This window comes from Mesorhizobium sp. WSM4844, from assembly GCF_055811775.1.
Genome location: NZ_JBVVQB010000005.1, coordinates 183,365 through 236,020, shown reverse-complemented (window position 1 = coordinate 236,020; position 52,656 = coordinate 183,365). Strand labels below are relative to the sequence as shown.

The following is a 52,656-nucleotide window of genomic DNA, read 5'->3' as shown; positions in this document are numbered from 1 at the left end:
CCCCCATTCCCCTATTCCCCTATTCCCCTATGAGAGGGGCATTCATTGCCTACGAGCGACCATTCAAAGACTTCTATCGGTGGCATCAGCACTGCTCGCATCGCGGATCTGCGCGAGACCGAGGCCGAAGCCTTCCGCAAGGCAAGGCCGAAATCGGCAGCCAAGGTCGGCAACGGCCTGCCGGGTTTCTTCGGCGGCGTGCCGATGCACTGGATGAACGACTGGCCAACGCCGTTCCCGATAATGGTCGACAGCGCCAGAGGCGCCACTATCACTGACATCGACGGCAATCGGCTCGATGATTTCTGCCTCGGCGACACCGGCTCGATGTTCGGCCACTCGCCGCCGCCGGTCGCCCACGCCATCCGTAGGCAGGCCGGACGCGGCCTGACCTACATGCTGCCTTCGGAAGATGCACTCGCCATCGGCCCGCTGCTGCAACAGCGCTTCGGCCTGCCGTTCTGGCAGATTGCGACAACGGCGACCGATGCCAACCGCTTCGCGCTGCGCGTCGCCCGCGCCATCACCGGCCGGGGCAAGATCCTGGTCTTCAACGGCTGCTATCACGGCTCGGTCGACGAGACGATGGTGCGCCTGGTCGGCGGCAGACCGGCCAACCGGCCAGGACTGGCCGGCTGGTCGGCGGCAGACCGGCCAACCGGCCAGGACTGGCCGGCGAATTCCGCGACCTGACCCGGGCGACCGATGTCGTCGAGTTCAACGATGTGCCGGCGCTTGAGACAGCACTCCGGGACCAGCAAATCGCCTGTGTCGTCACCGAGCCGGTGCTGACCAATTCCTGCATGGTGCTGCCCGATCCCGGCTTCCACAACGCGCTGCGGCGTCTCACCCGCGCCGCTGGCACCCTGCTTCTGATCGACGAGACACACACGATCTCGACCGGTCCCGGCGGCTACACTAGGAAACGCGGCCTGGAGCCGGACCTGTTCGTGCTCGGCAAGCCAATCGCCGGCGGTGTGCCAGCCAGCGTCTGGGGCATGAGCGATGGCGTCGCCACCCGCTATGCCGACTATGTCAGGACCAAGGAACCAGGCTATTCCGGCATGGGCACGACGCTCTCGGCCAATCCGCTGCAGTTCGCAGCGATGCGCGCCACGCTCGAAGAGGTGATGACCGACGAGAACTATAGCCATATGGACCATCTGGCGCGGCGGCTCGACGCCGGGCTGACCGCTGTCATCGACCGTTACCGCCTGCCTTGGCATGTTGCCCGAGTCGGCGCCCGCGTCGAGTTCATCTGCGCACCCGGCCCGCTGAGGAATGGCGGCGAGGCGGAAGCAGCGCACGCACCGGCGCTCGAAGCGGCTGTCCATGTCGCGCTGGTCAATCGCGGCGTGCTGATCGCGCCGTTCCACAACATGATGCTGATCTCGCCGGCGACCAGCGCTGCCCAGGTGAACCGCCTGATCACCGCCTTCGGCGCGGTTGCGGCAAGGCTCGCGGCATGAGACAAGCTTGCACATGAGAGAAGCGCACAAGCAAACTTTGAACGCCATCATCGCCTCCCCTTCGGGCTCGACGCCCGCCGAGGCGCAAACCTTTCTCGACGCCCATCCGGAGATCGAAGCGTTCGACATCGTGCTGACCGATGCCAATGGCGTCGGGCGTGGCAAGATCGTGCGCCGGCACGAGTTGATGAGCATCTTCGAGGGCGGCAGGCATATGCCGATCTCGATCCTCGGCCTCGACATCACCGGCGAGGACGTGCACGAGACCGGACTGATCTGGACGACGGGCGACGGCGACCTGCGGGCATGGCCGATCCCCGGCACGCTGGTGCCGCTGTTCGGCACACAGCCGCCGCGCGGCCAGGTGCTGATGGCGATGTACCATCTCGATGGTCAGCCGATGTCCTCCGACCCGCGCCTGGCGCTGGGCCGGCAGGTGGAGATACTGGCGGCCAAGGGCCTGCATCCGGCCGGCGCCTTCGAGCTCGAATTCTTCCTGCTCGCCAACGAGCGCGACGCCGACGGCAAGGTGCAGCCGGCGCATGCGGTGCTCGACGGCCGCCGCTCGGCCAAGACAGAGGTCTATTCCGTCGACCATCTGCACGGCATGGAGCCGCTGTTTTCCGACATCTACGCCGCGGCCAGGGTGCAAGGCATCCCGGCCGAGACGGTCATTTCCGAATACGCGCCCGGCCAGTACGAACTGACGCTTAACTATCGCAAGGACGTGATGCGGGCCGCCGACGACCTCGTCATGCTGAAGCGGCTGGTGCGGGCGCAGGCGCGCCGCCACGGCGTCACTGCCTGCTTCATGGCCAAGCCGATCGAGAAATACGCCGGCTCCGGCATGCATTTCCATGTCTCGCTGCAGGACAAGGCCGGCAACAACGTCTTTGCCGAAGCCAGCGGCGAGACCTGGTCCTTGCAGCTGCTGCGCGGACTGGGCGGCCTCATCCAGACCATGGCCGAATCGATGCTGGTGTTTGCACCGCACGCCAATTCATGGCGGCGTTTCGTTTCGCAATCCTATGCGCCGGTGGCGCCGACCTGGGGCGTCAACAACCGCTCGGTGGCATTGCGCGTGCCGGCTGGCGACGCGAAAAACCGGCGCATCGAGCACCGGCCGTCGGGCGTCGACGCCAACCCCTATCTGGTGGCGGCAACCGTGCTGGCCGGGATCGTCAAGGGTCTCGATGAGGGCCTCGATCCAGGCCCCGAAACCACCGGCAATGGCTACGAATCAGCAACCACGCGCACCACCATGCCGGTGGACTGGCGCGCCGCGATCGAGGCGGCAAGGGCCTCGACATTCCTCAAAGCGGCGCTGGGGGAAGACCTGCACCGAACATTCGTGGCGATCAAGCAATCCGAATATCTGCGGGTGGCGCGCACGGTCAGCGAACTGGATTATCATCTCTATCTGCACGAGGTGTGAAGGCATCGCATCGCCGGTCATTCGCCCAGCGAAAGCCGGGTCCCGGCTATTTGAAGGAACCTTTCGGGGGCTTCGCTCATTCCGCATCTGATCGCAGCAGCGGGCAAGGCCGCATCAGCCATGATCGCCAGGATGCAGACAAATTCTCCGCACCACGCCAAGGTGCAGGCAAGACGCTGGCCCAAGCCTGAATTGCCTGAGACGGCAGAAGACGATGGCGCAAGCACCATTCCCGAACTCAGCGAAGTGGCGAAGGCCTGTCGCCGCTGCCCGCTGTGGCGCAACGCAACGCAGACCGTGTTCGGCGAAGGGCCTGACAAGGCCAAGGTGGTTTTCGTCGGTGAACAGCCAGGCGACCAGGAGGATCTGGCCGGCAAACCTTTCGTCGGTCCGGCGGGAAAAGTCTTCGACGCCATCCTGGACGATGCCGGCGTCGACCGGCTGAAAGTCTATGTCACCAATGCGGTCAAGCATTTCAAGTTCGAGCCGCGCGGCAAGCGGCGCATCCACTCGAAGCCGAATGCCGGCGAGGTGCAGGCCTGCCGCTGGTGGCTCGACAGGGAGCTCGATCTGATCAAGCCCAATCTGGCGGTGGCGCTCGGCGCAACGGCGGCGCAGTCGCTGCTCGGCAAGGTCGTGCCAATCATGAAGATGCGCGGCGCGGTCGTGGAGCGGGACGATGGCTTGCCTGTGTTCGTCACCATCCACCCGTCCTTCATCCTGCGTATTCGCGAGCCGGCGGACAAGCAGGCCGAACGCGAGCGGTTCCTGCAGGACATGAAGGCAGTGAAAAAGCTGATGGCCGCCTGACCCCTATCTGATCAGGATTGCCCTCAAATCATTGACGTTCGTTCCGGTCGGGCCAGGCACGAAGAGATCGCCGACGGCGTTGAATGCCGTCCAGGCATTGTTGCCGGCAAGCATCGCCTTGGCATCGACGCCTGCCGCCCGCATCCGCGACACCGTCGAGCCGTCGGCAAAGGCGCCGGCATTGTCCTGCGAACCGTCGATGCCATCGGTGTCAGCGGCCAGTGCATGGGCGCCCTCCATGCCGCTGATGCCGATGGCGAAGGCAAGCAGAAACTCGGTGTTACGACCGCCCTTGCCCTTCGCCCGCACGGTCACCGTCGTCTCGCCGCCTGATAGAATCAGCACGGGCTTCGGGAAAGGCCGGTTGCGCGTCGCGACTTCACGGGCGATTGCCGCATGGACACCCCCAACTTCGCGCGCTTCGCCCTCGATGGAATCGGAGAGGATGGCCGCCTCGATGCCATGGCGCCTGGCTTCGGCCGCAGCCGCTTCCAGCGAGACGCCGGCCGAGGCGATCAGATGCACTTCGTTGCGCGAAAAACGCGGATCATCGACGCGCGGCGCATCGGCGGCCGGCGAATTGATATGCGCCATCACGGCAGCCGGCAGTTTCATGCCATAGGCGGCGATCGATGCCAGCGCCTCTTGGCGGTTGCCGGAATCGGGAACGGTCGGGCCGGAAGCGACAAGCGCCGGATTGTCGCCGGGAATGTCGGAGACCACCAAAGATACCAGCTTTGCCGGATAGGCAGCTGCCGCCAGCCTGCCGCCCTTGATGGTGGAAACATGCTTGCGGATGGTGTTCATGGCGGCGATCGGCGCGCCGGAGGCGAGCAGCGCCTCGTTGACGGCGATTTCGTCGGCCAGCGTCAGACCTTCGGCGGGCGCCGGCAGCAGCGCCGAGCCGCCGCCGGAGATGAGCGCCACGACCAGATCGTCCGCGGTCAGTCCCTGCACCTTTTCGAGCAGCCGGCGCGACGCTTCGAGCCCGGCGGCATCCGGCACCGGATGCGCCGCCTCGATGATCTCGATGCGCTGGCAGGTCGCGCCATAGCCGTAACGGGTGACGACCAGCCCTTCGATCGGCCCGTCCCACACTTTTTCGAAAGCCGCCGCCATCTGCGCCGAGCCTTTTCCTGCACCAATGACGATGGTGCGCCCCTTCGGCATTGCCGGCAGATGACCCCTGATCGTCCTCTGCGGATCAGCGGCGGCAACGGCGGCATTGAAGATGGCGGCGAGGAAGGATTTGGGATCGAGCGCGGTCATTTTGCTTCCGGCGGCAGTGCCAGCTCGCGCCCGTCGACGCCGAGGTGGCTGCACAGCGCATCGACGACGACGCCGTGGTCCTCACGCTCCGGCAGGCCCGAGACCGCGATCACACCGATGACGCCGGCACCTTTGACCGTTATGGGAAAGCCACCACCGGCCAGCACATAGTCCGATATGTCGAGCCCCTCGCCCGGCTTGAAGCTGCGGTCGGGACGCTGCTGCTCCAGCACCATGCGGTAGGTGCTTTTCAGGAACCGCTGCACCACGTTGATCTTGCGCCGCGCCCAATCCGGATTGGAGGCGTTCGAGCCCGGCATTGCCGCGTAAAACAGCGGCCGGTCGAAGGTCCTGATGTCGACGATGATCGGCAAGCCCTGGGCCAGTGCCCGGTCGCGGATCGTCGAGCCGATCTTGAAGGCGACAGCTTCATCGAAGACCGAGAAGACAAGCTCGGCTTCCTGTTTCTGGATCAGAGCGATATCGTCCGCAACGGCCATGTCATTCCCCTATCAACGTCGCGGCACGCTTTGACCGATGGCTGCCGCTGGGTCAAGCGGGACTTGTGGGATAGCTAAACCGCCATATCGGTCTTCATCGCCCGCCCGGCGACGTAGACCTCGCGCACGGCGCGGTCGTCGCCCAGCGTTTGCAGCAGAAACAGCTCCTCCGCCAGCGTGTCCGCCGTCTCCATCCGCAGCCGCATCGCCGGCGTGGCGCGCGCGTCGAGGACGACGATGTCGGCATCGCTGCCTTGGTCGAGCGTGCCGATCCTTTCCATGATCGACAGCGCCTCGGCATTGCCGCGGGTGAGCTGCCAGAACGACTGGAACGGATTGAGCTTCTCGCCGTTCAGCGCGATCACCTTGTAGCCCTCATCCATGGTGCGCAGCATCGAGTAGTTGGTGCCGCCGCCGACATCGGTGGCGGCCGCGATCCGAAGAGCTTTGCCACGCGTGCGGTAGCGCTGATAATCGAACAGGCCCGAACCGAGGAACAGGTTCGAGGTCGGGCAGAACACGGCCACCGAGCCCGTGTCCGAAAGCGCATCCGCCTCGCGTTCCGAAAGATGGATGCAGTGGCCGAACAGGCTTTTGCGCCCGAGCAGCCCATAGCGCTCGTAAACATCGGTATAGTCGCGTGCCTGCGGATAGAGTTGCAGCGTAAAGGCGATCTCGGCGTGGTTTTCCGACAGATGCGTCTGCATGTGCAGATCAGGATATTCGCGGCAGAGCGCGCCCGCCATCTCCAATTGCTCGGGCGAGGAGGTGATGGCGAAGCGCGGCGTGATGGCATAGTGCTGGCGCCCCTTGCCGTGCCACTCCTTAATCAGCGCCTTGCTGTCGTCATAGGCCGATTGCGGCGTGTCGAGCACGCCCTCCGGCGCGTTGCGATCCATCATCACCTTGCCGGCGATGTTGAGCATGTTGCGGTCATGCGACTCGGCGAAGAACGCTTCGGCCGATTCCCTGTGGACCGAGCAATAGGCGGCGACTGTCGTCGTGCCGTGGCGCACCATCTCGTCGAGGAACAGCCTGGCGATGCGGCGGCCGTGCTGGGCGTTCTGGAATTTGGTTTCCTCGGGAAAGGTGTAAGTGTTCAGCCAGTCGAGCAGCTCGGCGCCGTAGGAGGCGATAACCTGCATCTGCGGAAAATGCGCATGCGCGTCGATGAAACCAGGCAGCAGCAAATGCGGGCGGTGGTCGATCTTTTTTACGCCTTCATCAGCCTTTTTCTCGACGTCGGCATATGCGCCTGCGGCAACGATACTGCCGTCGCGGAGCAGCAGGCCGCCGTCATCCTCGTAGCGCCAGGCGGAATGGTCGTCGACGGTCTCAGGCCAGCGCAGAAAGGACAGCGTGCGGCCGCGCAGGAGTGTGCTGGTCATGCCTATTTCCCCGCCTCCTCGAACCATGCCACCAGCAGCGCCCGCTCCTTGTCGGTGATATGGGTGACGTTGGCGGGCGGCATCGCGTGGCTGCGGCCGGCCTGCAGGTAGATCTCGCGGGCCTGCCCGGCGATACCGGCGTCCGTGTCGAGCATCACACTTTTCGGCGCGTGATAGATGCCCTCGTAGGACGGCTCCTGCGCATGGCACATCGAGCAACGGCCAAGCACCGTATCGCGCACTGCGGGAAAATGCACCGAGGCGATATAGACCTGTGCCGTCGAGGACGCCTTGACTTCGCCGGTCAGCACTTTCGGCGCGGTTGACAGCCAGATAATGACGACGAACAGGACGGCGGCCGCCAGCCAGATCCAGGTCGGGTTGCCCTTGCGCGCATGCATGGTGTTGAAATAGTGCCGGATCAGCACGCCGATGATGAAAACCAACGAGGCGATCACCCAGTTGAACTGGGTAGCAAACGCCAGCGGGTAGTGGTTCGACAGCATCAGGAAGAGAACGGGCAGCGTCAGGTAATTGTTGTGCAGCGATCGCTGCTTGGCGATCTTGCCGTATTTCGGATCTGGCTTCCTGCCGGCGATCAGGTCGGCGACGACGATCTTCTGGTTCGGAATGATGACCATGAAGACATTGGCCGACATGATCGTCGCGGTGATGGCGCCAAGATGCAGGAAAGCGGCGCGGCCGGTGAACAGATGGGTAAGACCCCAGGCGATGAACACCAGCACGCCATAGAGCACCAGCATCAGGCCGGTGTCGCTCCTGCCAAGCGGCGAACGGCATAAGAGATCGTAGACCACCCAGCCGACGCCGATCGTCGCCAGCGACAGCAAGATGCCTGTAGGCACCGACATGGCAAGCACGTTGGGATCGATCAGGAAGAGGTCCGCGCCGGCATAGTAGACGACGCACAGCATGGCAAAGCCCGACAGCCAGGTAGCGTAGGATTCCCATTTGAACCAGGTCAGGTGCTCAGGCATTTCGGTCGGCGCCACGAGATATTTCTGGATGTGGTAGAAGCCGCCGCCATGCACCTGCCATTCTTCGCCGAAGGCGCCGACAGGCATGCCCGGACGCTGGCGCAAGCCGAGATCGAGCGCGACGAAATAGAAGGACGAGCCGATCCAGGCTATGCTGGTGACGACATGCAGCCAGCGCACGGCGAAACTCAGCCAGTCCCAGAAAATCGCAAAATCGATCATTGAAAAGTCGTCCCTGCCGATTGGGTGACTTTACGGACTGGAGCGCAAACGGAAAGGGCCGAGCGGCACGATGACTTTCAAAAAAAAATGGAAAATACTACAGCGCCGCGCGTCCCTTGGACGCGCAAAGGACGCTGTAGAACTTTATCTGGTGCATGATCCTTTCCGAAAATCGATTCCGATTTTTCGGGGTCATGCACTAGGGTTATCCCTGCGCAGCCGCATGAGAGCCCCAAAGCCGCATGGCCTATCTCGACAACATCTCCGTCTTCGTTCGCGTCGTCGAGCTCGGCAATCTGTCGGCGGCGGGGCGCGACATGCGCATTTCGCCAGCGGTCGCCTCCAACCGCATCAAGGAGCTCGAAAAACATCTCGGTGTCAGGCTGTTCAATCGCACAACGCGGCAATTGATGCCGACCGAGCACGGCACGGTGTTCTACTCCGGCGCCAAGCAGGTGCTTGAGGCGGTCACCGAGGCGGAAGCCGCCGTCAGCGCTTTGTCCGGCCAGCCGCGTGGCACCATCAAGGTGACAGCGCCGCTTGGCCTCGGCCGGCGGCTGGTGGCGTCGGGAATCCCCGATTTCCACGACAAATATCCTGACATCGAGGTTCGGCTGAGGCTTTCGGACCACAATGTCGACATCATGAAGGAAGGCATCGACGTCGCGTTCAGACTGGGTATCATCGAGGATTCCAGCCTGAGAATGCGCGGCATCATGGAGTGCGAGCGGGTGCTGGTGGCGGCGCCGAAATATCTGGAGACGCGCGGCGAACCGACCGAGCCGCAGGAACTGATCGCCAACAAACACGACTGCCTGATGCTGCGCTACGCCGGCGCGCGCGAATATGTGTGGACGCTGCAGACGGCCGACGGTCCGCGGAAATTCGAGGTGCACGGACCCTATGACACCGACGATGGCGACGTGCTGACCGGCTGGGCGCTGTCGGGCCGCGGCATCATCAACAAGCCGCGCTTCGAGGTCGAGCCGTTCATCCGCGACCGGCGTCTGAAGGTGATCCTGCCCGACACGCCACCGACGCCGGTGCAGTTCGCCGCCGTCTACCCGCACAAGAAGCTGCAGGACCCGAAGGTGCGGCTGCTGCTCGATTTCATGGCCGAGCGCTGCCAACGGCTGATCAAGGAAATTCTGGCCGGCAAATGAGCGTTGCTCGAATTCTGGCCGTCAGCCGGCCATTGCCTTGCCACGAGAGACGGGGTGCGGCGCGGCTCGCGCGCCAGCATGGGCGGCCAGTGCCGTCATGATCTCGGCCGCCGCCAAGGCCGCAATGACTTGCGGACGCTTGTCCTTGACCGCATCGCCGCCGATCGGCGAGACGAGGCCGGCAAATTGCGCCTCGCTGCCGTCCGCCGCCTTCAGGAACCAGTTCCTGAACGTCGCCTTCTTGGTCTTCGAGCCGATCATGCCGACATAGGCGGCATCCCGGCGTTTCAGTGCCTCGGCGACGATCAGGAAATCCAGCGCGTGGTCGTGGGTGAGGACGACGAACGCGGCGCCAGCCGGAGCCTTGCGCACCATCGCCTCGGGCATTGGCGTCAGGCTGGTTTCGACCGTGTCCGGCATGCCCTCCAGCGCCTCGGCCCGCGTCTCGACAACGACGACACGGACCGGCAGCAAGGCCACCGCCGAGGCCAGCGCCTGGCCGACATGGCCGCCGCCGAAGATGTAGACATGCGGCATCTGTGCCTGCTCGGCGTCCGCCGCCGCGACCAGCTCTTGCGCCAACGCCGTGTCGACCAGCCGGATCAGCACCTCGACCCTGCCGCCGCAGCACTGGCCGATCTCGGGCCCGAGCGGGACATCGAGGGTAGCGCGGATATCCCTCCCCCTTGAGGGGAGGGTGGCGGCGAAGCCGTCGGGTGGGGTCGCCGCGCCAGTGCTCGACGCTCTGGCGGTGCCTTCTGAGACGACCCCCTCTGGCCGCTCTGCGGCCATCTCCCCCTCAAGGGGGGAGAAAAGCAGCTGCCGCGCCTTGTCGATCGCGATGAATTCGAGCTGGCCGCCGCCGATCGTGCCAAAAATCGCCGCGCCCGAGACGAGCATGAAGGCGCCCTTCTCGCGGGGCGTCGAGCCTTTGGTCCCGGCCACCTCGACCAGCGCGACACGGCCGGCGCCGCCAAGAAATGCTTTCAGGGTTTGCACTTTCGAGGTCATGTTTTTGCTTTCCCTATCGGGAAACATAGGGTTTTTCGGCCCGGATTGCACGCCCTGTACGAACCCCGGGACCGAGTTCAAGCACCAGCCTTGGCTTCCCTCTTCAGCCGTTCGATCGCCATCAGCACCCGCTCCGGCGTCGCCGGTGGGTCGAGGCGCGGGCAGATCCGGTGGTCGGCAACGCTTGCCACCGCATCCGACAGCGCATGCAGCACCGAGATGCCGAGCGGCAGCGGCGGCTCGCCGACCGCCTTGGAGCGGTGCACCGTCGGCTCGCTCGCTTCCGGCCAATCGGCCAGCGTCACATTGAAGATCTTCGGTCGGTCCGAGGCGAGCGGAATCTTGTAGGTCGACGGCGCATGGGTGCGCAGCCGGCCCTTTTCGTCCCACCAAAGCTCCTCCGTCGTCAGCCATCCCATGCCCTGGATGAAGCCGCCTTCGACCTGGCCAAGGTCGATGGCGCGGTTCAGCGAGCGTCCGGTCTCGTGCAGGATGTCGGTGCGCTCGACGACATATTCGCCGGTCAGCGTGTCGACCGAGACTTCCGAGCACGCGGCGCCATAGGCGAAATAATAGAAGGGACGACCCTCGCCCTTGTCGCGATCCCAGTGGATTTTCGGCGTTTTGTAGAAGCCCGCCGCCGAAAGCTGGATGCGCGCCATGTAGGCCTGCCTGACGAGATCGGCGAAGGCGATCTCCTGGTTGCCGATGCGCACCCGGTTGGGCAGGAACAGCACCTGGTCGCGCGGCACCTGGTATTTTTCGGCGGCGAAGTTGGTCAACCGCTCCTTGATCTGCCGGGCCGCGTTCTGCGCCGCCATGCCGTTGAGGTCGGAACCGGACGATGCGGCGGTCGCCGAGGTGTTCGGGACCTTGCCGGTCGTGGTCGCGGTGATCTTCACCTGGTCGAGGTCGATTTGGAATTCTTCCGCCACCACCTGCGCCACCTTGACGTAGAGACCCTGCCCCATCTCGGTGCCGCCGTGGTTCAGATGCACCGAACCGTCGGTGTAGACATGCACCAGCGCGCCGGCCTGATTGTAGTGCGTCGCGGTGAACGAGATGCCGAACTTGACCGGCGTCAGCGCCAATCCACGCTTGATGAAGCGGCTGTTGGCGTTGAAAGCTTCAATGGTGCGGCGACGCCTCGCATAGTCGCAACTCGCCTCCAGCTCGGCGACGATGCGGTGGATGATGTTGTCCTCGACCGTCTGGTGATAGGGCGTGACGTTGCGGTCGCTGGTGCCATAAAAATTCTTCTTGCGAATCTCGAGCGGGTCCTTGCCAACGGCAAAGGCGACCTCTTCGATGACACGCTCGGCGCCGACCATGCCTTGCGGCCCGCCGAAGCCGCGGAAGGCGGTGTTCGACACGGTGTTGGTGTAGAGCGGCGCCGATTGCGCATGAACCGCCGGCCAGAAATAGGTGTTGTCGCAATGGAACAGCGCGCGGTCGGTGACCGGGCCCGACAGGTCCGCCGAGAAGCCGCAGCGCGCCGCAAACATGAAATCGACGCCGAGGATATTGCCCTCGTCGTCGAAGCCGACCTCGTAATCTACGAGGAAGTCATGGCGCTTGCCGGTGGCGATCATGTCTTCGTCACGGTCGGGCCGGATTTTCACCGCGCGATGGTGTTTTTTCGCAGCAATCGCCGCGAGCGCGGCAAACTGGTTGCCTTGCGTTTCCTTGCCGCCAAAGCCGCCGCCCATGCGGCGGATCTCGACCGTGACGGCATGGCTCGGCACGCCGAGCGCATGGCTGACCATGTGCTGGATTTCGCTCGGATGCTGAGTCGACGAATAAATCGTGACGTCCTGATCCTCGCCGGGAATGGCCATGGCGATCTGGCCTTCGAGATAAAAATGGTCCTGGCCGCCGATGCGCATTTTTCCTTTCAGCCGGCGCGGCGCCGCCCTGATCGCAGCCGCGGCATCGCCGCGCCTCAGGGTCAGCGGCGGCGTGACCAGCTTGTCCTTGCTGGGATCGAGGACGCCGATGTCGGTGACGAAAGGCAATTCCTTGTATTCGACCTTGGCCAGCCTTGTGGCGCGGCGCGCCTGCTCGCGGGTTTCGGCGATGACGCAAAAGATCGGTTGGCCGAAGAACTGCACCTTGCCGTCGGCCAGCACCGGTTCGTCGTGGCGGCCGGTCGGCGAAATGTCGTTTTCGCCCGGCACGTCGCTCGCCGTCAGCACGTCGACGACGCCGGGTGCTGCGCGCACCGGCGCCAGGTCCATGCTGCTGATGGTGGCATGCGTGGCCGTCGAAAGCCCGAGGCAGCCATGCAGCATGCCGGATGATTCCGGCATGTCATCGATATAGACGGCCGTGCCGCGGACATGCTTGTGCGCGGAATCATGACGCTGGTCGGTGGCAACGCCACCAGCGATTTTCTGCGCCTTGAGGTTTGGAGCGTGCTTGGTCATCACGCCGCCTCGTGGCGCGATATCTGGATCGGTGCTTTGGTGCCGCTGGTCTCGGCGAAGAACCGCAACAGCAGGTTGCGCGCCGCCAGCGCCCGGTATTCGGCGCTCGCCCGCATGTCGGTCAGCGGGGTAAAATCTTTGGCGTACTCGGCCATGGCGGTCTCGACCGTCGGTTCTGTCCAGGGCCTGCCAAGCAGCGCCTTTTCCACGCCGAAAACCCGCTTCGGCGTTGCCGCCATGCCGCCATAGGCGATGCGCACCTCCGCCACCGTGCCGTCCTTGGCCAGGGCCAGCAGGAATGCGCCAAGTGCGGCGGTGATGTCCTCGTCACGGCGCTTGGTGATCTTGTAGACGGCGAATTTGGTATCCCTGCCCGGCACTGGGACATGCACGGCCTCGACGAATTCGCCCGGCTGTCGGTCCTGCTTGCCATAGGCGATGAAGAAGTCTTCAAGCGAGATCGTCCGCCGCTTGTTGCCGCGGCGCAGCGTCAGCCGCGCGCCGAGTGCGATCAGCGGCGGCGGCGTGTCGCCGATCGGCGAGCCATTGGCGATGTTGCCGCCGATCGTGCCCATGTTGCGCACCTGGTCGCCGCCGATGCGATCGAACAGCGGGCCTAGCGCCGGGATGCGTTTCGCCAGCATTGAGAAAGCCTCGGTGTAGGTGACACCAGCGCCAATCGAGATGATGCCCTTGTCTTCGGAAATCCGGCACAGCCCGTCGAGATTGCCGATGAAGATCGCCGGCGCAATCTCGCGCATGTGCTTGGTCACCCACAGGCCGACATCGGTCGAACCGGCAACGATGGTGGCGCCCGGCTCCTTGCCGAGCACGGCGGCGAGGTCGTCGGCATCGGCCGGGACGACCAGGCGCTGCTTGCCGGCGCCGATCTCGATGCGCGAACCGTCTTTCATCGCTTCGAGCTTGCTCGTGATCGCCTTGCGCTCCGCTGCCAGCGGATCCTTTGCCGCCTTGCTGTAGCTGGAGATGGCACGTGCCGCCCGCATGATCGCCTCGTAGCCGGTGCAGCGGCAGAGATTGCCCTGAAGCGCCTTTTCGATGGCTGCATCCGACGGCTCCGGTGACCGCATCCACAGGGCATAAAGCGACATGACGAAGCCCGGCGTGCAGAAGCCGCATTGCGAGCCGTGGAAATCGACCATCGCCTGCTGCACCGGATGCAGTTTTTCGCCGTCGCCGCGCAGATGCTCGACGGTTACGACATGCGTGCGATCGAGCGAGCCAAGGAAGCGGATGCAGGCATTGACGCTTTCATAGACGAGCCGGCCGCCTGACAGCCTTCCGACCAGCACGGTGCAAGCGCCGCAGTCGCCCTCGGCGCAGCCTTCCTTGGTGCCGCGCAGCGAGCGCTCGAGCCGCAGCCAGTCGAGCAAAGTCTCGTCGGGCGCGACCGTGGTCAGCGCAACATCCTCGCCATTGAGGATGAAGCGTATCTCATTGCGTATCTTGAGCCTCGTCATGTCTCAGCTCCCCCGATAGGTCGAATAGCCGTAGGGCGATATGAGCAGCGGCACGTGATAGTGCATCGGCTCGGCCATGCCGAAGCGGATCGGCACGCTGTCGAGGAAGGCCGGTTCCGGCAGTCTCAACCCCTGCCGGCGCAGATAGTCGCCGGCGGCGAAGACCAGCTCGTATTCGCCGGTGCGGAATTCCGCGTCGGCAAGCAGCGGCGCGTCACACCGGCCGTCGGCATTGGTGACCGCTGTCTTCAGATGCGTCCGCATGTCGTCGTTGATGCGGTAAAGCTCGATCGACAGGCCTGCCGCCGGCCTGCCGGTCGCGGTGTCGAGGACATGGGTCGTCAGACGTCCGCCTTCGGCTTTCGACGTTTCCGCCACTGGCTGCTCCCATTCCGGTACACTCGAACATGTCCGGTACAGTCGAACATGTTTGGCGAATTGTGCGCCCATTAAAGGCGATGCATAAGTCCCGGTCGAGTGAAGTGCTGCAAAAACACTTTCAAAAATTTTCGGGGGAATGCGCAAGCAATCCTTTCGACTATCCTGATCACACTATCCGGCAGGAGCGACAATGCGTTACGAACGAGACATGCGCGGCTACGGCGCCAATCCGCCGGATCCGAAATGGCCCGGCAGGGCGCATGTCGCGGTGCAGTTCGTCGTCAATTACGAGGAAGGCGGCGAAAATTGCGTCCTGCACGGCGACAAGGCTTCGGAAGCCTTCCTGTCCGAGATCGTCGGCGCTGCACCCTGGCCCGGGCAGCGCCACCGGAACATGGAATCGATCTACGAATATGGTGCCCGCGCCGGCTTCTGGCGATTGCTGCGCCTGTTCACCGAAGCCGAGGTGCCGATCACCTGCTACGGCGTCGCCACAGCACTGGCGCGTTCGCCCGACCAGGTCGTGGCGATGCAGGAGGCCGGCTGGGAGATCGCCTCGCACGGGCTGAGATGGATCGACTATCGCGACCATGCGCCGGAGGACGAGCGCCGCGACATGGACGAGGCAATCCGGCTGCACTACGAGGTGACAGGCGCACGGCCGACCGGCTGGTACACCGGCCGCACGTCGATCAACACCGTGCGGCTGGCGGCGGAAGAGGGCGGCTTCGACTATGTGTCGGACACCTATGACGACGAGCTGCCGTACTGGTTCGAGCATGCTGGGCCGGACGGGTCGGCAAAGCCGCAGCTCATCATCCCCTATACGCTCGACGCCAACGATATGCGTTTCGCCACGCCGCAGGGCTTCAACTCGGGCGACCAGTTCTTCGCCTATCTCAGGGATAGTTTCGATACGCTCTATGCCGAGGGCAAGGCAGGACGGCCGCGCATGATGAATATCGGCCTGCACTGCCGCCTCGTCGGCCGGCCGGGCCGGGTCGCGGCGCTGAAGCGCTTCGTCGACTACGTCAAATCACACGACAGGGTCTGGCTCGCGCGACGCATCGACATTGCAAGGCACTGGCAAGAGAACCATCCGTTCCGGCCGCCGACGCTGCGCCCGTCGAAGATGGAATTCGAGGCTTTCGTCCAGGCATTCGGCGGCGTATTCGAGCATTCGCCGTGGATCGCCGAGCGCGCCTATGAGCTGGAGCTCGGTCCGGCGCATGACAGTGCCGGCGGCCTGCACAATGCGCTGTGCCGTGTCTTTCGCGGCGCCAGCGGGGCCGAGCGGCTCTCCGTGCTCAACGCCCATCCCGACCTTGCCGGCAAACTGGCGCAAACCAAGCGGCTGACTGCGGAATCGGCCAGGGAACAGGCTTCCGCAGGGCTCGAGGCGCTGACCGATAAAGAGCGCGAGCTGTTCTCCAAGCTCAATGCCGCCTACGTCACCAGTTTCGGCTTCCCCTTCATCATCGCGGTGAAAGGCAAGACCAAGGAAGAAATCCTGGCGGAGTTCGAGGCGCGCATCGGCAACAGCCGCGCCGTTGAATTCGAAACCGCCTGCAAACAGGTCGAGCGTATCGCACTGCTCCGCCTCAAGGACATGCTTCCGCAATAGGCCTAGCTCCGTAATAGGCTTTGGCTTCCGAAACAGGCTTTGAACTGATGGATACGATGAAAATGGCCGACCGAACCTATTACGCGCCGCAGGGCGGCCACCCCGGCCAGAGTGAGCTGCTGACCGGCCGGGCCGTCTTCACCGAGGCCTATGCCGTCATTCCCAGGGGGGTGATGCAGGACATCGTCACCAGCGCCCTGCCGTTCTGGGACAAGACCCGCGTCTGGGTGCTGTCGCGCCCGCTGTCGGGTTTTGCCGAGACGTTTTCGCAATACATCGTCGAGGTCGCGCCCGGCGGCGGCAGCGACCGGCCGGAACCGGATGCCGCCGCCGAGGGCGCCTTGTTCGTGGTCGAGGGCGAACTGAGCGTTTTGCTGGCTGGCGAGAAGCATGTCCTGCAGCCGGGCGGCTTTGCTTTCCTGCCGCCGACCAGCGGATGGAGCGTTCGCAACGAGAGCAGCGCTGCTGTCCGCTTCCACTGGATCCGCAAGGCTTACGACGCCGTCGAAGGCATTGATGTCCCGCAAGCCTTCTTTGCCAACGAACAGGACATTGCGCCGACGCCGATGCCCGGCACCGAGGGCCGTTGGGCGACGACGCGCTTCGTTGACCCTGAAGACATGCGCCACGACATGCATGTCACCATCGTCACGCTCGAACCGGGCGCGGTCATTCCCTTCGCCGAGACGCATGTCATGGAACACGGCCTCTATGTGCTGGAGGGCAAGGCGGTCTACCGCCTCAACCAGGACTGGGTCGAGGTCGAGGCCGGCGACTATATGTGGCTGCGCGCCTTCTGTCCGCAGGCCTGCTATGCTGGCGGCCCCGGAAAATTCCGCTATTTGCTCTACAAGGATGTCAACCGGCACGCCAAGCTTGGTGGCGCCGGCGTCGGGAGGCGCGCGCCATGACCCGCATCGTGGCGCGGCCGCTTACCCGCGAAAATTTTGCCGAGTTCGGCGACGTCATCGATATGGGCGGCGACAATCACTACCCGATCAATGGCGGGAAGGCCGAGCGCTACCACGACCTCGCCACAGTCGAAGCGCAGGGGCCGAATGGGCGCGTGCTGATTTCCATGGTGCGCGGCACGCCTTGCGATTTTCCGCTGAAGCTCACCATGGTCGAGCGTCATCCGTTCGGCAGCCAGGCTTTCATGCCGTTGTCGCCACGGCCGTTCCTGGTCGTCGTCTGCCATGATGGCGACGACGGCCCGGGCGAGCCGCACGCCTTCCTCACCGCGCCCGGGCAGGGCGTCAACTATCCGCGCAATCGCTGGCACGGCGTGCTGACGCCGATCGGCGAGGCTCAGGATTTCCTCGTCGTCGACCGCGGTGGCGACGGCTCCAACCTCGAAGAATGCCATTTCTCGCACGCTTATGAGATCCATCTTCCCAAGGGGACCGCATGAAGTCGACGTCTCGCTGATCGACCGACTGCTCGACGTCATCGAGCATGACATCGTGCCGAAGACGGCCGAAGGAGTCGCCCACGGCAACAAGCTGTTCGGCGCAGCGATCCTGCGGAAGGAAGACCACTCGTTGGTGCTCGCAGAGACCAACAACGAGACTGAGAACCCGCTCTGGCATGGCGAAGTTCACTGCCTGAAGCGGTTCTACGAAATGCCCAAGGCTGAGCGCGTCGACACCAGGGATGCGATTTTTCTCGCCACACATGAACCCTGCTCGCTCTGCTTGTCGGCGATCACCTGGACCGGCTTCGATAATTTCTACTATTTGTTTTCGCATGAGGATTCGCGCGACAGCTTCGCCATCCCGCACGATCTGAAGATCCTGAAAGAGGTCTTCACCCTCGACCCCGGCGGCTACAATGCCGAGAACGCCTATTGGAAGAGCTTTTCGATCCGAAGACTGGTGCGGTCGCTGCCCGAGGCCGAGCGCAAGCGGCTGGAAGCACGGATCGGCAAGATCTCGGCGCGCTACGACGAACTGTCCAGCGCTTACCAGGCGAGCAAGGACGAAAACGACATTCCGTTGAGTTGACGCGGATTGACCAGCCGAATTCGTTGGCTGGCCCACGACGACGTCCCACGGGCTCCATCATTTGGCGGTCCCTGGAGTCGCCCGCATGAAAACCGTCACTGAATTTCCCCGCAAGGTCGTCGAGTTTCCGGACATGGGCATCGTCATGCCGGATGGCTGCCGGCTGTCGGCGCGGGCGTGGATGCCGGCCGATGCCGCCGACGATCCGGTGCCGGCGATCCTCGAGCACCTGCCCTACCGCAAGCGCGACGGCACAATTTATCGGGACCAGCTGACGCATCCCTATTTCGCCGGTCACGGCTACGCCTCTATCCGCGTCGACATGCGCGGCAATGGCGATTCCGAAGGGCTGATGGATGACGAATATTCCGAGCAGGAATTGCAGGACGCATGCGACGTGATCGCCTGGGCGGCGGCCCAGCCCTGGTGCAACGGCAATGTCGGCATGATGGGCATCTCCTGGGGCGGCTTCAACTGCCTGCAGACGGCAGCCAAGCGGCCGCCGGCGCTGAAGGCGGTCATCAGTCTCTGTTCGACCGTCGACCGCTATGCCGACGACATCCACTACAAGGGCGGCTGCCTGCTGGTCGAGAATTTCGGCTGGGCCTCGACCATGCTGTCCTATTCGTCGCGGCCACCGGATCCGCTGCTCGCCGGCGACAACCGCTGGCGCGACCTGTGGTTGACCCGACTGGCGAACCAGCCCTTCCTGGCGCCATTGTGGCTGAAGCATCAGCACCGCGACGCCTATTGGAAGCGCGGTTCGATCTGCGAGGACTATTCCGCCATCCAGGCCGCCGTGCTGTCGATCGGCGGCTGGCATGACGGCTATCGCAACACCATTTCCCATCTCGTCGCCAATATCAAAGCGCCGGTCAAAGGCATCGTCGGCCCGTGGATCCACAAGTACCCACATTATGCGGCGCCTGAACCGCGCATCGGCTTCCTGCAGGAGGCGTTGCGCTGGTGGGACCGCTGGCTGAAGGACATCGAGACCGGCGTCGATGCCGATCCTGCCTACCGCGCCTATGTCATGGACGGCGTCCGCCCCGCACGCTGGCATCCCGGGCGGCCAGGCCGCTGGGTCGCCGAACCGGTGTGGCCGTCGCCTGACATCAAGACGCAGGACATCGAGTTGATCGCAGAAGGCAGCAAGCCGGCCATCGTCGCTTCGCCGCAAAGCTGCGGTCTTGCCGGCGGCGAATATTTTCCCTTCACCTTCGGCCCGGAACTGCCCGGCGATCAGCGCCCCGACGATGCGCTGTCGGTGTGTTTCGACCAGCCGGTGCTGACCGAAGCGATCGACATTGTCGGCGCGCCGGAGGTGTCGGTCCGGGTCTCGTCGGACCGGCGCCAGGCGAACATCGCCATCCGGCTGTGCGACGTGCATCCCGACGGCGCGTCGGAGCTGATCTCCTACGGCGTGCTCAACCTGACGCACCGCAATTCGCACGAATTCCCGCAAGCGCTGGTGCCGGGCGAAGCCGTCAGCGCCCGGGTCGTGCTCGACCAATGTGCCTATCGCGTACCATCAGGCCACCGCCTGCGTATTGCTGTTTCGAACGCCTACTGGCCGATGATCTGGCCATCGCCGGAACCGGTCCGGCTCGACCTGTCGGCGGCAACGCTGAAGCTGCCGCTGCGCCCGCTGGCGAAGGGCGACGAAGTCACGTTCCCCACGCCGGAGGCAGCCGCGCCCTGGGCGACGGAGACACTCCGCGCTGCCAATTCCGAGCGTCATGTCAATTGCGATGAAAAGACCGGAATGATCACGCTTTCCATCGTCGACGATTTCGGCGAGGTGCGCGACCTGGAGCATGGCCTCGCCAATGGCAGCATCGCCCGAGAGACATGGGCGATCCACCCTGACAATCCGCTGTCAGCGTCGGGCAAGACGCACTGGACGCAAACGCTGTCGCGAAATGGATGGTCGGTGCGCACCGAAACATCAGCCGAGATGCGATCCGACGCGCAAAACTTCATGGTTAACGCCAGAATCGAAGCCTATGAAGGTGAGAAACTGGTTTTCGAGCGCAATTTCGAGGAGAGCATCCCGCGCGCGCTGCTTTGAGCGCTTATTCGGATTGGTCCAATTGCGACGTGCGATTTACGCCACGGCATGTCGCATTCGGTCTTGCTTACGGCGTTCCCTTGCGGTCATTATTCTCCTCACAAGAAACCATAAAAAAAGGCCACAAGGTCGAACCAACAGAGTGAGGAACTCAACATGTCGAACGAACTGGAATTTCTTAGCCGGCGCGTCGCATCCGGCAAACTGAGCCGTCGTGATTTTCTCGGCCGGGCGGCAGCGCTCGGCGTCACCGCGACCTTCGCCAACTCGCTGCTTTCACGCGCGGCGCGCGCCGCCGGTCCGGTCAAGGGCGGCACGCTGAAGGCCGGCCTGGTCGGCGGCGAGTCCACCAACAGCCTCGACCCGGCGCTGATGATGACGCAGGTTCCGTTCGCCTTCGGCAAATGCTGGGGCGAAATGATCGTCGAGCTGTCCCCCGACGGCAAGCTCGAAAACCGCATCGCTGAGGAAATTGGTTCGTCGGACGACGGCAAGGTGTGGACGCTGAAAATCCGCGACGGCGTCGAATTCCACAATGGCAAGACGGTGACTGCCGAGGACGTGGCCGCCACGCTCGAGCGTCATTCCGACGAGAAGTCGAAGTCCGGCGCGCTCGGCTACATGAAGGGCATCGAGAGCATCAAGGCCAGCGGCAAGGAAGTCGTGCTGACCTTGAAGGAGGCGAACGCCGACCTGCCCTACCTGCTCAGCGACTACCACTTGATCGTCCAGCCCAACGGCGGCAAGGACAAGCCCGACGCCGGTATCGGCGCCGGCCCGTACAAGATCGTGACCAACGAGCCTGGTGTTCGCCATGGTGCCGAACGTTTCGCCAATTACTGGCAGGGCGACAAGATGGGCCATGCCGACCAGATCGAGGTCATCGTTATCAACGACGCCACGGCGCGTACGTCGGCCCTGCAGGGCGGCCAGGTCAACATGATCAACCGCGTCGAGCCGAAGATCGTCGACCTGATCAAGCGTCTGCCCGGTGTCACCATCCGCAACCATGCCGGCCCCGGCCACTACGTGTTTATCATGCATTGCAACACGGCGCCGTTCGACAACAACGACCTCAGGATGGCGCTGAAGCTGGCGATCGACCGCGAGGAGATGCTGGACAAGATCCTGCGTGGCTATGGCTCGCTCGGCAACGATTTCCCGATCAACGCGTCCTATCCGCTGTTTACCGAGATCGAGCAGCGCAAATACGATCCCGACAAGGCCAAGTTCCACTACAAGAAGTCGGGCCATGACGGCGCCGTCCTGCTCAGGACGTCGGACGTCGCCTTCCCCGGCGCTGTCGATGCTTCGCAGCTCTTTCAGCAGAGCGCCGCCAAGGCCGGCATCACCCTCGAGATCAAGCGCGAGCCCGGCGACGGCTACTGGCACGAAGTCTGGAACAAGCAGCCCTTCAGCGCTTCCTACTGGGGCGGACGCTCGACGCAGGACCAGATGTATTCGACCGCCTACCTGTCGACCGCCGACTGGAACGACACACGTTTCAAGCGTCCGGATTTCGACAAGATGGTGCTGGCGGCGCGCGCCGAGCTCGACGAGGCCAAGCGCAAGCAGATGTACCACGACATGGCCGTCATGGTGCGCGACGAGGGCGGCCTGATCCTGCCGATGTTCAATCAGTTCATCGACGCGACGGGTGCCAAGGTCGCCGGCTGGGTCGACGATCCGCATCAGGAGCTGATGAACGGATACGCTCTGGCAAAGTGCTGGCTCGAAGCCTGAGCCCGGCCTTGCGGAGATGTCCTCACCCATCGTGAAACTGGTGGCCCAGCGCATTGCGCTGGGCATCCTCCTGCTGTTGGCCGTATCGGTCCTGATCTTCGCCGGCACCCAGATCCTGCCCGGCGACGTCGCGCAAGCCATCCTCGGACAGTCGGCGACACCGGAATCGCTCGCCAATCTGCGCGAGCAGCTCGGCCTCAACGATCCGGCCTTTGTCCGCTATTTCCGCTGGCTCGGCGGCGTCGTGACCGGCGATCTCGGCACCGCCATGTCGAGCGGGCAGGATATTGCGACGTCGATCAAGGGGCGGTTGTGGAACACGCTGTTCCTCGCCTTCTGGGCGGCGGTCGTGGCCGTGCCGCTGGCGATCATTCTCGGCCTGATCGCGGTGCGTTACCGCAATGGCTGGGTCGACAAGCTGATCTCCGGACTGGCGCTTGCCTCGACCTCGTTTCCCGAGTTCTTCATCGGCTACGTGCTCGTCTATTTCTTTGCCGTGAAATACCAGATCTTCCCCGGCATCTCGACGGTCTATGACGGAATGCCTTTCGGCGAGCGCATGCAGGCGATCATGCTGCCGGCGGCAGCACTGACGCTGGTGGTGCTTGCTCACATGATGCGGATGACGCGCGCCGCGATCCTCAATGTCATGCAATCGGCTTATGTGGAAACCGCCGAGCTCAAGGGGCTTTCGGCATTCGCCGTCATTCGCAGGCATGCCTTTCCCAACGCGATTGCGCCGATCATCAACGTCGTCATGCTCAACCTCGCTTATCTCATCGTCGGCGTCGTCGTGGTCGAAGTGATCTTCGTCTATCCCGGCATGGGGCAATTTCTCGTCGACCATGTCACCAAGCGCGACGTGCCGGTGGTGCAGGCGGTCGGCCTGATCTTTGCCGCCGTCTACATCAGCCTGAACATCATTGCGGACATAGCGGCGATCGTCGCCAATCCGCGTCTCAGACATCCGAAATAGGGGGGAGCGGGCATGCTCGACATAAAACGCATCCCCATTCCCGCGCTGATCGGCCTGGTGCTGACTGCGCTGTTCGTGCTGGCGGCGATCTTCGCGCCGTGGATCGCGCCCTATGGCAATGGCGAGATCGTCGGCGATGTCTGGGGACCGATGTCGGCGACACATTGGCTGGGCACCGACAATCTCGGCCGCGACCTTCTTTCGCGCATGATCTACGGCGCCCGCGTCACGCTGTTCATCGCTGTGCTGGCCACCGCGCTGTCGTTCTCGCTCGGCGCCATTCTTGGCTTCGCGGCGGCGGTCTTCGGCGGCTGGTTCGACACGCTTATGTCGCGTCTCGTCGATCTCCTGATGTCGATCCCGACGCTGATCATGGGCCTCGTCGTGCTCTCGGTGCTGCCAACCAATCTGGTGACGCTGATCCTGGTCATGGGCATTCTCGACTCGACCCGTGTCTACCGCCTGTCGCGGGCGGTCGCCGTCGACATCAACGTCATGGATTTCGTCGAGGCGGCCAAGCTGCGCGGCGAAGGCAGCGTGTGGATCATCTTCCGCGAGATCCTGCCCAATGCGTTGTCGCCGCTGGTTTCGGAACTCGGCCTGCGCTTCATCTATGCCGTGCTGTTCCTGTCGACGCTGTCCTTCCTCGGCCTCGGCGTGCAGCCACCTAGCGCCGACTGGGGCGGCATGGTCAAGGAAAACAAGGACGGCATCGTCTTCGGCATCGCGGCGGCGCTCATCCCTGCCGCGGCGATCGCCATGCTGGCGATTTCCGTCAACCTTGTCGCCGACTGGGTGCTCAACCGCACGACGAGCCTGAAGGGAGGGCGCGGGTAATGGCTGACCAGCGAGCAAAGTCCGTGCTGCTCGATGTCCGCAATCTGCGCATCGAGGCCACCGTGTTCCCGCCGGGCGAAGCGCCGAAGAACATCGTGCTGGTCCACGACGTCTCGCTGTCGCTCGAGAAGGGCAAGGTGCTCGGCCTGATCGGCGAGTCCGGCGCCGGCAAGTCGACCATCGGCCTGGCGTCGATGGGCTATGGCCGCGGCGGCGTGCGGATCACCGGCGGCGAAGTGATCCTCAACGGCCGCGACATTCTCAAGGGCGGCAAGGAGGGCTTTCGCAAGCTGCGCGGCCGCGAGGTCTGCTATGTCGCGCAATCGGCTGCCGCCGCCTTCAACCCGGCGCACAGGCTTATGGACCAGGTCGTCGAGGCGACGCTGCTGCATGGCACGGCGACACGGGCCGCGGCCGAAAAGCGCGCCATCGCGCTGTTCAAGAAGCTCAGCCTGCCGAACCCCGAAACCATCGGCGAGCGCTTTCCGCACCAGGTGTCAGGCGGCCAGCTGCAGCGCGTGATGACTGCGATGGCGCTGTGCTCCGAGCCCGACCTGATCGTCTTCGACGAGCCGACCACGGCGCTCGACGTGACGACGCAGATCGACGTGCTGGCGGCGATCAAGGACGCCATCCGCGACACACATGTCGCAGCGCTCTACATCACCCACGACTTGGCCGTCGTCGCCCAGGTCTCGGACGAGATCATGGTGCTGCGCCACGGCCGGCTGGTCGAATGGGGCGACACCCGCCAGATCATCAAGGCACCGCGCCAGGAATACACCAATGCGCTGGTCTCGGTGCATGAGATCGAGCACCAGGAACAGAAGCCCGGCACGACGCCGTTCCTGTCGGTCAAGAACATCACCGCCGCCTATGGCCGCAGCCACATCAAGGTGCTGAAGAACGTCTCGGTTGACATCTATCCTGGCCAGACGCTGGCGGTGGTCGGCGAGTCCGGCTCGGGCAAGTCGACGCTGGCGCGCGCCATCACCGGCCTTCTGCCGCCCGAACAAGGCACCGTCACCTTCGACGGGCGGCCGCTCGCCAACCGGCTTGCCGATCGGCCCAAGGAGGATCTGCGCCAGTTGCAGATGATCTACCAGATGGCCGACGTGGCGATGAACCCGCGCCAGACCGTCGGCACCATCATCGGCCGGCCGCTCGAATTCTATTTTGGTTTGCGCGGCCGCGAGCGCGACAAGCGCGTCGCCGAGCTGCTCGACAAGATCGAGATGGGCAAGGGTTTCATCGACCGCTACCCGGCCGAGCTTTCCGGCGGCCAGAAGCAGCGTGTCTGCATCGCCCGTTCGCTTGCCGCCAAGCCGAAGCTGATCATCTGCGACGAGGTGACCTCGGCGCTCGACCCGCTGGTCGCCAACGGCATCCTGAAGCTGCTGCTCGAGCTGCAGAAGGAGGAAAACGTCGCCTATTTGTTCATCACCCACGACCTCGCGACGGTGAAGTCGATCGCCGATTCGATCGCGGTGATGTATCGCGGCGAGGTGGTGCGCTATGGCGCCAAGAGCCAGGTGCTGGCGCCGCCGTTCGATGCCTATACCGACCTTCTCTTGTCCTCAGTCCCCGAAATGGAGATCGGCTGGCTGGAAAAGGCGATCAAGGGACGGCGCATGGCCAGCGCGGGCAATTAGACACACCGGTGGCGCTGAAGACAAAACTTCTGCTGATCATCCTCGACGGCGTGCCTTACCGCAACTGGCGCCGGCTGATGGGCAACCTCGAAGGCTGGGTGCAATCGGGCGAAGCGCGCGTCTGGAAGATGCGTTCCGTGCTGCCGTCGACCTCTGCCTGCTGCTATGCCTCGATCCACACCGGCGTAGCGCCGCAGGTGCATGGCATCTTGACCAACGAGAACCGCTTCCGCGTCGAGCAGCCGGATATCTTCTCCGAGGTCAGCAGGGCCGGCGGCAAGACAGGTGCGGTCACCCATTCCTACTGGTCCGAATTCTTCCGGGCCTATCCGTTCGATCTGGTCGAGGACATGGAGTTCGACGAGCCGGGCGGGCCGATCACCCATGGCCGGTTCCACACCATGACCGGCTACAATGCCCGCAACCAGATGACGCCGAGCGACGTCGACCTGTTCGCGACGCTGACCATGCTGACCAGACGCCACGGCATCGACTACGGCATCCTGCACACCTGCACGCTGGACTCGATGGGCCACCGCTTCGGCCATGACTGCCATGAGATGGACCATGCCGTCTATGCGATGGACGGCATGCTCGCCGCCTTCCTGCCGCGCTGGCGGAAAGCCGGCTACGAGGTCTTCGTGACCGCCGATCACGGCCAGACCGATCGCGGCCATCATGGCGGCCATGACGACGAGATGCAGGATTTTGCTCTGTATTATTTCGGACAGGGCAACGGGCCGGAGGCCGACACGCTGCTAGACCAGCTGCAGCTTGCGCCGACGGTGCTTGCGCGCCTCGGCGTCCCGGTGCCCGCGACAATGAAGGCCAGGCCGTTCCTCGACTGAGCGCGCGTCTTCCCTTCTCCCCCTTGTGGGAGAAGGTGGATTGTCGCGAAGCGGCAAGACGGATGAGGGGTGTTGGAAGAAACTCGGCGTGAAAATATTGAGGGATTTGAAGCGCTTAATTCTTCGGTGTAGCGATCCGTCCAGCACCCCTCATCCGACCGAGCTTCGCTCGGCCACCTTCTCCCACAGGGGGAGAAGGGAAGAACCTCCCTCTGGCAACACTGCCGCTCTTCGGCTAGCTTTCAGGAAATTCTGGGCGGAAAGCGGTGAACCTTTTTGGGCCGATCAGCGACAGAGCAGACAGGAGCCAGGCGGCTCGATCGGCCATGACGGCAGCGACGGAAACCGATCGTGCGCTTGTCGGCCGGGTCGCGAAGGGCGACCGCGCCGCCGTGCGGCTCCTGTTCATGCGCCACCACGCGCGGGTCTACCGTTTCGTGGTGCGCCAGACCGGATCGGAAATGATGGCCGACGATATCGCCAACGAGGTGTTTCTCGAACTCTGGCGCCAGGCGCCCGGCTTCGAGGGGCGCTCGGAAGTCTCGACGTGGCTGCTCGGCATCGCCCGCTTCAAGGCGCTGTCGTCGTTGCGCAAGAAAAAGGAAGACTGGATCGACGACGATGACGCCGCCCAGGTCGCCGACGGCGCCGACTCTCCGGAAGTCGTCACCATGAAGGAAGACAAGGGCGCCGCGTTGCGGCGTTTCATCGATGCCTTGCCGGAAGAACACCGAACGGTGATCGACCTTGCCTACTACCACGGACAGTCGGTGAGCGAGATCGGCGAGGTACTCGGTATTCCGGTCGCCACCGTCAAGACCAGAATGTTCTACGCCCGCAAGAAACTCGGCGAGGCACTCAAGGCCGCCGGTTACGACAGGGGGTGGCCATGAGCGCCGCTGAAAAGATGTCGCGCCGCGATGAAATGGAAACGCTGCTGCCGTTCTACCTGAATGGCTCGCTGGAAGGTGCAGAGCTCGAAGCCGTCGAGGAATGGCTGGCGACCGACCCGGCAGCGCTTGCCGCACTCGGCGAGGCCGAAGCCGAATTCTCCAGCACAGCTGCATCCAATGAAGCGATCCGCCCGCCGGCCGATGCGCTCAGCCGCTTCGCCCGGGCGCTTGACGCCGAGGCCGGCCCGGTGCGCGCGCCGGCGGCGTCGTCCTGGCTGACGCAAGCGTGGGGCCGCTTCATCGCGGTGCCCGCCGGCGTCGCCTGGGCTGCGGCCGCGGCTCTGCTGGCGCTTGTTGTGGTGCAGGCGTTTGAGCAGCCTGGCGGCATCGACAGCGATTTCGAAATTGCCGGCCAGCAAGGCGATCTTGCGAAAATGCCGTTCGCGCTGGTCACGTTCAAGCCGGATGCCAAGATGGCCGACATTGTCGCTTTTCTTGGCGAGCACCAGCTGAAGATTGCCGCCGGCCCGACCGCCGAAGGTGTCTTCCGTCTTGGCATCCCGGCCGCGACCGCAGCCGACTATGAAAAAGTGCTCGGCCTGATTGCCGCCCAGCCTTTCGCGGAGGCTGTGGTCGAGGGAAGGAAACCGGTCGATGGCGGCTAGGGCGGTCATCCGATTTGCGGCGCTGCTCGTGGCGGCGATGATAATCGGCGCTGTGCCGGCCTTGGCGCAGACCAATGATCCGACCCTTACGCAGACTGAAATCGACTGCCTCAACCGAGGGGCGACGGCGGCCGACTGCATCAAGCGCGACACAAAGGATGGCAGCGGCGAAAGGCCCGGCGCAGGTCCTGCCGCGACAAATGCGGTGCTTCTTCCCGCGCTGATCGTCGACCTGTTCCCCAATCCGATCGGCGGCGGCCAGGCGCCGCTGCCGACGCCCGATCCGCGCCGCGATCCGGCCAGCGGTGCGTTGCCGCCGCCGGTCCCGCCTGCCGGTGCGACAGCGATACAAGCCGCTGCGGCCGCCGGCCCGATCGTTTCGCCCAGCGATCTCGTCGCGGCCGAGCCGCCCCGCGCCATCGTCGGTGATGTCGTGCCGGACGAGGTGCTGGTGACGGTGGAGGGCGACGCCGTCCAGCAGATCGCCGCCTCCTTTGGCCTCGAGGTGCGCTCGCAGCGCCAGTCTCAGTTGCTCGGCGCCACGCTGGTGCGCTTCGGCATTCCCGATGGCCGCCCGGTCGGCGTCGTGCTGGCGCAGCTTTCCGCCGACGGCCGTACTTTACGGCGCGAGCCCAACCATATCTACTCGCTGCAGCAGGCAGCCACCATCGTCAACTATGCCTTCGAGCGCATTGCGCTCGATGCGAAAGGGGCGAGCGGCGAGAACGTGCGCATTGCGGTCGTCGACACCGCCATCGACGACACCAATCCAGCACTCTCCGGCGTCATCGCCGATCAGTTCGACGCAATGCCCGACGTGCCGATCGAGGCGCGCGATCACGGCACCTCGATCGACGGCCTGATCGCCGGCGTCGGCGCGCTCAAAGGCATGGCGCCGGGCGCCAGGATCTACCACGCCCGCGCCTTCGAGGGCGGCAAATCGACGATGGACGTCATCCTTGCGGCGCTCGACTGGGCGGCGGAGCAGGACGTCCGCATCATCAATATGAGCTTCGTCGGCCCGAAGAACGACCTGCTCGGCGTCGCCTGCCGCAATGCTCGCGCCCTGGGCATCGTGCTGGTCGCCGCCGCCGGCAACAACGGACCGAAGGCGCCCTACGGCTACCCGGCCGCCTTCGACGGCGTCATCGCGGTGACCGCCACCGATGCCAAAGACGGGCTGATGCAGCAGGCCAATCGCGGCGCCTACGTCTTCCTCTCCGCTCCCGGCGTCGAGATGGTGGCGCCGAGCGGCGCCGGTTCTGATGTGGTCACCGGCACCTCGTTTGCCGCAGCGATCGTCACCGGCGCGATCGCCAATCTGCTGCATGCCGCACCCGACCGTTCCGCCGACTGGGTCGAGAAAGCGCTGGCCGCCACGGCAAGGGATCTCGGCCCCAAGGGGCGGGACAATGATTTCGGCTATGGCCTGTTGGATATCAGGGCGGCCGAGGCGGCGAAGGAGTAAGTCCGCGTGGGAGGTAAAGCGATGAGGGGCGGCGCGAAGCACCCCCCTTTGTCCGGCAGGACAGAGGGGGGCGAACCGCGATGTCGCATTTCCCGGCCCCGCCAACATTTTACCCTTACGGCGGTGCGCCGGCGACCGATCCCCTGATGACCAGGTCGACCGGCCAGACTTCGCCGCGGGCGCCCTCCTCCAACCCCGAAATCCGCGCCGCCAGCCGCTCGGCGATACGAGCGCCGGCCAGGCGGATCGACGAACGCGTCGTCGACAACGGCACCGAAAAATTCTCCGGCTTCAGCCAGGGGAAGACGTCGTCGTGGGCGATCAGCGACAGGTCGCCCGGAATGGTCAGGCCGAGATCGCGCACCGCGCGCACGACGCCGAGCGCCATGATCAGGCTGGAGCAGGCGATCGCTGTCGGCGCATCGCTGCGCTCGAGCAACCGTCTGGCGGCGCGGTAGCCGTTCTCCTCGGTCATGGCGAGGGAACAGACATCGCCTTCGCCAAGCACCAGACCGCTTGCCGCCAGCGCCCGGCGCACGCCACGCTCGCGGTGAATGGCGAAGGTCTCGCGGCCGTCGCCGTTGATCAGCGCCAGCCGCCGGTGACCGAGCTGGACGAGCAACCGTGCCGCCTCGTGGAAGGCGCCCTCATTGTCGATGTCGGTGAAAGGGTAATCGAAATCGAGGCCTTCACTGCGGCCATGGACGATAAAGGGGATGCCGAGCGTGCTGACTAGCGCCACCCGCCGGTCGGCCGGCCTCGGCGAGGAGATGTAGACGGCGTCGACCTGCCGGTTGGCGACGATGCGCCGATAGGTCGTCTCCTGATCGTCGGCATCGGCGGGGGACAGCACCAGGTCGAGTTCGTGCGAACGGGCGTAGTCGCCGAGACCGGAGAGGAATTCGACGAAATGCGGGTCGATGTCGACGGCCGCCCCGGTCGGCAAGACATAACCGATCATCCCGGTCTTGCCGGTAGCCAGCCGACGCGCGCTCGGGTTGGGGCGATAGCCGTGGCGCTTGGCGGCGTCGATCACCCGCCGGCGCGTTTCCTCGTTGACTTCCGGGTAGCCGTTCAGCGCGCGGCTTACCGTGGTCTGCGAAAGCGCCAGCATGTGGGAAAGCTGTTTGAGGTTCACCGGAGGCCTCCAAGCCTCAAAGCGCTTTAACTATGGGCCGCTCGCGCCACGGCGGCAAGCGCTACCGATGCGAAGATCATAAGCACCCTTTCTAACCGGTTTGAAGCAAAATTTGCTGTTGCAGCGCCCAAAATGGTGCTGCAACGCACTTTGTTTGCTCTTGCGGCCGTGAAATTAAATCGATTAGTTTACCAGCCTCTTGACTTCTGATTAATTCAGTGGCGTGATTGCAAAGACCAAAGCGCTTTGGAAGACTCTTCGAAAGGTTGCGGTTCCCTTCCGAGTGAGTCACAGTCCTGCTGCGTCGGCGGACGGAATGGAGGTTCCGTCCGGTGTCTGTCACCACTGGGAGGGAATACCAATGAGGAAAATGCTTCTGCTGAGCGCCGCCTTTGTCGCGCTCGCCCTGGGCGCACCGGCGCAAGCCGAACTGAAGTTCAAGCCGGGCGAAGACCCCCGCTTCAACTGGGCGAATTACGAAGAGCTCAAGAAAGTCGACCTCAAGGGCGAGACGCTGTCGATCTTCGGGCCATGGCGCGGCGAGGACGAGGGCCTCATCCGCACCGTTCTCGACTATTTCTCGGAAGCCACCGGCGCCGAGGTCAAATACTCCTCGTCGGAAAATTACGAACAGCAGATCGTCATCGACACGCAGGCCGGCAGCCCGCCCAACATCGCCGTGCTGCCGCAGCCGGGCCTGATCCAGGATCTGGCGTCCAAGGGCCTGCTGACGCCGCTCGGCGACGACACCGCCAACTGGATCAAGGACAATTACGGCGCCGGCCAGTCATGGGTCGATCTCGGCACCTTCAAGGACAAGGATGGCCAGCCGGGCTTTTTCGCCTTCCCCTACAAGGCCGACGTGAAATCGCTGGTCTGGTACTCGCCGGACAATTTCGAGGAAGCCGACTACGAGGTGCCGAAGACGCAGGAAGAGCTCGCCGAGCTCGAAAAGCAGATCATCGCCGACGGCGGCACGCCCTGGTGCATCGGGCTCGGGTCTGGCGGCGCCACCGGCTGGCCGGCGACCGACTGGGTCGAGGACATCATGCTGCGCACCCAGACGCCCGAGACCTACGACAAGTGGGTGAAGAACGAGATTCCGTTCAACGACCCCGCGGTGGTCAACGCCATCGACATTTTCGGCAAGATCGCGACCGACGACAAGATGGTCGACGGCGGCGCCAAGGCGGTGGCGGCGACGGATTTTCGCGACAGCCCGAAAGGCCTGTTCTCGGTGCCGCCGAAATGCTATTTGCACCACCAGGCGTCGTTCATCCCAACCTTCTTCCCGGAAGGCACCGAGATCGGCCAGGACGCCGACTTCTTCTACTTCCCAGCTTACGCTGCCAAGCCCGACCTCGGCACCCCGGTTCTCGGCGCCGGCACGCTGGCCATGATCACCAAGGATAGCAAGAGTGCCCGCGCGTTCATCGAATTCCTGAAGATGCCGCTCGCCCATGAGATCTGGATGGCCCAGGGCGGCTTTGTGACGCCGTTCAAGTCGGTCAACAAGGACGCCTATGCCAGCGACGCGCTGAAGAAGCAGGGCGAAATCCTCGCCGAGGCCTCGACCTTCCGCTTCGACGGGTCCGACCTGATGCCGGGCAAGATCGGCGCCGGCGCCTTCTGGACCGGCATGATCGATCTCGTCGGCGGCAAGTCCGCCCAGGATGTCGCCACCGACATCCAGAAGAGCTGGGACGCGATCAAGTAGGCGGTCCCGGCTGAACGTCCGATCCTGCATGGATCCGGGCCTCGATGGCCCGGATCCGACCGGCGGCCCGCACAGCAGCAATTTTTATGAGCACATTCCGGCATGACGCGCGACCAGCAAGTGCAAAACCCTGCCTTGCATCCGATCGCGTTCCAAATAACTGAATCGGCCTGTGATCGCATCGCCAAAGTCATTCCCGACTGGCGGATCATGCGCAGAGGGAGGGACCCGTGGCGGCTCAGATTTTCTCGGCCATATTCGTCATCGTCGTCGGCGTCGGCGGCTGCGTCGCCTATTTCTGGGGCGCCAACAAGCTGGTGGACATCATCTTCCCGTCGCGCGGCGTTGCAGGTGCGGCGGCCATCGACAATCTGCGCCGGCAGGGGATGATCCGGCCGTGGCTGTTCGTCGGCCCGGCCATGATCATCCTCACCATCTACCTGATCTACCCGGTCGTGGAGACGCTGAGGCTGTCGTTCCTCGATCGCGGTGGCGCCAATTTCGTCGGCTTCGCCAATTATGAATGGGCGTTCGGCGACCGCGAATTCCGCACCTCCATCCTCAACAACATCATCTGGCTGGCGGTCGTGCCTGCCGCCTGCACCTTCCTCGGGCTGATCATCGCCGTCCTCACCGACAAGATCTGGTGGGGCACCATCGCCAAGAGCCTCATCTTCCTGCCGCTGGCCATCTCGTTCGTCGGCGCCAGCGTCATCTGGAAGTTCATCTACGAGTATCGTGGTGCTGGCCAGACGCAGATCGGCCTGCTCAACGCCATCATCCAATATTTCGGCGGCCAGCCGCAGGTCTGGATATCGCTGCCGTTCTGGAACAATTTCTTCCTGATGATCATCCTGATCTGGATCCAGACCGGCTTTGCCATGGTCATCCTGTCCTCTGCCTTGCGGGGCATTCCCGAGGAGACGCTGGAGGCGGCCGTCATCGACGGCGCCAATCCGTTCCAGATCTTCTGGAAGATCATGGTGCCGCAGATCTGGGGAACGATCGCCGTCGTCTGGACCACCATCACCATCCTGGTGCTGAAGGTTTTCGACATCGTGCTGACGATGACCAACGGCCAATGGAACAGCCAGGTGCTGGCCAATCTGATGTTCGACTGGATGTTCCGCGGCGGCGGCGATTTCGGCCGTGGCGCCACCATCGCCATCATCATCATGATCGCGGTCATTCCGATCATGATCTGGAACATCCGCCAGGCCAACAAAGAGACGGGAGGACATTGAGATGGCCGTCTCGACCGGAAAGTCCTTTGCCAGCCGTTTCGGCGTCCATATCGCGGTCTTCCTCTTCGTCGCGATCTGGACGATCCCGACGCTCGGCATTCTCGTCTCGTCGCTGCGCGACAAGGACCAGATCATCGCCTCGGGTTGGTGGAACTCGTTCGCCAGTTCCACGCAGACGGAAGCGGGGCGGCTGCCACCCGCCTCGGCACAAGTCGAGAAGGACGGCAAGTTCGTCCTCGAGGGCAACATCTTCGGCGATGATCCGGCCCGCGACATCAGCGCCTTTGGCGTCAAGTCGTCGGCGCCGACGCAATATCCCGCCGGTACCACAGCCGATCTCGGTGACGGCGAGACCTTGCAGCTCAACCCCGACGGCAGTTTCGTCATGACCTCGACCAAGCCGTTCGAGGGCGAGCGTGGCCAGCGCGTCTACTACGCCTCGTCGGCGCCGCCGAAATTCACCACCGACAATTACAATACGGTGCTGTTTTCGGAAGGCATCGGCCGCTCCTTCATGAATTCGCTGACCGTCACCATTCCGGCGACCGTCATCCCGATCCTGATCGCGGCGTTCGCGGCCTATGCGCTGGCCTGGATGCGCTTTCCCGGCCGGGCGTTGCTCATCGCGGTGATCATCGGGCTCCTGGTCGTGCCGCTGCAGATGTCGCTGATCCCGCTGCTGAAGCTTTACAACGGCGTCGGCAGCTTCTTCGGCGTGCCGTCGAAAACCTATCTCGGCATCTGGCTGGCGCATACCGGCTTCGGCCTGCCCTTCGCCATCTATCTCTTGAGAAGCTACATTGCCGGCCTGCCACGAGAAATCATGGAATCAGCGCGCATCGACGGCGCCAGCGATTTCGAGATCTTCGTCAAGATCGTGCTGCCGCTGTCGTTCCCGGTGCTGGCCTCTTTCGCCATCTTCCAGTTCCTGTGGGTGTGGAACGATCTGCTGGTCGCGATGGTGTTCCTCGGCACCGAGGGCGACCAGATCGTGCTGACCGCCAAGCTCAACGCGTTGCTCGGCTCGCGCGGCGGCGACTGGGAGATCCTGACGACATCTGCCTTCATCACCATTGTCGTGCCGCTGATCGTGTTCTTCTCGCTGCAGCGCTATTTCGTCCGCGGGCTGCTCGCCGGCTCGGTGAAGGGAGGCTGAGATCATGCAATCCGCTGTGAAAGCGACGTTGAGTCCCCACTTCGCCGTCGACCGCGACTGGTGGCGAGGTGCCGTGATCTACCAGATCTATCCGCGCAGCTATCAGGACTCGAACGGCGACGGCATCGGCGACCTCAGGGGCATCATCGGCAGGCTGCCCTATATCGCGGCGCTCGGCGTCGATGCCATCTGGATCTCGCCGTTCTTCAAGTCGCCGATGAAGGATTTCGGCTACGACGTGTCCGACTATTGCGACGTCGATCCGATGTTCGGCACGCTGGCCGATTTCGACGCCCTGACCGCCGAGGCGCACAGGCTCGGGCTCAAGGTGATGATCGACGAGGTGCTGTCGCATACCGCCGACATCCATCCGTGGTTCAAGGAAAGCCGCTCGAGCCGCACCAACCCGAAGGCCGACTGGTATGTCTGGGCCGACGCCAGGCCCGACGGCACGCCACCCAACAACTGGCTGTCGATCTTCGGCGGTTCGGCCTGGCAGTGGGACACCAGCCGCCAGCAATATTACCTGCATAATTTCCTGGCCGAGCAGCCCGATCTCAACTTCCACAGCCGCGCAGTCCAGGACGCGCTGCTCGATGTCACCCGCTTCTGGCTGGAGCGCGGCGTCGACGGTTTCCGCCTCGACACCATCAATTTCTACTTCCACAGCCAGGGCCTCGAGGACAATCCGCCGCTGCCGCCCGAACAGCGCAACGACCAGACCGCTCCTTCCGTCAACCCCTACAACTACCAGGACCATCTCTACGACAAGAGCCGCCCCGAAAACCTTGGCTTCCTCGAACGCTTCCGCGCCCTGCTCGACGAATATCCGGCGACGGCGGCGGTTGGCGAAGTCGGCGATTCGCAGCGCGGACTGGAGGTGGTGGCGGCCTATACCGCCGGCAGCAAGCGCGTGCACATGTGCTATTCATTCGACTTCCTGGCGCCCGAAAAGATCAGCGCGGCAAAAGTGCGTTCGGTGCTGGAAGCCTTTGGCGAGGTCGCCAGCGACGGCTGGTCGTGTTGGGCCTTCTCCAACCACGACGTGATGCGCACTGCCTCGCGCTGGGCGGCCGGCGAGGCCGACCAGACCGCTTATCTCAAGGTGATCTCGGCGCTGCTGATGTCGCTGCGCGGCTCGGTCTGCATCTACCAGGGCGAGGAACTCGGTCTTGGCGAAGCGGAATTGCAATTCGAGGATCTGCAGGACCCCTACGGCATCCGGTTCTGGCCGGAATTCAAGGGCCGCGACGGCTGCCGCACGCCGATGGTCTGGAATGGCGCCGACGGCAATGGCGGCTTCTCCACGGCAAAGCCCTGGCTGCCCATGCCTGCCAAGCACCTTTCGCAGGCGGTCGATGTGCAGCAGGGCGACGATAACTCGCTGCTCGAACACTACCGGCGCTTTCTCGCTTTCCGCCGCCTGTATCCGGCGCTGGCCAAGGGCGAGATCGAGTTCATCGAAAGCCAGGGCGATACGGTCGCCTTCACGCGCCGCGAGGGCAAAGAGCAGATCGTCTGCGCCTTCAATCTCGGCAGCCGACCGGCCGAAGTCAATCTCGGCGGACGCTCGCTGCAGCCCTTGCCGGGGCACGGGTTTTCGGGACAGACTGACGCCGGCTTTATCCGCCTCGACGGCTACGGCGCCTGGTTCGGGCGTATCGACTGAATTTGCAATTCACTGGAGGGAACCCATGGCCGATGTCACGCTAAGGCAAGTGAAGAAATCATACGGCAATCTCAACATTCTCCATGGCATCGACCTCGACATAAAGTCGGGCGAGTTCATCGTCTTCGTCGGCCCTTCGGGCTGTGGCAAGTCGACCTTGCTGCGGTCGATCGCCGGGCTTGAGGAAATCACCTCCGGCGAGCTCAAGATCGACGGCGAGGTGGTGAACGACGTGCCGCCGTCGAAGCGCGGCATCGCCATGGTGTTCCAGTCCTATGCGCTCTATCCGCACATGACTGTCTACGACAACATGGCGTTCTCGATGAAGATCGGCAAGGAGAGCAAGGCCGAGATCGACAAGCGGGTGCGCCAGGCGGCGGAAATCCTGCAGCTGACCAAATATCTCGACCGCCTGCCCAAGGCGATGTCGGGCGGCCAGCGCCAGCGCGTCGCCATCGGCCGCGCCATCGTGCGCAACCCCAAGGTCTTCCTGTTCGACGAGCCGCTGTCGAACCTCGACGCGGCGCTGCGCGTCGCCACCCGCATCGAGATCGCGAAGCTCAAGGAATCGATGCCTGCTACAACGATGATCTACGTCACCCACGACCAGGTCGAGGCGATGACGCTGGCCGACCGCATCGTGGTGCTCAAGGAGGGCCATATCGAGCAGGTCGGCACGCCGATGGAGCTCTACAAGAGACCCGGCAATCTGTTCGTCGCCCAGTTCATCGGCTCGCCGGCCATGAACATCCTGCCGGCGACGATCGACAAATCAGGCGACCCGACCATCGTCAGTCATGTCGGCGGGCGCAAGGCGACGGTGCCGATCGCCACGCCGGCGTCGGTGAAGGGCGCTTCGGTGAGCTTCGGCGTGCGGCCGGAAGATCTGACGATCGCCACCGGTGCGGATTATCTTTTCGAGGGAACGGTGGATTATGTCGAGCAACTCGGCGAGGTCCAGCTCGTCTATGTCGACATCGGCCGCGCCGACCTGCCGCTGGTCACCAAGTTGCCAGGCAATGTCGGGGTCAAGCGCGGCGCTGCGCTGCGGTTGAATGCCGATGCCGGCGACCTGCATATTTTCGATGCCGACGGACATTCATTCACGCTCCACAAAGCGGAAGCAAAGGCAGCCTGAGAGCAGCAGCCGAACTGATGGATGTTTGGTGACCCAAAAACGAGAGCGGCGGGCAAAGCCGCCACTCTTGTGCGTTCCGGTCGCTGTTAGAGCGACGTGCGTCCAAGTGGACGCACAAAGGTACGCTCCAACACTTTAACCCTGCGCATCGTGCTTTCCGAAAATCGGAACCGATTTTCGGGCCGATGCGCTAGCGGCCGAACAGGTTCCGGTCGCTGCCCTGCGGGGCGGACTTCTGTACGTCGCCCGACGAGTTGAGCAGCTTGTAGACCGGCGAGCCGGTATTGCGTACCGAAGAAGTCTGCGTGTTGTCGACGTTGATGGTCGCCTGCTTGTTGATGTCGGTTCTGCCAAAGTTGTCGCTACCGGCAAAAGCGCCGCCCGCAGCAATCAAAAGCGCGGCGGCGGTAAGAACGATCTTCTTCATTTTCAAAACTCCTGGATTTTCTTGGTTCCGCCAGCCCGGCGGGCAAATGCCGCCGCCGCTGTTGGAACGAACTGTTAGTTGTTGCCGAACAGGTTACGGTCGCTGCCGTTGACGGGTTTCTCGTCAGCCGGAACCGGATTCTGCGCCGAAGCCGAATTCCGAATCGAAGCCGTGTACGAGTTGCTGTCGACCGCAGCGGCCGGCTGGTTGGCGCCGTTCGATCCAAAGTTGTCGCTGCCGGCAAAAGCGCTGCCGGAGATGGCCACAATCGCGGCGGTGGCAAGAATGAGCTTCTTCATTTCAAATACTCCTGAGTTCCTCAGATCCCGAGCGGCGGACCGCCACTTTGCTGTTTGGGACCAGCTGTTAATTGTTGCCGAAAAGGTTGCGGTCGGCGCCCTGGCCAACGGGCTGCTTTTCAGCGTGAGCCGGCGTCTGGACAGAGGCCGTATACGAGCTGTCGACCGCGACGGCCGGCTGGTTGGCGGCGTTGGACCCATAACGGTCGCTGCCGGCAAAGGCGCTGCCGGTGATGGCCAGAGCGGCGACGGCAGCAAGAGCGATCTTTTTCATTTTAGTACTCCAGTATCTTAGTCTTCAGTCCGTCTAGCGGCGTGTCTTGGGAGGATGCGCGCGTCGTTCGGACAGCCCCGATGTGGGAAGGCCATTCGGCGGATTCCAATCACGAAGTTGTTCCGTGTGGACCAAGAATCTACACCTTGAAATTGTACCAGAGGCATCTGCTACCATGGTTTTATGGTTTGTTTTCAATATCTTATTCAAAATTAGCAATTCATGATTTGACGGATTGGCGAATTTGCGTTCACAGCGTGTTGCACGCATTGTCAACAGAAACGAACCGTTCGGTTCGATTTTAGAAGCGGCTAATAGTCACTTTTGTAAACTGTTAACCTTCCTGATCTCCGCCGCGGGTCGGATTCTATGTCACGGCAGCCGACAGTGGCCGCCGACAAAGTGGGGTTTCAGCCCTGCAGATATAAACCTGCAGGTTTCGCCGGCGGTGTCGCGCCGCATGGATACGATGTCGCTTTCATGCCGGCAGTCAGCCGGCCGGCATGATTAGATCACGCCATCTCAGGTGCCGCTTGGTGACGACGAAGCGGAGAATTGGGAAGCCGGTCAGAACCCGGCGCTGCCCCCGCAACGGTGGTGGAGTTCAAGTCGCAACGGGAGACCACTGGGCCACAAGCCTGGGAAGGTGTCGCGACGAGTCCGCAAGGACACTCCAGAGCCCGGAAACCAGCCCGAGATTTTCAGACTCGACTGATCGCGGTGGGCGGTCAAGAGGTGGATGATGCACGTCCGGCCCTGTCGCCGGCGTGCAAACGGTCCTCCCTCCATCACCACCAGTTCAGTCCTTACACGAGGACAGGACATGGACGCGCGCAACGACATGCTGAGGCTCTTGCACGGCCGCAGGCAAGGCTATTCGCTCGAGCAGCCCTTCTACACCGATCCAGATTTCTTCAAGCTCGACATGGAGCTGATCTGGTATCGCGACTGGCTGTTCATCGGCCACGATTGCGAGTTGCCGAAAGCTGGCAGCTATATCACCGCCCAGATCGGCGACTATCCGGTCGTGCTGGTCCGCGACCAGCAAGGCAAGATCAATGCCTTCCACAATTCCTGCCGGCATCGCGGCAGCCGTGTCTGCAATGCCGACAAGGGCACTGCGGCGAAGCTGGTCTGCCCCTATCACCAGTGGACCTAGGAGCTGGACGGCCGGCTGTTGTTTGCTCGCCAGATGGCAGACGGCTTCGACAAGAGCCAGTTCAGCCTGAAGCCGGTGGCTTGCGAAAGCGTTGGCGGCTACATCTTTATCTGCCTGGCCAACGAGCCGGCCGATTTCGCGCCGATGCGCGCCATGATCGAGCCTTACCTCCTGCCGCACCGGCTGCGCGAGGCAAAAATCGCCTTCGAATCGACCATCGTCGAGAAGGGCAACTGGAAGCTCGTCTGGGAGAACAACCGCGAGTGCTACCATTGCGCCGGCAACCATCCGGAACTCTGCAAGACATTCCCGGAAGCGCCGACCGTGACCGGCGTGCAGGGCGCCGACAGCGATCCAGAGATGCTCGCGCACTGGGCGAAATGCGAGGCGGCGGGCTTGCCGAGCAAGTTCCGCATCGATCCGGCCGGGCAGTATCGCGCCACCCGCGCGCCGCTGCTGCACGACGCCGTCAGCTACACGATGACGGGAAGACGCGCGGTGAAGAAGAACCTTTCCGACAGCGTTTCGACCGACCGTATCGGCTCGCTGCTGCTCTATCACTATCCGACGAGTTGGAACCATATCCTCGGCGATCATGCCGTCACCTTCCGCGTGCTGCCGATCAGTGCCACGGAAACGGCCGTCACCACCAAATGGCTTGTCCACAAGGACGCGGTCGAAGGCGTCGATTACGACCTCGCCGAACTCACCCATGTCTGGACCGAGACCAACGACCAGGACCGTCGCATTGTCGAGGAAAACGCCTTCGGCATCCTGTCGCCGGCCTATGAGCCCGGCCCCTATTCGGAACTGCATGAGGGCGGCGTCATCCAGTTCGTCGAATGGTACGCCTCCTTCATCGGGCCGCGCCTTGCCGAGGCCGGGCGGCCGGCGCTGCGCAGCGTCGCCTGAACGAGGTCAAGGGGATGAATGCGATGACGGACCTTGGCCTCTACCGCCATCTCGACGAGATGGCGCCCTGGAACGACAGGCTCCAGGTGCTGGAAGTCATCGGCGTCAGCGACGAGGCGCCTGACGTGAAGACCTTCACCTTCCGCTCTGACAACCAGACCTGGTTCCGCTACAGACCGGGGCAGTTCGTGACGCTGGAACTGCCGACCACCGAGGGCCCGATGATGCGGACCTATACGCTGTCGTCCTCGCCGTCGAGGCCGTTCTCGATCGCGGTGACGGTGAAAGCGCAGGCCGGCAGCCTCGGCACCCGCTGGATGTTCGACAATCTGAAGCCCGGCGTTCACGTGAAGGCCTATGGGCCGGCGGGCGACTTTTCGCTGCACAGCCATCCAGCGGCCAAGTATCTGTTCATTTCGGCCGGCTCAGGCGTGACGCCGATGATGTCGATGCTGCGCTGGCTGAACGACTGCGCGCCATGGACAGATGTCGGCTTCGTCAACTGCGCGCGAAAGCCCGAGGAGATCATCTTCCGCAAGGAGCTCGAGCTGCTCGGCAGCCGCATGCCGGGCCTGACGCTCGGCTTCATGATCGAGGAGCGGTCCAGCCGTGAGGGCTGGTTCGGCCATATGGGCCGGATCGACGCGATACGGCTGCCGCTGCTGGCCCCCGATTTTCGCGAGCGCGAAATTTTCTGCTGCGGCCCCGACCCGTTCATGCGCGCCGTGCGGCAGATGCTGGAGGCGGCCGGCTTCGACATGGCCAACTACCATCAGGAGAGCTTTGCGGCCCCGGCGGTGGAGGAAATACCGGCCCCGTTCGGTTCGCCGGCAGAGGGTGGGCCGGCAAAGAGTGGGGTCGAGGTACCTGCCGAGGCCGCAACGCCGATCCGCTTTTCGCTTTCGGATATTGATGCCGAATGCGTTGCCGGCCAGACCGTGCTGCAGACGGCGCGCGCTTCGGGCGTACGCATCCCCGCAGCCTGCGAGTTCGGCCTGTGCGGAACCTGCAAGGTGAAAAAGGTCTCGGGCACGGTCGAGATGAGCCACAATGGCGGCATCCTCGATCACGAGATCGACGACGGCTTCATTCTTGCCTGCTGTTCGAAGCCGCTGACGGCGCTCGAGATCGACGCCTGACCGGGGAGCTTAAACCCCGTAGCGCTCGGTGCGGATGAGGCTTGCCGGAACGCCGGCATCGATCAGCGCCTGGGCGGCGGCTGACACGAAGGCATTCGAGCCGCAGACAAAGGCGAACCTTGGCGGCGCGGGCAGCCGCAGCATCGATTGCTCCATCATCGCGGCATCGACCCGCCGCGAATAGTCTGACGGGCGCGGGGCGGCCTCGCGGGTCAGCGCCAACACCAGATCGAAGCCGTCCCGGCGATCGTGGAAGTCGATCAGCTCGTCGCGAAAGATCACCTCGTCCCAGACCCGTGCGGAAAATACCAATGCCACGGGCACCGCCGATCTGCGCGCGGCGCGATGGCGGATCATCGCCATCAGCGGTACCACGCCGGACCCGCCGCCGACCAGCAGAAGCGGGCCGCCGTCGCTGTCGGACCAGACGAAGTGGCCACCGAGCGGTCCGCGCAACTCGACCTCGTCGCCAACCGCCGCGATATCGTGGAAGAAGGGCGAGATCTCGCCATCATCGAGCCTTTCGATCGCCAGCTCGATCGTCTCGCCGGCTTCCGGCGCCGAGGCGATTGAGTAGGAGCGGCGCGCCTGATAGCCGTCCGGCGCCGTCAGCCTGACATCGACATGCTGCCCGGCACGATAGCCGAAGGGCCGCGACGGCTGGAGGAAAAAGCTGGTGACGCGCGGCGTGCGCTTTTCGATGCGGGCGATGGTCACCGTCTGCCAGGGCGACTGCGCCGCCGGCGCGTCGCTCATGGATCGCCCGTATAGCGCTGCTCGCGCCACGGGTCGCCATAGATGTGATAGCCGCGCAGCTCCCAGAAGCCGGGCTCGTCGCGCTCGGTGAACTGCAGCCCGTTCAGCCATTTGGCCGACTTCCAGAAATAGAGATGCGGAACCAGAAGCCGCGCCGGGCCGCCATGGTCCGGCGTGATCGGCTTGCCTTCGTAGAGCAGCGCCACCATCGCTTTGCCGGCAATGAGATCCTGCGTCGGCACGTTGGTGGTATAGCCGTCGAAGGACAGCGCCAGCGTGAAGGCCGTCGGTGGCTTGATGCCGGCATCCGCCAGAATATCGTCGACCAGCACACCCTGCCACGCCGTGTCGAACTTGGTCCACGCGGTGACACAATGAATGTCGCGCGTCATCTTGGTCAAAGGCAGCGCGTTGAACTCTGTCCAGTTCCACGTCTTGATCGGCCGCGGTCCGTGCTTGAGCGTGAACGACCAGTCCTCGGTGCGCACGCGCGGCGTCGGCCCGGCCGACAGCACCGGAAACCCGTGCTCGAGGTACTGCCCCGGCGGGATACGCGCATCCGCATCCGTCGGGGGCTTTCGTCCTGAAGAGAAGCCGCGGGTGACCATCGAGACAATCCGTTTGCATCAGGCCGCCTGTCGGCCTTCACCAATGTTGTCAAAGATATTCCGGCGGGCAACCAGATTCTTGGCTTATGCGCCGTCTGTTCGCCTGAGATAACCGGTGGCGATCTCGCGCATCCGTTTGGCGTCGAAGCTTGGTCCATGGCCGCCATGGCCGATGCTGACAGGCAGATCGAGCAGCCGCTGCATGGTTCGGCGATAGGCTGATCGGTCGGAGTCCGGCAGGTCGTCGATCAGCATGGCGTCGTAGATGGCGTCGCCGGTGAAGAACAGGCCGTCGGCCTCATCGAACAGCGCGATCGAATCCGGCGAATGGCCGGGCAGATGCAGCACCCGGAATTGCCGGTCGCCAAGGTCGACCAGATCGCCCTCGTCAAGCGTCCGCGTCAGCGGCGCCGGCTGGATTCTGTATTCGGCCGCTTTCCAGCCCGGTGCCGGCAGCTTCGAGACGGCGCCGTCGAGATCATGAAACATGTGGGCGTAGGTGACGGCGTCATCCATGCTGTCGAATTGCGCAGCACTCATCCTCGGCCCGGCTCGCAGCGGGAATTCGTGCAGCGAGCCGACATGGTCGAGGTGGATATGGGTGGCGACGACGAGCAGCGGCTTGCCATCAGGCGTGTCGATCTCCGGCGCCAGCGGGCAAATCCCCATGCCGGTGTCGACAAGCAGGTCGACGTCGCGGCCGCGCAGATGCCAGATGTTGGCGCGCACGAAATCATGCACGAACGGCTCGGTCAGCATGGCTGTAACGGCGTCGACCTTCGTCTTGCTGAACCAATCATCCATCGGAGGGCCGGCATCAGACGAACGGTTTTCCAACCTTGTACTTTTCGGGAACCAGCCGCTTCAGATAGGCCATTCCTGCGTCGGAGAGTTGGTTGGCATCCGGCAGCATGAAATCGTCGGGCATGTGACGGGTCTTGCCGGCAACGTTTTTCAGCGGCACCTTGTTCAGCACGGTTTTCTCGCCGTCATATTGCAGCGCCACCGAGCCTCCGCCCTGTTCGGCGACAGCGACCGCAAAGACGCCGGCATCGAAGGCTTCCTGCGCATCGACGGGGTTGATGGCGCCGACATAGCCGCGCGGCATGTAGCCGAGCGCATCGACGCGCGCCCGCTTGCCCGGCAATCCTTCGGCCAGCGCGCGCTCGAGGGCGGCCGGCAGGTCGCTGCCCGACAGCTTGACGTTGCCATGCGCATCGCGCTCCAGTTTGTTTGGCGGCACAAGACTTTCGACCAGCGCCTTGCCGTCGGCGGTGCTGACGCCTTCGGAGACTGCGACGATGCAGCGCTTGTGGCGATCGAGCGTGGCGCGCACGTCGTCGATAAAGGCTGAAGCCGAGAACGGACGCTCCGGCACATAAACGAGGTGCGGGCCGCTGTCGGGATCAAGCTGCCATGCGGCGGCGGCGGCGGTGAGGAAACCGGCGTGCCGGCCCATGACGATGCCGACATAGATGCCCGGCAGAGCACGGAAATCGAGGTCGACCGAGAGAAAGGCGCCGGCGACGAACTCGGCTGCCGAAATGAAGCCCGGCGTGTGGTCATTCTCCTCGAGATCGTTGTCGATGGTTTTCGGCGCATGGACGAAAGCCATCTTGCCGCCGGCGGCGTCGGTCAGGATCTGCTGCGTGCCGGACGTGTCGTTGCCGCCGATATAGATGAAGGCATCGGCGCCCGCCTTGTTCAGGCCGTTGAGGATGATCTCGCAATAGGCCTCGTCCGGTTTGTCGCGGGTCGAGCCAAGCGCGGCGCTCGGCGTCGCCGCAATCAACCGCAACCGGTCCTCAGGGATAGCCGAAAGATCGACATAGTTGCCGTCGCGGATGCCGCGCACGCCATGGATGGAGCCCAACACCTTGGCGCCGGGATGCCGCCTGCGGATCTCGAGCGTGGCGCCCACCACCGTCTGGTTGATGACGGCGGTCGGACCGCCGCCTTGCGCGATGACAAAAGTTCCGGACATGCTTCACGTCTCCCGAGCAGTGGCTTTGCAATCCACATTCGCCTGTCTTGCGAGATCGCGCAACGGGAGAGTCGAGCGGCTGCGTCAGCCGCCTCGAGTTCAGACGATGACCGGGAGGGTCAGACGACGACGACCGGGTTCTTCCTGGAGACGCGGCTGTAGAGGTCGATGATGTCCTGGTTGATCAGGCGAACGCAGCCCGACGACATCGCCTGGCCGATGCTCCACCATTCGGGCGAACCGTGGATGCGGTAGCCGGTGTCCTGGCCGTTCTGGTAGATGTACAGCGCACGCGCGCCGAGCGGGTTGTCGAGGCCGCCGGGCTGCCCGGCCTGCCATTTCACCAGTTCCGGCTTGCGGGCGATCATCTCGGCCGGCGGCCTCCAGGTCGGCCATTCCTTGCCGTACTGGATGTTGGCGCGGCCGGACCAGCGGAAGCCATCCTTGCCGATGCCGACGCCGTAACGGATCGCGTCACCGCCGGGCTGCACCAGGTAGAGCAGCCGCTCCTGCGAATGGACGACGATGGTGCCGGGCTGCTCGCCGGTCGGGTCGACGACGATCTGGCGGCGGAACTCCGGCTTGACCTTGAGGTAGGGCACTTCCGGCAGCGTGAAGCCGCCGTCGGTGACGGAGGCATACATCACACCAGGGCTGGTGATGTTCTTGTCGACGCTGATGCTCGGGCGGACAGGGGTGATCGCGCCGGTGGTGACGGCGTCGAGTTGCAGCGCCGACAGGTCGAGCGTCTGGCTGCAGCCGGCGACGCCGAGCAGCGCCAGCGCACCGGCGCCGGACAACACTGCGCGGCGGGAAAGCTGGATTTCGGAAATTTCGATTTCGTCGCCATTGTGCGGCGGCGTCAGACCTTGCGGCAACTCACGCATCTACCCAAACCCTACGCTGTCGGCGGGAAACACGGTCCGGCCGGATAGAGTGCATTTTCACCAATCATGGTTGAAAAAGCGTGAAGAACCGTTGCCGATGTTAGCCTAGGGCATTTTCGATTTTTGCCCTTTACATCTTCGCGAGCCCAAGGATTTATCCTCTTCTTTGAGCTCAAGGAGACGAGCATGTCCTTCGAAAACTGGGCCGGCTTTGCTGCCGCCTCGACGATCCTTCTTGTCATTCCCGGCCCGACCATCCTTCTGGTCGTATCCTATGCGCTCGGCCAGGGCTGGCGCACCGCGCTGCCGATGGCGGTTGGCGTGGCGTTTGGCGATTTTACCGCGATGACGCTGTCGATGCTTGGCATCGGCGCGCTGCTGGCGGCGTCGGCCACCGTGTTCACGGTGCTGAAGGTGGTCGGCGCCGGCTATCTGATCTATCTCGGCATAAAGCTGTTTCGCGCCGGCGGCACGCTCAAGGCCGAGCCGCGCCTGGATGCGGTGTCCTCGGCCAAGATGATGACGCATGCCTGGCTGGTCACCGCGCTCAATCCGAAAAGCATCACCTTCTTCGTCGCCTTCCTGCCGCAGTTCCTCGACCGGCATGCCGATTTCTGGACGCAGATGCTGATCTTCGAGACGACTTTCCTGGCGCTCGCCTTCGCCAATGCCTTCGGTTACGCGCTGATCGCCGCAAGGGCACGCAACGTCGTTCGCAACCCGAAAGCGATCCGCATCTTCAACCGTACCGGCGGCACGCTGCTGGTCGGCGCCGGCATTGCCACAGTGGCGATGCGCTCGGGCAATTGAGGACATGACATGGTAGTCAGGGATGCATTCGGCCTGACGTTTTCGGGCGCGACGGAGGCCGGGTTCTCGCCTTACAGCCAGGCCGTCCGCGAACTGCAATGCTTCATCGGCGATCCGGTCGGCTCGGTCGATCGCGCCATCGCCGAGAATCCCGGCTTCGTCATGGCGCATGTGTTCAAGGGCTATCTCTTCGGCCTCGCCACCGAGCGCGAGGCGGCAGCCGTGGCCAGGACATGCCACGAGGCGGCACTGCCGCTTGCCGCCACGCCGCGCGAGCAGGCGCATGTCGCAGCACTTGGCCATCTTGCCGCAGGACGCTGGCATGAAGCCGCCCGTCTGCTCGAGGATATCGCCATCGAGTTTCCGCTCGATGCGCTGGCGCTGCAGACCGGGCACCAGATTGATTTCTTCACCGGCAATGCCCGCATGCTGCGCGACCGCATCGGCCGCGCGCTGCCGTCGTGGCAAAGCGGCATGCCGGGCTACCACGCCATACTCGGCATGCAGGCGTTCGGACTGGAGGAAATGGGCGACTATGCGCGCGCCGAAAAGCTTGGCCGCATGGCAGTCGACATCGAGTCGCGCGACGGCTGGGCGCAGCACGCCGTCGCCCATGTCATGGAAATGCAGAGCCGGCAAAGCGACGGCATAGCTTGGATGCGCGCCAACCCCGACGCGTGGACGCGTGAAAGCTTCCTGAAAGTGCATAATTGGTGGCATCTGGCGCTGTTCCACTACGATCTCGGCGAGACCGACGAGGTGTTGGCGCTCTATGACGGCCCGATCTACGGCGAGCGCTCGACGCTGGCGCTCAACATGGTCGATGCCTCGGCGATCCTGTGGCGGCTGCATCTCGGCGGCGTCAATGTCGGCGGCCGCTGGGCGGCGCTCGCCGCCAACTGGGCGAAGGCCAGCGCCGGCAACTATGCCTTCAACGATGCCCACGCAATGATGGCCTTCGTCGGCGGCGGCCAAGAAGCGCCGGCTCGCACCTTGCTCGAGGCGCAGCGCGAGGCCATGCTCGGCAACGACGACAACGCCGCCTTTACCCGGGATGTCGGCTATCCCCTGACGCTCGCCATCGAAGCGTTCGGCGACGGCAATTATGCCGAGACGGTCCGCCTGATCCGGCCGATCCGGGCGATCGCCCACCGCTGCGGCGGCAGCCACGCGCAGCGCGACGTCGTCGACCTGACGATGATCGAGGCGGCGCTGCGTTCCGGCGACCATGCGTTGGCAAAGGCGCTTGCAGCGGAACGCACGCTGGCGCGGCCGGACAGTCCGCTGTCGGCGCTGTTCTCGCGGCGGGCGGCCAATTTGTCGGAGAATTGACCGGAGGCGGATCTTGTCTTAAAAAATGCCAAGTCAGATTTTTTCGAGGTCCGAAAAAATTAATGACATTGGGAGGACACCATGTATCTTGGCCTCGATCTGGGCACGTCGGGCGTCAAGGCGCTGTTGATCGATGCCGGGCAGACCGTCATCGGCTCCGGCCACGCGTCGCTCGACGTGTCGCGGCCGCATCCCGGCTGGTCCGAGCAGAACCCCGCCGAGTGGATCCGCGCCTGCGAGAAAGCGATCGCGGAACTCAAGGCTTCCCATCCAGAACAGCTCGCCGCCGTCAAAGGGATCGGCCTGTCCGGCCAGATGCATGGCGCTACATTGCTCGATGCCGGCGACCAGGTGCTGCGCCCCTGCATCCTGTGGAACGACACGCGCAGCCATGCCGAGGCGTCCAAGCTCGACGCCGACCCGCGCTTTCGCAAGCTGACCGGCAACATCGTCTTTCCCGGCTTCACCGCGCCAAAGCTGGTCTGGGTGAGAAACAACGAACCAGATATTTTCGCCAAACTGGCAAAGGTCTTGCTGCCGAAGGATTTCCTGCGGCTCTGGCTCACCGGCGAGCATATTTCGGAGATGTCGGACTCGGCCGGCACCTCTTGGCTCGATGTCGGCAAGCGAGACTGGTCATCCGACCTGCTCACGGCCACGTCGCTCGATGAGAAGCAGATGCCGTCACTGGTCGAAGGCACTGAGAAGGCTGGCGCGTTGCGCAGCGAACTGGCCTCGAAATGGGGGATGCAGGCCGGCATCCCGATCGCTGGTGGCGCCGGCGACAATGCGGCGTCGGCTTGCGGCATGGGCACGGTCGCCGCCGGCCAGGCCTTTGTCTCGCTTGGCACGTCAGGCGTGCTGTTTGCCGCCAATGCGGCCTATCTGCCCAACCCGGAAAGCGCGGTGCACACATTCTGCCACGCGCTGCCCGACACCTGGCACCAGATGGGCGTCATCCTGTCGGCAACCGATTCGCTCAACTGGCTGTCGGAGATATCAGGCAAAGGCGCCGGCGAGTTGACCGCCGAGCTCGGCGATACGCTGAAGGCGCCGACCGGCGTGACCTTCCTGCCCTATCTCTCCGGCGAGCGCACGCCGCACAATGATTCGGCAATTCGCGGCTCGTTTACCGGGCTTGCGCATGAATCGAGCCGCGCCGTGTTGACCCAGGCCGTGCTGGAGGGCGTGGCTTTCGCCTTCCGCGACAGTCTCGAAGCCCTGGCCAAGGCCGGCACGACGCTGACGCGGGTGACGGCGATCGGCGGCGGCTCGCGCTCGCACTACTGGCTAAAGGCAATCGCCACCGCGCTCGGCCTGCCCGTCGACATTCCCGCCGACGGCGATTTCGGCGCCGCCTTCGGTGCAGCGAGGCTTGGCCTGATCGCGGCGACGGGCGCCGATCCGCTCAGAGTGTGCACGGCGCCGGCCACCGATGCCACCATCGAACCGGTCGCCGCGCTAAGCAATGCCTATGCGGATGCCTATCAGCGCTACCGCTTGCTTTACCCGGCTATCAAGGCGGCCACGGCGTGAGTGGTTTCACACCCCCGCCGCGGCCCGAGATCACCTCACTGTGCCGGGACCTTGTCGAGAAAGCCGGTGACGCTTTTCAGGCGGCCATTCTCGATGACGCCGATGTCGGTGCCTTCGATGACGGAATCGGTGCCTTCCGGCCCGAGATTCCACGAGAAGCGGATCGTGTCGCCAAGCCCATCCGGCTTGCCCTTCAGCGAAAACCGGAAGCCGGCAAAACGTTTTTGGACACCATCGATCAGTGCGGCGAGGCCATTGTGGCCGTCTCCCTGCATGATCGGATCGCGGTAGCTGACGTCATCGGTGAAGGCCGCCTTGAGCAAGGCTTGCCGGCGCGCGGCATCGCTCTCGTTCCAGGCGGCGATGTAGTTTTCGGCGATCGTGTTGAGGTCGGTCATGGTTTGTCTCCGTTGTTGATTGGCTTTGACATGACCCTTTTCATCCAGCGACAGCGCGAAACCAATTACGCCTGAGGTAATCAGGACCGAACCCTGCGAGAGGACAGACAGACATGACCAGCGGCTTTTTCGGCGACATCCAGAAGATCAAATACGAGGGGCCGGATTCGACCAATCCGCTGGCCTACCGGTTCTACAATCCCGATGAAATTGTCGCCGGCAAGCGGCTGGAAGACCATTTGCGGTTTGCCGTCGCCTATTGGCATTCCTTCGCCTGGCCGGGCGGCGATCCGTTCGGCGGCCAGACCTTCGAGCGGCCGTGGTTCGCCGAGGCCGGTGGCATCGACACGATGGAACTGGCCAAGCTCAAGGCCGATGTCGCCTTCGACATGTTTTCGCTGCTGGGTGTTCCCTATTTCTGCTTCCACGATGCCGATGTGCGGCCGGAGGGAAAAGACTTTTCTGAAAGTGCCGCGCGGCTCGACGAGATATCAGACTATTTTGCGGCGAAGATGAAGCAGACCGGGGTCAAGCTGCTTTGGGGCACGGCCAACCTTTTCTCCAACCGCCGCTTCATGGCGGGCGCCGCCACCAATCCCGACCCGGACGTGTTTGCCTATGCGGCAGCGACGGTGAAGCACTGCATCGACGTCACCAAGCGGCTGAAGGGCGAGAACTATGTGCTGTGGGGCGGCCGCGAGGGCTATGAGACGCTGCTCAACACCGACCTTGCCCGCGAACAGGAACAGGCCGGCCGCTTCCTCAATCTGGTCGTCGACTACAAGCACCGGATCGGCTTCAATGGCACCATCCTGATCGAGCCGAAGCCGCAGGAGCCGACAAAGCACCAGTACGACTATGACGTCGCCACCGTCTACGGCTTCCTCAAACGCTTCGGGCTGGAGAAGGAGGTCAAACTCAACATCGAGCAGGGCCACGCGATCCTGGCCGGCCATTCCTTCGAGCATGAACTGGCGCTGGCCAATGCGCTCGGCATCTTCGGCTCGATCGACATGAACCGCAACGACTACCAGTCGGGCTGGGACACCGACCAGTTCCCCAATAATGTGCCGGAGATGGCGCTGGCCTACTATCAGGTCCTGCAGGCCGGTGGCTTCAAGTCCGGCGGCACCAATTTCGACGCCAAGCTTAGGCGACAGTCGCTCGATCCGCAGGATCTGCTGATTGGCCATATCGGCGGCATGGATTGCTGTGCACGCGGCCTCAAGGCCGCCGCGCGCATGGTCGGGGAAAAGGCGCTGTCGGCCCCGCTGGCCGAGCGCTATGCCGGCTGGAACTCGGCCGAGGCCAAGGCGATGCTTGCCGGCAAGCGCACGCTGGAGGAGATCACCGAGCGCGTCGTCAAGAAGAAGATCGAGCCGCAGCCGAGATCCGGCCGCCAGGAACTGCTCGAGAATATCGTCAACCGGTACGTCTGAGGTGCCGCACCGGCGGGTCTCTTGACGACCCGCCGGCCCGGAACAGCTTTGCCGCGAGGGCGGAACCGACGACAAGGTTTTGCCTCGCACCGCCCCTCAATCGCCTCGCTCTTGCCTTCAAACAGCCGTCACGAATCTAGTATATGTGGTTGGTGGCGGGAACAGAAAGAAGGAGGCGAAACGATATGCAGCACGAACGCGAAATCGACGCCCTGCTCTCATCTGGCGAGGGATCGATCATCGACCGGCTGATGGCGCTGCCGCATCCGAAGGATAGCGCGCGCGGTGCAAACGAATGGGATCGCGCGGTCGCCAGCCGCTTCGAGACCCACCTTGCGAGACAGATGCGCTCGCATATCGACGGCAAAAGCGACCGCCAGGACGCTGCCTGATCCCGACTATTTCCTACGCAGCCTGACCGGCGCTTCGCCGAAAGCTCTTGAAAACGCTCTGGAAAATGCCGCGGCGGACGAGAACCCCGTTCGCCCGGCAATATCGGCCATGGCCACGCGCGTGTCGACCACCAGCCGGCGCGCGGCACCCAGCCGCAGCCTGAGATAATAGGCGCCCGGCGTCTCGCCGATCGACTTGCGAAAGATGCTCTCCAGCGTTCGTGCCGTCACCCCGGCGCGCTTTGCCACCGCGGCAATGGTCAAGGGCTGGTCGACATGGGTTTCCATCAGCCGGATGGCTTGCGCAAGCCGCGGATCGTAGCCGTCGAGGCGGCCGAGCGAGACCAAAGGCTGCGCGTCGGTCGCGGCGCGTGCCTGGTCGTAGATGAAAACACTTGCCACATCGAGCGCAACGGCCATGCCGAGCCGCGTGCGGATCAGATGCAGCATCAGGTCGAAGGTCGGCGAAGCGCCACCGGAGGTGAAGACCGGCCCGTCGATGACGTAGCGGTCGGGGCGGACGTCGACATCGGGAAAGGCCGAGGAAAAATCCTCCATGTCCTCCCAATGGGTGGTGGCGCTGCGCCCTTCCAGCAGGCCGGCGCGGGCGACCAGCCAGGTACCGGCTTCGACGCCGCCGCAGGCGCGTGCGGCGCGCCCCGCTCGGCGCAGGCCGGCAAGCAGGGCCGACGTGGCATAGTTCTGCGTGCCGAAACCGGCGACGACGACAAGCACATCCGTCGTATCCGCCGCATCGAAGCGGCCGCTGACCGCAACCGGCAGGCCGCATGTGGTGGCCCGCGCGTGGGCCGGCCCCGAAAACACCCAGAAAAAGAACAACAAGGAGCCGGCCAAAAAGTTTGGGGCGCGCCGCGGCTCGCCGCGCGCCGCGCCCCACAAAAAAGAAGG

46 protein-coding genes, 2 pseudogenes and 1 riboswitch are annotated in these 52,656 nt (G+C 63.8%); of the genes and pseudogenes, 29 read left to right on the top strand and 19 right to left on the bottom strand.

All coding sequences use genetic code 11. From position 1 onward, the window contains the following. Nucleotides 1–45: 45 nt before the first annotated feature. The 3 genes and pseudogenes from AC0L2A_RS07310 (at nt 46) to AC0L2A_RS07300 (ending at nt 3,714) form a co-directional block, all read left to right on the top strand. Nucleotides 46–1,469, top strand: a pseudogene (locus AC0L2A_RS07310) (aspartate aminotransferase family protein). Nucleotides 1,470–1,482: 13 nt separating this feature from the next. Continuing rightward, nucleotides 1,483–2,904: a glutamine synthetase family protein gene (locus AC0L2A_RS07305; RefSeq protein ID WP_473608129.1), complete on the top strand. Its 1,422-nt coding sequence runs from the start codon at nt 1,483–1,485 to the stop codon at nt 2,902–2,904. Between the two features lie 87 nt (nt 2,905–2,991). Beyond that, complete coding sequence (locus tag AC0L2A_RS07300; RefSeq protein WP_473608140.1) at nt 2,992–3,714, top strand: UdgX family uracil-DNA binding protein; 723 nt, start codon at nt 2,992–2,994, stop codon at nt 3,712–3,714. A 3-nt stretch (nt 3,715–3,717) separates the two neighbouring features. On the opposite strand, the gene AC0L2A_RS07295 is transcribed toward AC0L2A_RS07300, so the two are convergent. The 4 genes from AC0L2A_RS07295 to AC0L2A_RS07280 form a co-directional block, all read right to left on the bottom strand. Next, entirely contained in the window at nt 3,718–4,983 is a 1,266-nt protein-coding gene (locus AC0L2A_RS07295) for a glycerate kinase type-2 family protein (RefSeq protein ID WP_473608128.1), read from the bottom strand. After that, nucleotides 4,980–5,483 (bottom strand): heme-degrading domain-containing protein, encoded by a 504-nt coding sequence (locus AC0L2A_RS07290; protein WP_077374984.1) that lies wholly within the window; start codon nt 5,481–5,483, stop codon nt 4,980–4,982. Before AC0L2A_RS07290 ends, AC0L2A_RS07295 begins: the two co-directional genes overlap by 4 nt. 74 nt (nt 5,484–5,557) lie before the next feature. Beyond that, nucleotides 5,558–6,871, bottom strand: coding sequence for a guanine deaminase (gene guaD, locus AC0L2A_RS07285; protein ID WP_473608126.1), 1,314 nt, complete (start codon nt 6,869–6,871; stop codon nt 5,558–5,560). A gap of 2 nt (nt 6,872–6,873) precedes the next feature. After that, the gene (locus tag AC0L2A_RS07280) at nt 6,874–8,091 is read right to left on the bottom strand and encodes a urate hydroxylase PuuD (RefSeq protein WP_473608125.1); all 1,218 of its coding nucleotides are present in this window, start codon (nt 8,089–8,091) and stop codon (nt 6,874–6,876) included. A 242-nt stretch (nt 8,092–8,333) separates the two neighbouring features. Here AC0L2A_RS07280 and AC0L2A_RS07275 point away from each other — a divergent pair, with 242 nt between their 5' ends. After that, on the top strand, nt 8,334–9,254 hold the full coding sequence (locus tag AC0L2A_RS07275; RefSeq protein ID WP_473515205.1) for a LysR family transcriptional regulator: 921 nt from the start codon (nt 8,334–8,336) through the stop codon (nt 9,252–9,254). Between the two features lie 21 nt (nt 9,255–9,275). On the opposite strand, the gene xdhC is transcribed toward AC0L2A_RS07275, so the two are convergent. The 4 genes from xdhC to uraH form a co-directional block, all read right to left on the bottom strand. Beyond that, nucleotides 9,276–10,265, bottom strand: coding sequence for a xanthine dehydrogenase accessory protein XdhC (xdhC, locus tag AC0L2A_RS07270; RefSeq protein WP_473608124.1), 990 nt, complete (start codon nt 10,263–10,265; stop codon nt 9,276–9,278). 77 nt (nt 10,266–10,342) lie between these two features. After that, the gene (gene xdhB, locus AC0L2A_RS07265; RefSeq protein ID WP_473608122.1) at nt 10,343–12,691 is read right to left on the bottom strand and encodes a xanthine dehydrogenase molybdopterin binding subunit; all 2,349 of its coding nucleotides are present in this window, start codon (nt 12,689–12,691) and stop codon (nt 10,343–10,345) included. Continuing rightward, entirely contained in the window at nt 12,691–14,172 is a 1,482-nt protein-coding gene (gene xdhA / locus AC0L2A_RS07260) for a xanthine dehydrogenase small subunit (RefSeq protein ID WP_473608121.1), read from the bottom strand. The genes xdhB and xdhA overlap by 1 nt, the downstream gene beginning before the upstream one ends. 3 nt (nt 14,173–14,175) lie before the next feature. Beyond that, nucleotides 14,176–14,550, bottom strand: coding sequence for a hydroxyisourate hydrolase (gene uraH, locus AC0L2A_RS07255; protein WP_236377917.1), 375 nt, complete (start codon nt 14,548–14,550; stop codon nt 14,176–14,178). Between the two features lie 193 nt (nt 14,551–14,743). Here uraH and puuE point away from each other — a divergent pair, with 193 nt between their 5' ends. The 13 genes from puuE to AC0L2A_RS07190 all read left to right on the top strand — a co-directional run bounded on the left by puuE (nt 14,744) and on the right by AC0L2A_RS07190 (nt 29,333). Beyond that, the gene (gene puuE / locus AC0L2A_RS07250; RefSeq protein WP_473608120.1) at nt 14,744–16,177 is read left to right on the top strand and encodes an allantoinase PuuE; all 1,434 of its coding nucleotides are present in this window, start codon (nt 14,744–14,746) and stop codon (nt 16,175–16,177) included. A 62-nt stretch (nt 16,178–16,239) separates the two neighbouring features. Next, entirely contained in the window at nt 16,240–17,088 is an 849-nt protein-coding gene (locus AC0L2A_RS07245) for a bifunctional allantoicase/(S)-ureidoglycine aminohydrolase (RefSeq protein WP_473608118.1), read from the top strand. After that, entirely contained in the window at nt 17,085–17,588 is a 504-nt protein-coding gene (locus tag AC0L2A_RS07240) for an ureidoglycolate lyase (RefSeq protein ID WP_473608117.1), read from the top strand. The genes AC0L2A_RS07245 and AC0L2A_RS07240 overlap by 4 nt, the downstream gene beginning before the upstream one ends. Next, a complete protein-coding gene (locus AC0L2A_RS07235; protein ID WP_473608115.1) occupies nt 17,557–18,180 on the top strand; it encodes a nucleoside deaminase in 624 nt (207 codons plus the stop codon). The genes AC0L2A_RS07240 and AC0L2A_RS07235 overlap by 32 nt, the downstream gene beginning before the upstream one ends. An 85-nt stretch (nt 18,181–18,265) precedes the next feature. Further along, entirely contained in the window at nt 18,266–20,251 is a 1,986-nt protein-coding gene (locus tag AC0L2A_RS07230; RefSeq protein WP_473608114.1) for a CocE/NonD family hydrolase, read from the top strand. 156 nt (nt 20,252–20,407) lie between these two features. Beyond that, entirely contained in the window at nt 20,408–21,994 is a 1,587-nt protein-coding gene (locus AC0L2A_RS07225; protein WP_473608113.1) for an ABC transporter substrate-binding protein, read from the top strand. Nucleotides 21,995–22,010: 16 nt separating this feature from the next. Next, nucleotides 22,011–22,970 carry an ABC transporter permease gene (locus tag AC0L2A_RS07220; protein WP_091592661.1) on the top strand — a complete coding sequence of 320 codons (960 nt, stop codon included), beginning with the start codon at nt 22,011–22,013 and terminating at the stop codon, nt 22,968–22,970. 12 nt (nt 22,971–22,982) lie between these two features. Continuing rightward, nucleotides 22,983–23,807, top strand: a complete 825-nt coding sequence (locus AC0L2A_RS07215) for an ABC transporter permease (protein ID WP_473608111.1) — start codon at nt 22,983–22,985, stop codon at nt 23,805–23,807. Further along, a complete protein-coding gene (locus AC0L2A_RS07210) occupies nt 23,807–25,459 on the top strand; it encodes an ABC transporter ATP-binding protein (protein WP_473608110.1) in 1,653 nt (550 codons plus the stop codon). The genes AC0L2A_RS07215 and AC0L2A_RS07210 overlap by 1 nt, the downstream gene beginning before the upstream one ends. A gap of 8 nt (nt 25,460–25,467) precedes the next feature. Continuing rightward, nucleotides 25,468–26,307, top strand: a complete 840-nt coding sequence (locus AC0L2A_RS07205; protein WP_473608108.1) for an alkaline phosphatase family protein — start codon at nt 25,468–25,470, stop codon at nt 26,305–26,307. A gap of 326 nt (nt 26,308–26,633) precedes the next feature. Further along, entirely contained in the window at nt 26,634–27,200 is a 567-nt protein-coding gene (locus AC0L2A_RS07200) for a sigma-70 family RNA polymerase sigma factor (RefSeq protein ID WP_077375233.1), read from the top strand. Further along, nucleotides 27,197–27,865 carry an anti-sigma factor gene (locus AC0L2A_RS07195; RefSeq protein ID WP_473608107.1) on the top strand — a complete coding sequence of 223 codons (669 nt, stop codon included), beginning with the start codon at nt 27,197–27,199 and terminating at the stop codon, nt 27,863–27,865. Before AC0L2A_RS07200 ends, AC0L2A_RS07195 begins: the two co-directional genes overlap by 4 nt. After that, nucleotides 27,855–29,333, top strand: coding sequence for a S8 family serine peptidase (locus AC0L2A_RS07190; RefSeq protein ID WP_473608106.1), 1,479 nt, complete (start codon nt 27,855–27,857; stop codon nt 29,331–29,333). The genes AC0L2A_RS07195 and AC0L2A_RS07190 overlap by 11 nt, the downstream gene beginning before the upstream one ends. Before the next feature lie 115 nt (nt 29,334–29,448). On the opposite strand, the gene AC0L2A_RS07185 is transcribed toward AC0L2A_RS07190, so the two are convergent. After that, nucleotides 29,449–30,471, bottom strand: coding sequence for a substrate-binding domain-containing protein (locus AC0L2A_RS07185; protein WP_473608104.1), 1,023 nt, complete (start codon nt 30,469–30,471; stop codon nt 29,449–29,451). A 361-nt stretch (nt 30,472–30,832) separates the two neighbouring features. Here AC0L2A_RS07185 and AC0L2A_RS07180 point away from each other — a divergent pair, with 361 nt between their 5' ends. The 5 genes from AC0L2A_RS07180 to AC0L2A_RS07160 all read left to right on the top strand — a co-directional run bounded on the left by AC0L2A_RS07180 (nt 30,833) and on the right by AC0L2A_RS07160 (nt 37,395). Continuing rightward, entirely contained in the window at nt 30,833–32,188 is a 1,356-nt protein-coding gene (locus AC0L2A_RS07180; RefSeq protein ID WP_473608103.1) for an ABC transporter substrate-binding protein, read from the top strand. A 230-nt stretch (nt 32,189–32,418) separates the two neighbouring features. Beyond that, nucleotides 32,419–33,432, top strand: a complete 1,014-nt coding sequence (locus AC0L2A_RS07175) for a carbohydrate ABC transporter permease (RefSeq protein WP_023796848.1) — start codon at nt 32,419–32,421, stop codon at nt 33,430–33,432. A gap of 1 nt (nt 33,433) precedes the next feature. Further along, nucleotides 33,434–34,588, top strand: a complete 1,155-nt coding sequence (locus tag AC0L2A_RS07170) for a carbohydrate ABC transporter permease (RefSeq protein WP_027151438.1) — start codon at nt 33,434–33,436, stop codon at nt 34,586–34,588. Between the two features lie 4 nt (nt 34,589–34,592). Next, complete coding sequence (gene bglA / locus AC0L2A_RS07165) at nt 34,593–36,257, top strand: beta-galactosidase BglA (RefSeq protein WP_473608102.1); 1,665 nt, start codon at nt 34,593–34,595, stop codon at nt 36,255–36,257. Between the two features lie 25 nt (nt 36,258–36,282). Further along, nucleotides 36,283–37,395 carry an ABC transporter ATP-binding protein gene (locus tag AC0L2A_RS07160; protein WP_023796851.1) on the top strand — a complete coding sequence of 371 codons (1,113 nt, stop codon included), beginning with the start codon at nt 36,283–36,285 and terminating at the stop codon, nt 37,393–37,395. Between the two features lie 190 nt (nt 37,396–37,585). Here AC0L2A_RS07160 and AC0L2A_RS07155 read toward each other — a convergent pair whose 3' ends face one another. The 3 genes from AC0L2A_RS07155 to AC0L2A_RS07145 all read right to left on the bottom strand — a co-directional run bounded on the left by AC0L2A_RS07155 (nt 37,586) and on the right by AC0L2A_RS07145 (nt 38,395). Further along, complete coding sequence (locus AC0L2A_RS07155; protein WP_023796852.1) at nt 37,586–37,822, bottom strand: DUF680 domain-containing protein; 237 nt, start codon at nt 37,820–37,822, stop codon at nt 37,586–37,588. Between the two features lie 74 nt (nt 37,823–37,896). After that, nucleotides 37,897–38,121 (bottom strand): DUF680 domain-containing protein, encoded by a 225-nt coding sequence (locus tag AC0L2A_RS07150; protein ID WP_023796853.1) that lies wholly within the window; start codon nt 38,119–38,121, stop codon nt 37,897–37,899. A 67-nt stretch (nt 38,122–38,188) separates the two neighbouring features. Further along, a complete protein-coding gene (locus AC0L2A_RS07145) occupies nt 38,189–38,395 on the bottom strand; it encodes a DUF680 domain-containing protein (protein ID WP_473608101.1) in 207 nt (68 codons plus the stop codon). 507 nt (nt 38,396–38,902) lie between these two features. Next, a riboswitch (cobalamin riboswitch) is annotated at nt 38,903–39,105 on the top strand. Between the two features lie 113 nt (nt 39,106–39,218). On the opposite strand from AC0L2A_RS07145, the pseudogene AC0L2A_RS07140 reads away from it, so the two are divergent. Next, nucleotides 39,219–40,466, top strand: a pseudogene (locus AC0L2A_RS07140) (aromatic ring-hydroxylating oxygenase subunit alpha). Nucleotides 40,467–40,489: 23 nt separating this feature from the next. Further along, nucleotides 40,490–41,605 (top strand): FAD-binding oxidoreductase, encoded by a 1,116-nt coding sequence (locus AC0L2A_RS07135; protein WP_473608099.1) that lies wholly within the window; start codon nt 40,490–40,492, stop codon nt 41,603–41,605. A 9-nt stretch (nt 41,606–41,614) separates the two neighbouring features. Here the strand turns inward: AC0L2A_RS07135 and AC0L2A_RS07130 are convergent, their stop codons facing one another. The 5 genes from AC0L2A_RS07130 to AC0L2A_RS07110 form a co-directional block, all read right to left on the bottom strand. After that, nucleotides 41,615–42,361 (bottom strand): FAD-binding oxidoreductase, encoded by a 747-nt coding sequence (locus AC0L2A_RS07130; RefSeq protein WP_473608098.1) that lies wholly within the window; start codon nt 42,359–42,361, stop codon nt 41,615–41,617. Continuing rightward, complete coding sequence (locus AC0L2A_RS07125) at nt 42,358–42,969, bottom strand: sulfite oxidase-like oxidoreductase (protein ID WP_473608097.1); 612 nt, start codon at nt 42,967–42,969, stop codon at nt 42,358–42,360. The genes AC0L2A_RS07130 and AC0L2A_RS07125 overlap by 4 nt, the downstream gene beginning before the upstream one ends. A gap of 84 nt (nt 42,970–43,053) precedes the next feature. Beyond that, the gene (locus AC0L2A_RS07120) at nt 43,054–43,773 is read right to left on the bottom strand and encodes an MBL fold metallo-hydrolase (RefSeq protein WP_473608095.1); all 720 of its coding nucleotides are present in this window, start codon (nt 43,771–43,773) and stop codon (nt 43,054–43,056) included. Between the two features lie 13 nt (nt 43,774–43,786). Beyond that, on the bottom strand, nt 43,787–44,953 hold the full coding sequence (locus AC0L2A_RS07115; protein WP_473608094.1) for a diphosphate--fructose-6-phosphate 1-phosphotransferase: 1,167 nt from the start codon (nt 44,951–44,953) through the stop codon (nt 43,787–43,789). 119 nt (nt 44,954–45,072) lie between these two features. Further along, nucleotides 45,073–45,840, bottom strand: a complete 768-nt coding sequence (locus AC0L2A_RS07110; protein ID WP_128172871.1) for a L,D-transpeptidase — start codon at nt 45,838–45,840, stop codon at nt 45,073–45,075. Between the two features lie 186 nt (nt 45,841–46,026). Here AC0L2A_RS07110 and AC0L2A_RS07105 point away from each other — a divergent pair, with 186 nt between their 5' ends. The 3 genes from AC0L2A_RS07105 (at nt 46,027) to xylB (ending at nt 49,518) form a co-directional block, all read left to right on the top strand. Next, the gene (locus tag AC0L2A_RS07105; RefSeq protein WP_473608093.1) at nt 46,027–46,650 is read left to right on the top strand and encodes a LysE family translocator; all 624 of its coding nucleotides are present in this window, start codon (nt 46,027–46,029) and stop codon (nt 46,648–46,650) included. Nucleotides 46,651–46,659: 9 nt separating this feature from the next. Further along, on the top strand, nt 46,660–47,982 hold the full coding sequence (locus AC0L2A_RS07100; protein ID WP_473608091.1) for a tetratricopeptide repeat protein: 1,323 nt from the start codon (nt 46,660–46,662) through the stop codon (nt 47,980–47,982). Nucleotides 47,983–48,063: 81 nt separating this feature from the next. Then, nucleotides 48,064–49,518 (top strand): xylulokinase, encoded by a 1,455-nt coding sequence (xylB, locus tag AC0L2A_RS07095; protein WP_473608090.1) that lies wholly within the window; start codon nt 48,064–48,066, stop codon nt 49,516–49,518. A gap of 35 nt (nt 49,519–49,553) precedes the next feature. Here xylB and AC0L2A_RS07090 read toward each other — a convergent pair whose 3' ends face one another. Next, nucleotides 49,554–49,916 (bottom strand): nuclear transport factor 2 family protein, encoded by a 363-nt coding sequence (locus AC0L2A_RS07090; protein ID WP_473608089.1) that lies wholly within the window; start codon nt 49,914–49,916, stop codon nt 49,554–49,556. A gap of 113 nt (nt 49,917–50,029) precedes the next feature. On the opposite strand from AC0L2A_RS07090, the gene xylA reads away from it, so the two are divergent. Together xylA and AC0L2A_RS07080 are read left to right on the top strand one after the other, a co-directional pair. Beyond that, nucleotides 50,030–51,355: a xylose isomerase gene (xylA, locus tag AC0L2A_RS07085; RefSeq protein ID WP_473608087.1), complete on the top strand. Its 1,326-nt coding sequence runs from the start codon at nt 50,030–50,032 to the stop codon at nt 51,353–51,355. 185 nt (nt 51,356–51,540) lie between these two features. Then, complete coding sequence (locus AC0L2A_RS07080) at nt 51,541–51,747, top strand: hypothetical protein (protein ID WP_473608086.1); 207 nt, start codon at nt 51,541–51,543, stop codon at nt 51,745–51,747. 6 nt (nt 51,748–51,753) lie between these two features. Here the strand turns inward: AC0L2A_RS07080 and AC0L2A_RS07075 are convergent. Continuing rightward, nucleotides 51,754–52,656, bottom strand: a 903-nt coding sequence (locus AC0L2A_RS07075; protein ID WP_473608085.1) for a GlxA family transcriptional regulator, incomplete at its 5' end; no start/stop codon positions are given.

Bases quoted from the DNA above. Each gene is read 5' to 3' on its own strand.
- bglA (WP_473608102.1), top strand. From the start codon at position 34,593: ATGCAATCCGCTGTGAAAGCGACGTTGAGTCCCCACTTCGCCGTCGAC.
- AC0L2A_RS07150 (WP_023796853.1), bottom strand. From the start codon at position 38,121: ATGAAGAAGCTCATTCTTGCCACCGCCGCGATTGTGGCCATCTCCGGC.
- AC0L2A_RS07220 (WP_091592661.1), top strand. From the start codon at position 22,011: ATGTCCTCACCCATCGTGAAACTGGTGGCCCAGCGCATTGCGCTGGGC.
- AC0L2A_RS07190 (WP_473608106.1), top strand. From the start codon at position 27,855: ATGGCGGCTAGGGCGGTCATCCGATTTGCGGCGCTGCTCGTGGCGGCG.
- AC0L2A_RS07090 (WP_473608089.1), bottom strand. From the start codon at position 49,916: ATGACCGACCTCAACACGATCGCCGAAAACTACATCGCCGCCTGGAAC.
- AC0L2A_RS07275 (WP_473515205.1), top strand. From the start codon at position 8,334: ATGGCCTATCTCGACAACATCTCCGTCTTCGTTCGCGTCGTCGAGCTC.
- AC0L2A_RS07080 (WP_473608086.1), top strand. From the start codon at position 51,541: ATGCAGCACGAACGCGAAATCGACGCCCTGCTCTCATCTGGCGAGGGA.
- AC0L2A_RS07160 (WP_023796851.1), top strand. From the start codon at position 36,283: ATGGCCGATGTCACGCTAAGGCAAGTGAAGAAATCATACGGCAATCTC.
- xdhC (WP_473608124.1), bottom strand. From the start codon at position 10,265: ATGACCTCGAAAGTGCAAACCCTGAAAGCATTTCTTGGCGGCGCCGGC.
- AC0L2A_RS07280 (WP_473608125.1), bottom strand. From the start codon at position 8,091: ATGATCGATTTTGCGATTTTCTGGGACTGGCTGAGTTTCGCCGTGCGC.
- xdhB (WP_473608122.1), bottom strand. From the start codon at position 12,691: ATGACCAAGCACGCTCCAAACCTCAAGGCGCAGAAAATCGCTGGTGGC.
- AC0L2A_RS07105 (WP_473608093.1), top strand. From the start codon at position 46,027: ATGTCCTTCGAAAACTGGGCCGGCTTTGCTGCCGCCTCGACGATCCTT.
- AC0L2A_RS07290 (WP_077374984.1), bottom strand. From the start codon at position 5,483: ATGGCCGTTGCGGACGATATCGCTCTGATCCAGAAACAGGAAGCCGAG.
- AC0L2A_RS07305 (WP_473608129.1), top strand. From the start codon at position 1,483: ATGAGAGAAGCGCACAAGCAAACTTTGAACGCCATCATCGCCTCCCCT.
- xdhA (WP_473608121.1), bottom strand. From the start codon at position 14,172: ATGACGAGGCTCAAGATACGCAATGAGATACGCTTCATCCTCAATGGC.
- AC0L2A_RS07130 (WP_473608098.1), bottom strand. From the start codon at position 42,361: ATGAGCGACGCGCCGGCGGCGCAGTCGCCCTGGCAGACGGTGACCATC.
- puuE (WP_473608120.1), top strand. From the start codon at position 14,744: ATGCGTTACGAACGAGACATGCGCGGCTACGGCGCCAATCCGCCGGAT.
- AC0L2A_RS07135 (WP_473608099.1), top strand. From the start codon at position 40,490: ATGACGGACCTTGGCCTCTACCGCCATCTCGACGAGATGGCGCCCTGG.
- AC0L2A_RS07155 (WP_023796852.1), bottom strand. From the start codon at position 37,822: ATGAAGAAGATCGTTCTTACCGCCGCCGCGCTTTTGATTGCTGCGGGC.
- AC0L2A_RS07110 (WP_128172871.1), bottom strand. From the start codon at position 45,840: ATGCGTGAGTTGCCGCAAGGTCTGACGCCGCCGCACAATGGCGACGAA.
- AC0L2A_RS07225 (WP_473608113.1), top strand. From the start codon at position 20,408: ATGTCGAACGAACTGGAATTTCTTAGCCGGCGCGTCGCATCCGGCAAA.
- AC0L2A_RS07100 (WP_473608091.1), top strand. From the start codon at position 46,660: ATGGTAGTCAGGGATGCATTCGGCCTGACGTTTTCGGGCGCGACGGAG.
- AC0L2A_RS07195 (WP_473608107.1), top strand. From the start codon at position 27,197: ATGAGCGCCGCTGAAAAGATGTCGCGCCGCGATGAAATGGAAACGCTG.
- AC0L2A_RS07125 (WP_473608097.1), bottom strand. From the start codon at position 42,969: ATGGTCACCCGCGGCTTCTCTTCAGGACGAAAGCCCCCGACGGATGCG.
- guaD (WP_473608126.1), bottom strand. From the start codon at position 6,871: ATGACCAGCACACTCCTGCGCGGCCGCACGCTGTCCTTTCTGCGCTGG.
- xylB (WP_473608090.1), top strand. From the start codon at position 48,064: ATGTATCTTGGCCTCGATCTGGGCACGTCGGGCGTCAAGGCGCTGTTG.
- AC0L2A_RS07240 (WP_473608117.1), top strand. From the start codon at position 17,085: ATGACCCGCATCGTGGCGCGGCCGCTTACCCGCGAAAATTTTGCCGAG.
- AC0L2A_RS07295 (WP_473608128.1), bottom strand. From the start codon at position 4,983: ATGACCGCGCTCGATCCCAAATCCTTCCTCGCCGCCATCTTCAATGCC.
- AC0L2A_RS07170 (WP_027151438.1), top strand. From the start codon at position 33,434: ATGGCCGTCTCGACCGGAAAGTCCTTTGCCAGCCGTTTCGGCGTCCAT.
- AC0L2A_RS07200 (WP_077375233.1), top strand. From the start codon at position 26,634: ATGACGGCAGCGACGGAAACCGATCGTGCGCTTGTCGGCCGGGTCGCG.
- AC0L2A_RS07235 (WP_473608115.1), top strand. From the start codon at position 17,557: ATGAGATCCATCTTCCCAAGGGGACCGCATGAAGTCGACGTCTCGCTG.
- xylA (WP_473608087.1), top strand. From the start codon at position 50,030: ATGACCAGCGGCTTTTTCGGCGACATCCAGAAGATCAAATACGAGGGG.
- AC0L2A_RS07230 (WP_473608114.1), top strand. From the start codon at position 18,266: ATGAAAACCGTCACTGAATTTCCCCGCAAGGTCGTCGAGTTTCCGGAC.
- AC0L2A_RS07145 (WP_473608101.1), bottom strand. From the start codon at position 38,395: ATGAAAAAGATCGCTCTTGCTGCCGTCGCCGCTCTGGCCATCACCGGC.
- AC0L2A_RS07180 (WP_473608103.1), top strand. From the start codon at position 30,833: ATGAGGAAAATGCTTCTGCTGAGCGCCGCCTTTGTCGCGCTCGCCCTG.
- AC0L2A_RS07215 (WP_473608111.1), top strand. From the start codon at position 22,983: ATGCTCGACATAAAACGCATCCCCATTCCCGCGCTGATCGGCCTGGTG.
- AC0L2A_RS07210 (WP_473608110.1), top strand. From the start codon at position 23,807: ATGGCTGACCAGCGAGCAAAGTCCGTGCTGCTCGATGTCCGCAATCTG.
- AC0L2A_RS07245 (WP_473608118.1), top strand. From the start codon at position 16,240: ATGGCCGACCGAACCTATTACGCGCCGCAGGGCGGCCACCCCGGCCAG.
- AC0L2A_RS07120 (WP_473608095.1), bottom strand. From the start codon at position 43,773: ATGGATGATTGGTTCAGCAAGACGAAGGTCGACGCCGTTACAGCCATG.
- AC0L2A_RS07115 (WP_473608094.1), bottom strand. From the start codon at position 44,953: ATGTCCGGAACTTTTGTCATCGCGCAAGGCGGCGGTCCGACCGCCGTC.